Source organism: Streptomyces sp. NPDC127106 (assembly GCF_042677605.1).
Taxonomy (GTDB): Bacteria; Actinomycetota; Actinomycetes; order Streptomycetales; family Streptomycetaceae; genus Streptomyces.
In genome coordinates this window covers 33,774-89,707 of record NZ_JBHXTC010000024.1, presented here as the reverse complement: position 1 = coordinate 89,707, position 55,934 = coordinate 33,774, and the positions used below count along the sequence as shown (strand labels likewise).

The 55,934-nt window shown below is 74.1% G+C and carries 52 protein-coding genes and 1 tRNA gene (1 of these 53 only partly in view); 27 read left to right on the top strand and 26 right to left on the bottom strand.

The window, feature by feature from the left end; genetic code table 11:
- Together ACFVGY_RS21040 and ACFVGY_RS21035 are read left to right on the top strand one after the other, a co-directional pair.
- A protein-coding gene (locus ACFVGY_RS21040) for a hypothetical protein (RefSeq protein ID WP_385679527.1) crosses the window boundary here: on the top strand, window positions 1-751 show its 3' portion. 242 nt of this gene lie to the left of the window's left edge; only the last 751 of its 993 coding nucleotides appear in the window; its start codon lies off the left edge, out of view; it ends in the stop codon at window positions 749-751.
- A 153-nt stretch (window positions 752-904) separates the two neighbouring features.
- Window positions 905-1,774, top strand: coding sequence for an esterase/lipase family protein (locus tag ACFVGY_RS21035; RefSeq protein WP_385679525.1), 870 nt, complete (start codon window positions 905-907; stop codon window positions 1,772-1,774).
- A gap of 11 nt (window positions 1,775-1,785) precedes the next feature.
- Here the strand turns inward: ACFVGY_RS21035 and ACFVGY_RS21030 are convergent, their stop codons facing one another.
- The 3 genes from ACFVGY_RS21030 to ACFVGY_RS21020 form a co-directional block, all read right to left on the bottom strand.
- Window positions 1,786-2,835, bottom strand: coding sequence for a lytic polysaccharide monooxygenase (locus tag ACFVGY_RS21030; protein ID WP_385679523.1), 1,050 nt, complete (start codon window positions 2,833-2,835; stop codon window positions 1,786-1,788).
- A gap of 279 nt (window positions 2,836-3,114) precedes the next feature.
- Window positions 3,115-3,603, bottom strand: coding sequence for a DUF402 domain-containing protein (locus ACFVGY_RS21025; RefSeq protein ID WP_385679521.1), 489 nt, complete (start codon window positions 3,601-3,603; stop codon window positions 3,115-3,117).
- Window positions 3,596-4,534 (bottom strand): GNAT family N-acetyltransferase, encoded by a 939-nt coding sequence (locus tag ACFVGY_RS21020; protein WP_385679519.1) that lies wholly within the window; start codon window positions 4,532-4,534, stop codon window positions 3,596-3,598. The genes ACFVGY_RS21025 and ACFVGY_RS21020 overlap by 8 nt, the downstream gene beginning before the upstream one ends.
- Window positions 4,535-4,606: 72 nt before the next feature.
- Between ACFVGY_RS21020 and ACFVGY_RS21015 the strand changes: the two genes are divergently transcribed.
- Window positions 4,607-4,993: a GntR family transcriptional regulator gene (locus ACFVGY_RS21015; RefSeq protein WP_385679517.1), complete on the top strand. Its 387-nt coding sequence runs from the start codon at window positions 4,607-4,609 to the stop codon at window positions 4,991-4,993.
- 139 nt (window positions 4,994-5,132) lie between these two features.
- On the opposite strand, the gene ACFVGY_RS21010 is transcribed toward ACFVGY_RS21015, so the two are convergent.
- Together ACFVGY_RS21010 and ACFVGY_RS21005 are read right to left on the bottom strand one after the other, a co-directional pair.
- Entirely contained in the window at window positions 5,133-5,711 is a 579-nt protein-coding gene (locus tag ACFVGY_RS21010; protein ID WP_385679515.1) for an FABP family protein, read from the bottom strand.
- A gap of 234 nt (window positions 5,712-5,945) precedes the next feature.
- Window positions 5,946-7,043 (bottom strand): DUF5925 domain-containing protein, encoded by a 1,098-nt coding sequence (locus tag ACFVGY_RS21005; RefSeq protein WP_385679513.1) that lies wholly within the window; start codon window positions 7,041-7,043, stop codon window positions 5,946-5,948.
- A gap of 224 nt (window positions 7,044-7,267) precedes the next feature.
- Here ACFVGY_RS21005 and ACFVGY_RS21000 point away from each other — a divergent pair, with 224 nt between their 5' ends.
- Window positions 7,268-8,077 carry an SGNH/GDSL hydrolase family protein gene (locus ACFVGY_RS21000; protein WP_385679511.1) on the top strand — a complete coding sequence of 270 codons (810 nt, stop codon included), beginning with the start codon at window positions 7,268-7,270 and terminating at the stop codon, window positions 8,075-8,077.
- Window positions 8,078-8,092: 15 nt separating this feature from the next.
- Here the strand turns inward: ACFVGY_RS21000 and ACFVGY_RS20995 are convergent, their stop codons facing one another.
- Window positions 8,093-9,787 (bottom strand): serine/threonine-protein kinase, encoded by a 1,695-nt coding sequence (locus ACFVGY_RS20995; RefSeq protein ID WP_385679571.1) that lies wholly within the window; start codon window positions 9,785-9,787, stop codon window positions 8,093-8,095.
- Between the two features lie 443 nt (window positions 9,788-10,230).
- Between ACFVGY_RS20995 and ACFVGY_RS20990 the strand changes: the two genes are divergently transcribed.
- Window positions 10,231-10,500: a hypothetical protein gene (locus ACFVGY_RS20990; RefSeq protein WP_385679509.1), complete on the top strand. Its 270-nt coding sequence runs from the start codon at window positions 10,231-10,233 to the stop codon at window positions 10,498-10,500.
- Between the two features lie 36 nt (window positions 10,501-10,536).
- Here the strand turns inward: ACFVGY_RS20990 and ACFVGY_RS20985 are convergent, their stop codons facing one another.
- Window positions 10,537-11,739, bottom strand: coding sequence for a CaiB/BaiF CoA transferase family protein (locus ACFVGY_RS20985; RefSeq protein WP_385679507.1), 1,203 nt, complete (start codon window positions 11,737-11,739; stop codon window positions 10,537-10,539).
- A 138-nt stretch (window positions 11,740-11,877) separates the two neighbouring features.
- Between ACFVGY_RS20985 and ACFVGY_RS20980 the strand changes: the two genes are divergently transcribed.
- Entirely contained in the window at window positions 11,878-12,606 is a 729-nt protein-coding gene (locus ACFVGY_RS20980; protein WP_385679505.1) for a TetR/AcrR family transcriptional regulator, read from the top strand.
- Between the two features lie 70 nt (window positions 12,607-12,676).
- On the opposite strand, the gene ACFVGY_RS20975 is transcribed toward ACFVGY_RS20980, so the two are convergent.
- Complete coding sequence (locus tag ACFVGY_RS20975) at window positions 12,677-13,924, bottom strand: type ISP restriction/modification enzyme (protein ID WP_385679503.1); 1,248 nt, start codon at window positions 13,922-13,924, stop codon at window positions 12,677-12,679.
- A 119-nt stretch (window positions 13,925-14,043) separates the two neighbouring features.
- On the opposite strand from ACFVGY_RS20975, the gene ACFVGY_RS20970 reads away from it, so the two are divergent.
- Window positions 14,044-14,208, top strand: a complete 165-nt coding sequence (locus ACFVGY_RS20970) for a hypothetical protein (protein WP_385679501.1) — start codon at window positions 14,044-14,046, stop codon at window positions 14,206-14,208.
- A gap of 125 nt (window positions 14,209-14,333) precedes the next feature.
- Here the strand turns inward: ACFVGY_RS20970 and ACFVGY_RS20965 are convergent, their stop codons facing one another.
- Together ACFVGY_RS20965 and hmgA are read right to left on the bottom strand one after the other, a co-directional pair.
- On the bottom strand, window positions 14,334-15,083 hold the full coding sequence (locus tag ACFVGY_RS20965) for a GntR family transcriptional regulator (RefSeq protein WP_385679499.1): 750 nt from the start codon (window positions 15,081-15,083) through the stop codon (window positions 14,334-14,336).
- Between the two features lie 82 nt (window positions 15,084-15,165).
- Window positions 15,166-16,479 carry a homogentisate 1,2-dioxygenase gene (gene hmgA, locus ACFVGY_RS20960; RefSeq protein ID WP_385679497.1) on the bottom strand — a complete coding sequence of 438 codons (1,314 nt, stop codon included), beginning with the start codon at window positions 16,477-16,479 and terminating at the stop codon, window positions 15,166-15,168.
- A gap of 158 nt (window positions 16,480-16,637) precedes the next feature.
- Between hmgA and ACFVGY_RS20955 the strand changes: the two genes are divergently transcribed.
- The 8 genes from ACFVGY_RS20955 (at window position 16,638) to ACFVGY_RS20920 (ending at window position 29,427) form a co-directional block, all read left to right on the top strand.
- Window positions 16,638-18,821, top strand: coding sequence for a right-handed parallel beta-helix repeat-containing protein (locus ACFVGY_RS20955; RefSeq protein WP_385679495.1), 2,184 nt, complete (start codon window positions 16,638-16,640; stop codon window positions 18,819-18,821).
- A gap of 1,013 nt (window positions 18,822-19,834) precedes the next feature.
- The gene (locus ACFVGY_RS20950; protein ID WP_385679569.1) at window positions 19,835-20,635 is read left to right on the top strand and encodes a hypothetical protein; all 801 of its coding nucleotides are present in this window, start codon (window positions 19,835-19,837) and stop codon (window positions 20,633-20,635) included.
- A gap of 77 nt (window positions 20,636-20,712) precedes the next feature.
- Window positions 20,713-22,020 (top strand): hypothetical protein, encoded by a 1,308-nt coding sequence (locus tag ACFVGY_RS20945; RefSeq protein ID WP_385679567.1) that lies wholly within the window; start codon window positions 20,713-20,715, stop codon window positions 22,018-22,020.
- A gap of 57 nt (window positions 22,021-22,077) precedes the next feature.
- Window positions 22,078-22,698 carry a TetR/AcrR family transcriptional regulator gene (locus tag ACFVGY_RS20940; protein WP_385679565.1) on the top strand — a complete coding sequence of 207 codons (621 nt, stop codon included), beginning with the start codon at window positions 22,078-22,080 and terminating at the stop codon, window positions 22,696-22,698.
- 128 nt (window positions 22,699-22,826) lie between these two features.
- A complete protein-coding gene (locus tag ACFVGY_RS20935; RefSeq protein WP_385679493.1) occupies window positions 22,827-25,157 on the top strand; it encodes a molybdopterin-dependent oxidoreductase in 2,331 nt (776 codons plus the stop codon).
- A 73-nt stretch (window positions 25,158-25,230) separates the two neighbouring features.
- Window positions 25,231-26,775, top strand: coding sequence for a CitMHS family transporter (locus ACFVGY_RS20930; protein ID WP_385679491.1), 1,545 nt, complete (start codon window positions 25,231-25,233; stop codon window positions 26,773-26,775).
- 101 nt (window positions 26,776-26,876) lie between these two features.
- Entirely contained in the window at window positions 26,877-28,289 is a 1,413-nt protein-coding gene (locus ACFVGY_RS20925; protein WP_385679489.1) for an aldehyde dehydrogenase family protein, read from the top strand.
- A 58-nt stretch (window positions 28,290-28,347) separates the two neighbouring features.
- Window positions 28,348-29,427 carry a Zn-dependent alcohol dehydrogenase gene (locus ACFVGY_RS20920; protein WP_385679487.1) on the top strand — a complete coding sequence of 360 codons (1,080 nt, stop codon included), beginning with the start codon at window positions 28,348-28,350 and terminating at the stop codon, window positions 29,425-29,427.
- 95 nt (window positions 29,428-29,522) lie between these two features.
- On the opposite strand, the gene ACFVGY_RS20915 is transcribed toward ACFVGY_RS20920, so the two are convergent.
- Window positions 29,523-30,191: a TetR/AcrR family transcriptional regulator gene (locus tag ACFVGY_RS20915; RefSeq protein WP_385679485.1), complete on the bottom strand. Its 669-nt coding sequence runs from the start codon at window positions 30,189-30,191 to the stop codon at window positions 29,523-29,525.
- Between the two features lie 104 nt (window positions 30,192-30,295).
- On the opposite strand from ACFVGY_RS20915, the gene ACFVGY_RS20910 reads away from it, so the two are divergent.
- Together ACFVGY_RS20910 and ACFVGY_RS20905 are read left to right on the top strand one after the other, a co-directional pair.
- Window positions 30,296-31,447 carry an acyl-CoA dehydrogenase family protein gene (locus ACFVGY_RS20910; protein ID WP_385679483.1) on the top strand — a complete coding sequence of 384 codons (1,152 nt, stop codon included), beginning with the start codon at window positions 30,296-30,298 and terminating at the stop codon, window positions 31,445-31,447.
- A gap of 121 nt (window positions 31,448-31,568) precedes the next feature.
- On the top strand, window positions 31,569-32,207 hold the full coding sequence (locus ACFVGY_RS20905) for a TetR/AcrR family transcriptional regulator (protein WP_385679481.1): 639 nt from the start codon (window positions 31,569-31,571) through the stop codon (window positions 32,205-32,207).
- 49 nt (window positions 32,208-32,256) lie between these two features.
- On the opposite strand, the gene ACFVGY_RS20900 is transcribed toward ACFVGY_RS20905, so the two are convergent.
- A complete protein-coding gene (locus ACFVGY_RS20900) occupies window positions 32,257-32,718 on the bottom strand; it encodes a MaoC family dehydratase (protein ID WP_385679479.1) in 462 nt (153 codons plus the stop codon).
- 98 nt (window positions 32,719-32,816) lie between these two features.
- Between ACFVGY_RS20900 and soxR the strand changes: the two genes are divergently transcribed.
- A complete protein-coding gene (gene soxR, locus ACFVGY_RS20895; RefSeq protein ID WP_385679477.1) occupies window positions 32,817-33,260 on the top strand; it encodes a redox-sensitive transcriptional activator SoxR in 444 nt (147 codons plus the stop codon).
- On the opposite strand, the gene ACFVGY_RS20890 is transcribed toward soxR, so the two are convergent.
- The 4 genes from ACFVGY_RS20890 to ACFVGY_RS20875 form a co-directional block, all read right to left on the bottom strand.
- Window positions 33,241-34,182 (bottom strand): 3-keto-5-aminohexanoate cleavage protein, encoded by a 942-nt coding sequence (locus tag ACFVGY_RS20890; protein ID WP_385679475.1) that lies wholly within the window; start codon window positions 34,180-34,182, stop codon window positions 33,241-33,243. The genes soxR and ACFVGY_RS20890 overlap by 20 nt on opposite strands.
- Window positions 34,179-34,919, bottom strand: a complete 741-nt coding sequence (locus tag ACFVGY_RS20885; protein ID WP_385679473.1) for a hypothetical protein — start codon at window positions 34,917-34,919, stop codon at window positions 34,179-34,181. The genes ACFVGY_RS20890 and ACFVGY_RS20885 overlap by 4 nt, the downstream gene beginning before the upstream one ends.
- Window positions 34,920-35,072: 153 nt before the next feature.
- On the bottom strand, window positions 35,073-36,494 hold the full coding sequence (locus ACFVGY_RS20880; protein ID WP_385679471.1) for a serine-threonine protein kinase: 1,422 nt from the start codon (window positions 36,492-36,494) through the stop codon (window positions 35,073-35,075).
- Between the two features lie 116 nt (window positions 36,495-36,610).
- Entirely contained in the window at window positions 36,611-37,909 is a 1,299-nt protein-coding gene (locus ACFVGY_RS20875) for an exo-beta-N-acetylmuramidase NamZ domain-containing protein (RefSeq protein WP_385679563.1), read from the bottom strand.
- Window positions 37,910-38,032: 123 nt separating this feature from the next.
- On the opposite strand from ACFVGY_RS20875, the gene ACFVGY_RS20870 reads away from it, so the two are divergent.
- The 3 genes from ACFVGY_RS20870 (at window position 38,033) to ACFVGY_RS20860 (ending at window position 41,212) form a co-directional block, all read left to right on the top strand.
- Window positions 38,033-38,803 (top strand): SDR family oxidoreductase, encoded by a 771-nt coding sequence (locus ACFVGY_RS20870; protein WP_385679561.1) that lies wholly within the window; start codon window positions 38,033-38,035, stop codon window positions 38,801-38,803.
- A gap of 98 nt (window positions 38,804-38,901) precedes the next feature.
- Entirely contained in the window at window positions 38,902-40,524 is a 1,623-nt protein-coding gene (locus tag ACFVGY_RS20865) for an AMP-binding protein (protein WP_385679559.1), read from the top strand.
- 82 nt (window positions 40,525-40,606) lie between these two features.
- The gene (locus ACFVGY_RS20860) at window positions 40,607-41,212 is read left to right on the top strand and encodes a TetR/AcrR family transcriptional regulator (RefSeq protein ID WP_385679469.1); all 606 of its coding nucleotides are present in this window, start codon (window positions 40,607-40,609) and stop codon (window positions 41,210-41,212) included.
- Window positions 41,213-41,355: 143 nt separating this feature from the next.
- Here ACFVGY_RS20860 and ACFVGY_RS20855 read toward each other — a convergent pair whose 3' ends face one another.
- From ACFVGY_RS20855 to ACFVGY_RS20825, 7 genes are all read right to left on the bottom strand, one after another.
- Window positions 41,356-42,576 carry an acyl-CoA dehydrogenase family protein gene (locus ACFVGY_RS20855; RefSeq protein WP_385679467.1) on the bottom strand — a complete coding sequence of 407 codons (1,221 nt, stop codon included), beginning with the start codon at window positions 42,574-42,576 and terminating at the stop codon, window positions 41,356-41,358.
- An 11-nt stretch (window positions 42,577-42,587) separates the two neighbouring features.
- Window positions 42,588-43,628, bottom strand: coding sequence for a phosphotransferase family protein (locus ACFVGY_RS20850; protein WP_385679465.1), 1,041 nt, complete (start codon window positions 43,626-43,628; stop codon window positions 42,588-42,590).
- Window positions 43,629-43,878: 250 nt separating this feature from the next.
- Window positions 43,879-44,790: an MBL fold metallo-hydrolase gene (locus ACFVGY_RS20845; protein WP_385679463.1), complete on the bottom strand. Its 912-nt coding sequence runs from the start codon at window positions 44,788-44,790 to the stop codon at window positions 43,879-43,881.
- 78 nt (window positions 44,791-44,868) lie between these two features.
- The gene (locus ACFVGY_RS20840; RefSeq protein ID WP_385679461.1) at window positions 44,869-45,165 is read right to left on the bottom strand and encodes a hypothetical protein; all 297 of its coding nucleotides are present in this window, start codon (window positions 45,163-45,165) and stop codon (window positions 44,869-44,871) included.
- Between the two features lie 83 nt (window positions 45,166-45,248).
- Entirely contained in the window at window positions 45,249-45,575 is a 327-nt protein-coding gene (locus tag ACFVGY_RS20835) for a DUF202 domain-containing protein (protein ID WP_385679460.1), read from the bottom strand.
- Window positions 45,576-45,579: 4 nt separating this feature from the next.
- Window positions 45,580-45,978, bottom strand: a complete 399-nt coding sequence (locus ACFVGY_RS20830) for a YidH family protein (RefSeq protein ID WP_385679459.1) — start codon at window positions 45,976-45,978, stop codon at window positions 45,580-45,582.
- 21 nt (window positions 45,979-45,999) lie between these two features.
- Window positions 46,000-46,533: an NUDIX hydrolase gene (locus tag ACFVGY_RS20825; RefSeq protein ID WP_385679457.1), complete on the bottom strand. Its 534-nt coding sequence runs from the start codon at window positions 46,531-46,533 to the stop codon at window positions 46,000-46,002.
- Between the two features lie 84 nt (window positions 46,534-46,617).
- On the opposite strand from ACFVGY_RS20825, the gene ACFVGY_RS20820 reads away from it, so the two are divergent.
- Window positions 46,618-48,273, top strand: coding sequence for an FAD-binding dehydrogenase (locus ACFVGY_RS20820; protein WP_385679455.1), 1,656 nt, complete (start codon window positions 46,618-46,620; stop codon window positions 48,271-48,273).
- 112 nt (window positions 48,274-48,385) lie between these two features.
- Here ACFVGY_RS20820 and ACFVGY_RS20815 read toward each other — a convergent pair whose 3' ends face one another.
- Window positions 48,386-48,811, bottom strand: a complete 426-nt coding sequence (locus ACFVGY_RS20815) for an ASCH domain-containing protein (protein WP_385679453.1) — start codon at window positions 48,809-48,811, stop codon at window positions 48,386-48,388.
- 290 nt (window positions 48,812-49,101) lie between these two features.
- Here ACFVGY_RS20815 and ACFVGY_RS20810 point away from each other — a divergent pair, with 290 nt between their 5' ends.
- From ACFVGY_RS20810 to ACFVGY_RS20800, 3 genes are all read left to right on the top strand, one after another.
- A complete protein-coding gene (locus ACFVGY_RS20810) occupies window positions 49,102-50,049 on the top strand; it encodes a hypothetical protein (RefSeq protein ID WP_385679451.1) in 948 nt (315 codons plus the stop codon).
- A gap of 63 nt (window positions 50,050-50,112) precedes the next feature.
- Window positions 50,113-51,666, top strand: a complete 1,554-nt coding sequence (locus ACFVGY_RS20805; protein WP_385679449.1) for an APC family permease — start codon at window positions 50,113-50,115, stop codon at window positions 51,664-51,666.
- A gap of 230 nt (window positions 51,667-51,896) precedes the next feature.
- Entirely contained in the window at window positions 51,897-53,333 is a 1,437-nt protein-coding gene (locus ACFVGY_RS20800; protein WP_385679447.1) for an amino acid permease, read from the top strand.
- Window positions 53,334-53,419: 86 nt separating this feature from the next.
- Here the strand turns inward: ACFVGY_RS20800 and ACFVGY_RS20795 are convergent, their stop codons facing one another.
- A complete protein-coding gene (locus tag ACFVGY_RS20795) occupies window positions 53,420-53,779 on the bottom strand; it encodes a zinc ribbon domain-containing protein YjdM (RefSeq protein WP_385679445.1) in 360 nt (119 codons plus the stop codon).
- 89 nt (window positions 53,780-53,868) lie between these two features.
- Window positions 53,869-53,956, bottom strand: a tRNA-Leu gene (locus ACFVGY_RS20790).
- 163 nt (window positions 53,957-54,119) lie between these two features.
- On the opposite strand from ACFVGY_RS20790, the gene ACFVGY_RS20785 reads away from it, so the two are divergent.
- Together ACFVGY_RS20785 and chpH are read left to right on the top strand one after the other, a co-directional pair.
- Window positions 54,120-55,445 (top strand): M20/M25/M40 family metallo-hydrolase, encoded by a 1,326-nt coding sequence (locus ACFVGY_RS20785; RefSeq protein ID WP_385679443.1) that lies wholly within the window; start codon window positions 54,120-54,122, stop codon window positions 55,443-55,445.
- A gap of 129 nt (window positions 55,446-55,574) precedes the next feature.
- Window positions 55,575-55,808, top strand: a complete 234-nt coding sequence (gene chpH, locus ACFVGY_RS20780; RefSeq protein ID WP_385679441.1) for a chaplin ChpH — start codon at window positions 55,575-55,577, stop codon at window positions 55,806-55,808.
- The last annotated feature ends 126 nt before the right edge of the window (window positions 55,809-55,934 follow it).

Below are 55,934 nucleotides of genomic sequence, written 5' to 3'. Positions count from 1 at the left end.
GGTCGCCGCCACCTGGGCGGTGGCGGCCACGGCCTCCGCGCGGGTGCCCGCGCCCGGCGGCGTCCTGGCCGTGCCGGAGGACGGCGTGGACGGCTTCCTGGGACCGCTGCCGGTGGAGGAGCTGTACGGCATCGGCCCCCGGCAGGCCGAGGCGCTGCGCGGGTACGGACTGCATACCGTCGGCGCGGTGGCGTCCGTCTCCCCGGGCACCGTCGAACGGATCCTGGGCCGGCGGGCCGGCCGGCTGGCCGCGGAGCGCGCCCGCGGGATCGACCCGCGCCCCGTCACCCCGAAGGACCTGCCCGCATCGGCCGCCGTCCGGAGCGGATTCACCCGGCACGAGCTCGACGGCCCGCACGCCCGGGCCGTGCTCCTCGGCCTGGTGGTCCGGCTGGGGGCGGTGCTGCGCGGCCGCCGCCAGGCCGCCCGGGCCCTGTCGCTGACCCTCCAGTTCGCCGGCGGCGGCCACTGGGAGAAGGCCCGCCGGCTCCCGGAGGCGTCCGCGCACGACGAGGACCTGCGGGCGGCGGCGTACCGCCTGCTGGACGCGGCCGGACTGCAACGGGCCCGGCTGACCGGCATGGTGCTGCGCGCCGAGGACCTGACGGATTCCGAGCGGGTGTCCCGACAGCTGTCGCTGGACCCCGTCCGCGAGGCGCGGTTGACGGTGGAGGCGGCCGTCGACCGCGCGAACGCCCGTTTCGGCCCCGGAACGGTCCGCCCGGCCGCCACCTTCCGCAGGGCGGCGTAGCCGCGGCCGGGGCGCGGCGCAGATTTTTTACTGACGCGTAACTTCCCAGTTTTGCTACTCGACCGTAATTTGGCGTCAGCAGCACGCCTTGTGATCCGGATCACGGGCTGAGCCCCCACGTCCTTTCCCCTTGAGCCGCAAGGAGATCACTCGATGCTGCCCTGGCTGCGACGCCTGCTCCGCCCGCTGGCCGTCCTCGTCCTCACCGCCGCCGCCCTCGCCGCCCCCACCGGCACGGCACAGGCCGCCTCCGCACCGAGCAGCGGCTGGAACAACTGGTCCTGCAAGCCGTCCGCCGCCCACCCCCGGCCGGTGGTCCTCGTGCACGGCACCCTCGGCAACTCCGTCGACAACTGGCTCGGATTCGCCCCGTACCTCGTCCACCGCGGGTACTGCGTCTACTCGCTCGACTACGGCCAGCTGCCCGGCGTCCCCTTCTTCCACGGGCTGGGCCCCGTCGACAAGTCCGCCGGACAGCTCTCCGTCTTCGTCGACCGGGTGCTCGCCTCCAGCGGCGCCGTCGAGGTCGACATCGTCGGCCACTCCCAGGGCGGCATGATGCCCAACTACTACCTCAAGTTCCTCGGCGGGGCCGCCAAGGTCAACGCGCTGGTCGGACTGGCGCCCGACAACCACGGCACGACCCTGGCCGGCCTCACCGCACTGCTCCCGTACTTCCCCGGCGCCGAGGAACTGATCAGCTCCAAGACCCCCGGCCTCGCCGACCAGATCGCCGGATCCCCCTTCCTCGCCAAGCTGAACGCGGGTGGGGACACCGTGCCCGGCGTCCAGTACACGGTGATCGCGACGAAGTACGACGAGGTGGTCACGCCCTACCGCAGCGGCTTCCTCCAGGGCACCGGGGACAACGTGCGCAACGTCGTCCTGCAGGACCTGTGCCCGCTGGACCTCTCCGAGCACGTCGCCATCGGGCTCACCTCCCGCATCGCCTGGCACGAGGCGCTCAACGCCCTCGACCCCGCGAACGCCGAACGGACCACCTGCGCCTCGGTCTTCGACTGACCGCGACCCCGTTAGCCGCGGCCGGCAGTCGCCCGGCGGCGGGCCACCGCGAACAGCACGGCCGAGCCGACGGCCAGCACGCCCGCTCCGGCGATCGCGATCGCCGGGGTGGCGCTGCTGCCGCCGGTCTGTGCCAGGTCGGTGCCGCCGCCCGGGGGCGTGTCCGTCGCGGCCGCGCCGAGGGCGGTGACGCCGTTGGTCTTCGGGTCGTCGTCGCCGTGCCCGTTGTGTTCCACCGAGGACTTGTCCTGCCCGTCGGCGATCTGGCGGTCCGTCGGGGCCTCGGGGGCGGGCGCCTCGGAGGGGCGGGTGTCCGGCTTGGCGCCCGGCTTGCCGCTGGGCTCGTCGCTGGGCCGGGCACTCGGGACGGTGCCGCCGCTGCCGCCGTTTCCGCCCTTGCCGCCGCCGTCGTCCTTGCCGAACACCACGTCCGAGCAGGTGTAGAAGGCCTCCGGGCTGTCCGAGCGCTGCCAGATGCTGTAGACGAGGTGCCGGCCGGACTTGTTCGGGACCGTGCCGGAGAACACGTAGTCGCCGCCCTTCATGCCCGGGTCGGTGGCCTTCGCGAACGGGGCCGGCTCCAGGTCCGACCAGGTCAGCGGCTTCGACGGGTCGTAGCCGTCCTTCGTGACGTACAGCTCGAAGGTGCCCCGGTGCGGCGCGGTCCCCTTGTAGCGGAAGGTGTGCGGGCCCGCCGACATCGGGCTCGCCGGCCAGTCGGCGCGCGGCAGGTCCAGGCCCCGATACTTGTCGTTGCCGGCGGAGCACAGCTGGCCGCCCGGGATCAGCGACCGGTGGTGACCCGCCGCGTTGGCGATGTTCACCGCGTTCCAGTCGTAGAAGGCCTGCGTACCGCTGGAGGCCACGGCCGCCTTGCAGGCCGCCGACTTCGGGGACTCTGGGCCCTCCGCGTAGCAGGCCGCGACCCGGCTGACCGGGTCCGTCATGGATCCGTGGGCGGTCGCGGGCACGGCTGCGGACACGGCCACCGCGAGCGGGGCGAAGCCGGTCGCGGCGACACGGGCCAGGGCCAGGGTCAGGGTCCGGGGGCGTGCGGGCATGGGTGACTCTCCTCGGAGCGGGCGGCGGAGCCCACGGGGGTGTCCCGGGGCGGCGGACGCGCATGAACGCGCACGGACGCGCACGGACGCGCACGAACGTGCCGGGAGCCGGGCGGTGCGGTGCCGCCCCCCGTGGGCTCGGCACCGCCTGCCGGTCCTCCCCGGCCCCGCCAAGCTAGCGGCCCCGACGCCCCGTTCCGCCTGCCCCGACCCCCTCCCGGAGATCCTTAGGGTTCGTTTAAGCCACCGGTAAGCGGCCCCTGAGGAAAGCCGTTCCCGTCAGGCGAGGAGGGCGGTCAGGCCCGCGGGCGCGTGGGCCTGCTGTTCCAGGGCGTCGAGGGCGCGGACCGCCTCCGCGGCCGCCGCCGGGTCGGTGGCCGCGAGACCGCTCGCCGCGAACTCGTCCTCGTCCAGCCGCAGCACCGAGGAGCCGTCCGCCGACACCCACAGGTCGAGGTCGAGGTCGGCCACCCGGATCTCGCCGTCCTCCACCACGGCCGGGCGGGTGATGTCGCAGTACCAGCCCTTGAGGACCCCCTCGCCGGTCCGCACCTCCTTCACCGCGTACCAGCGCGTCCGCCAGAAGTGTTCGGTGAACACGTCGCCCGGCTCGAAGCGCACGAACCCGAAGTCCCGTACGCCGTCCGCCGCCCACGGGGCCCGTACGGTGATCCGGTCGCCGGTGTCGGCCACCACGCCCGCCGGGTATCGGATCTTGGTCCGGCCTGCCTTGGAGAGGGCCACCGTCACCGCCCCGCGCTCACCCACGGAGTTCCCTCACGAAGCGGACCTCGCTCGCGCCGACCTCGTACCCGAACCACCGGTTGACGGCGAGCATCGGCCCGTTCTGCGCGTCGTTGCCGGTGAAGGCCACGCGGTAGCCTGGCGCGCGCGCCCGGTGCAGGGAGTCCGTCTTGGCGAGCTTGGCCAGGCCGCGGCCGCGGAAGCCGGCGAGGGTGCCGGTCATCGCCGAGGCGTAGCGGGTCTCGCCGTCGGTCCGGGCCGCGGTGAACGCGGCCACGGCCCCGTCGACGAGCACGACCGAGGTCAGCCCGTGGTCGAGCTGCGGATCCTGCCAGACGGTGCGCACCCAGTTCTCGTAGTCGTCCAGGACGACCGGCACGTCGCCCGGCTCGTCCGCGGTCACCGCCGCGTCCGCCTCGAACAGCGGGTGCGGGTCGCCGGCGAAGGCGGAGCCGGGGCGCAGCTCCACGCCGGGCGGGAGCTCCTGCGGGTACGGCGGCAGCTCGGCGGTGGTCAGGTCCAGGCGCAGGAAATGCGCGGAACGGCTCGGACGGTAGCCGCGTCGCTCGGCGTAGGCCCGCGAGGGGGCCTCGTCGGGCACCCAGGAGAACACCTTCACCGCGCCCAGGGCCGAGACGTGCTCCTCGGCCGTGCGCAGCAGCGCGGTGCCCGCGCCGCGACCGCGGTGGCCGGGGTCGACGTGGACGTTGGCGAAGGACCGGCCCGGCTCGGCACCGTCGTGGGCGATGCCGACCTCGGCGGTCCCGATGACGAGGCCGTCGCCGTCCTCGGCGACCAGGACGCGGTGGTGTTCCTCGGGGTGGGCGCCGGCCAGTTCGAAGGCCACGCCGTCGGCGGTGGAGATCATGAACGGCAGCGTCGCGCGGCGCACGCGGACGACGGCCTCCACGTCCGACGGATCGTCGGGACGGAGGTCGCGGATGGATACGGTCATGGGGCCGACGGTAGGCGCGGGGCGGGGGCGGACGCCTCCGAATTTCCCGCGGGATGGGGGAGAATCAACCAGGTGACCTCGACGAACCTGAACATCCGGATCGACGGATCGGCCGGCGCGGCCGCCCCGTACGAGCAACTGCGCGCGCAGATCGCCGAGGCGGCGAGGGCGGGACGGCTGCCGACGGGATTCAAGCTGCCGACGGTGCGCGGCTTCGCGGAGGAGCTCGGGCTCGCGGCGAACACGGTGGCGAAGGCGTACCGGGTGCTGGAGGCGGACGGGGTGATCGAGACGCGGGGTCGGCACGGGACGTTCGTCGCCGCCGCCGGCGACTCCGCCGCGCGGGAGGCGGCCGCCGCGGCGCAGGCCTTCGCGGAGCGGGCGCAGCGTCTGGGCCTCACCTTCGACGAGGCGACGGCGACGGCATTGGACGCCCTGCGCGCACGGTACGGCGCCTGAGCGCTCCGCGGGAGGTGCTGTGACGGGCCGGCGATCGTCCGCAGGCCGGTCGTGGCCGGTCGCGCAGTTCCCCGTGCCCCTTCGGGGCGCCGCCGGACCACAGCCGCTTCGTCACGGCCGTTCGGAGCAGGGCGGGGGCTCAGGGCTGGTGGGGGCGGAGCCGGGCGCTGAGGTGGTGCTCCAGCGGGAGGCCCATCGCCGCCATGTCCTGCTCGACCGACAACTCGCCGTCGCGCAGCACGTACCGGCGCCGCATGCCGGTGACCTCCTTGGCCCGGGGGGTGCACGCCACCGCGTCCGTGGCGAGCTCGACCACCAGCTCGGCGCCCGGCGCGGCGCCCGTTCCGGTGCCGCCGCCGGTGATGCGGCCGAGGTAGGTCTCCACGATGCCGGTGGGGTGGGCCAGGACCACCTCCAGGGAGGCGTCGGGCAGCACCCGCCACCAGCCGCTCTCGCGCCCCGACGGCCGCAGCGGCGAGCCCGCCTCGTCGACGATCCAGGCGCGTGACTCGTAGCGCAGGAAGGGCCGGCCGTCGTGGCTGAAGGCGATCTCCTGCCGGTACCGGAAGCCCTGCTCCAGCGTCGGGTACTCGCCGCTCCCGCCGCCCTGCCAGCGGCCCAGCAGGGTGAGGACCGGCTGCAGTTGCGGGTGCGGTTGGGGGCCGTCGCCGATGACGTGGGAGTCGGGGTACGGGTTTTCCTGCGGCGCGTCGGGCACGGTCGGCTCTCCTGATCCGGTGGTTCGGGCTGCCCCCGGGGCACCGGCCGGATCCGGGGCGACTCGGGGCCGACTCCGGCCCGCCCGGGACGCGGGTCCGCGCCCATTCTCGCGGCCCCGCGGCCCCGCGGACGGGAGACACCGCCGCACAGTCGCACGCCGCCGCATACCGCCGTACGCCGCCGCACGCGCCGCGGGGCCGCGGCGACCCCCGGCAGCGGCCCGCCGGCAGCCTCAGAGGTACAGGCCGGCGTCCGCGCCGTGGCCCTGCGGCGGCAGTACGGCCGCCGGGCCGGTGCCCCGGCGCAGGGCGAACAGCTCGGCCAGGGTGGCTCCCTCGCGGGAGACGCCCTCGTCGGTGCCCAGCCACTCCACGGCCTCGCGGTGCGTCAGCTTGCCGACCTCGATGCGGGCCAGGCAGCGGCCCGGGCGGACCACCGCCGGGTGCAGCCGCTCCAGGTCCTCGTTCGTGGTCACCCCGACCAGCACGTTGCGGCCCTGGCCGAGCAGGCCGTCCGTCAGGTTCAGCAGCCGGGACAGGGCCTGGCCGGCCGTGTGCCGGGCCTCGCCGCGGATCAGCTCGTCGCAGTCCTCCAGCAGGAGCAGCCGCCACCGGCCCTTCGCCGTGCCCTCGTCCTCGCCGATCGCGATGTCCATCAGGTAGCCGACGTCGTTGAACAGCCGCTCCGGGTCCAGGACGCAGTCCACCTGGCACCAGTCCCGCCACGACCGGGCGAGGGTCCGCAGCGCCGAGGTCTTCCCCGTTCCCGGCGGCCCGTGCAGCAGCAGGAGCCGCCCGGCGATGTCGTCCGGGGTGACCTTCATCAGGCGGTCCATCGCCGAGGCCACCGGCGCGGTGTAATGGGGCCGCACCTCCGCCCAGGTCCCCGCGCTGATCTGGCGGGTCGTGCGGTACGGGCCCCGGCGCGGGGAGACGTACCAGAACCCCATGGTGACGTTCTCCGGCTGCGGTTCGGGCTCGTCCTGCGCCCCCTCGGTGGCCTGGCCGAGCACCCCGGCGGCGAGTTCGTCGCTGACCGCCGTCACCGTCACGTCCGCGCCCCGGCTCCAGCGGGACACGAGCACCGTCCAGCCCTCGCCCTCCGCCAGGACGGCGCTGCGGTCGGAGTCGCGCGCCGAGCGCAGCACGGTGGCCGCGGCCGGCAGCAGGGTCGCATCCGCCTTCACCCGCTCGATGGTGACGCTGCGCGAGAACGGCTGCTCGCCGGACGCGAACCGGCCGAGGAACAGCGCGTCCACGACGTCCGAGGGCGAATCGCTGTCGTCGACGTTGAGCCGGATCGGCAGCGCATCATGCGGGTTGGCTGGCATGGCGCCCATGATCCGGCACGAACTGCCCCTGTGCACCCGTGTTTCGCCGGAACGGGTGCGTGCCTTCCTCCGCCAAACGCGGAGGTGGTGAAGATTCGGGGCGCAACTCTGCGCCACATCTCCTTGGCATGGACACTTCCAGCCACCCCGGGCTCCTTGTACCACGGACTCAGGAGTAACCCCGACTCCTGAGTACCCCCCACACCCCCACGAGGAGCCGCACCATGCCTTCGGGACGCCTGCCACGCCTTGCCGCCTGGACCTCCTCCCTGTTACTCGCCGCGGGCGCCGCCCTGTTCGGCGCCGGCCAGGCTTCCGCCGCGGCCGACTTCGGCTACGTCGCCCTCGGCGACTCGTACTCCTCCGGCGTCGGCGCCGGCAACTACGACAGCTCCAGCGGTGCCTGCAAGCGCACCAACCGCGCGTACCCGGCCCTGTGGGCCGCCGCCAACTCCCCGCAGACCTTCGCGTTCACCGCCTGCTCCGGCGCCCGTACGGGCGACGTCCTCTCCGGCCAGCTCGGCCCGCTGAACTCCGGCACCGACCTGGTCAGCATCACCATCGGCGGCAACGACGCCGGCTTCGCCGACGTCATGACGACCTGTGTGCTCCAGTCCGAGTCCACCTGCGTCAACCGCATCAACCAGGCCAAGGCGTACGTCGACTCCACCCTGCCCGGCCAGCTCGACCAGGTCTACAACGCCATCCGCGGGCGGGCGCCCTCCGCCCGCGTCGTCGTCCTCGGCTATCCCCGCTTCTACCAGCTGAACGGCACCTGCGTGACCGGCCTCACCGAGGGCGAGCGCTCCGCCATCAACGGCGCGGCGGACCACCTGAACACCGCGATCGGCAAGCGCGCCACCGCCCACGGCTTCACTTTCGCCTCGGTCGTGAGCGCCTTCACCGGCCACGAGATCTGCTCCGGCGACGCGTGGCTGCACAGCGTCAACTGGCTCAACATCGGCGAGTCGTACCACCCGACCGCGGCCGGACAGTCCGGCGGCTACCTGCCCGTCTTCCGCAGCAAGGCCTGATCCCCGGGGCAGGCCTCAGGCCGCGGGCTCCGGCTCCGGCTCCGGCGACGCCGCCGGGGCCGGCGACCCGCTCGCACCGGGGGAGGGGGCCCCGCTCGTCGGGGCCCCCTCCTCGCAGGTCACGGAGAACTCCACCCATTCCGAGACCACGGGTACGGGCCCCTGCACCTCCAGACGGACCGCGTCGGTCAGGGTCCCGTCCGCGCGGTACCCGAGCGCGGTGTGCTCCAGCTGCCGGCTCGCCGGCCCGTCCGCGGTGTACGCGAGGGACCGCCAGCCGGGGCCGGAGGGGTTTCCGCTCCGCGTCACCCACCGGTACTCCAGCACGGCCGGCCGGGGTTCCACCTCGACGGCGGCCGTGAAGGAGGGCGCCCGCGAGGCGTCGGGCGGGCATGTCCCGCGGTACTCCCCGCGCACGGCGTGCACGGAGACCGCGACCCGCGGCGAGGGCGCGGCCGACGGCGGCGCCGAAGCGGAGGCGGAGGAGGAAGCGGATGCGGACGCAGGCGCGGACGCGGAGGCCGAGGCGGAGGCGGGACCGGGAGCCGCGGCGTCCGCCGTACCGGAGGAGCCCGCCGACGCCGACGAGGTCGCACCGCCCGCGGCGGCCGGCCCGCCGCCCGATCCGCCCTCCCCGGCCGAGCGCTCCCGCAGCAGCAGCCAGCCCAGGGCCGCCACCGCCAGCAGCAGCACCACGATCCCGGCGACCAGCACCACCCCGGCCCGCCCCGGTCGCTGCCCGGAGCCGGACCCCGGGCCGGGATCCGGGAACGGAGGAGCCGGCACGGTCACCGGCGTTGCCGGTGTCGCCCGGGCCGCCGCCCCGGGAGCCGCAGCCGCAGCCGCAGCCCCAGCCGCGGCCCCCGCCGCAGCCCCTGTCCGTGCACCCGCGCCGTTGTGTGCCGTCGCCGCGGGGGAGTCCGGTCCGGACCGTGGCCCGCCCGGGTCCCGTACGGACCCGCCCGCCCCGACGATCCGCAGCATCCGGGTGGCCTCCGCCGCCGGCAGCCGCTCCTCCGGGTCCTTGCGCAGCAGCCCCTCCAGTACGGGCGCCAGCGGCCCGGCCCGGCGCGGCGGCGGCAGCTCCCCGTCCACCACGGCCCGCAGCGTGGTCAGCGGGGTGGCCTGGCGGAACGGCGAGACCCCCTCGACGGCGGCGTACAGCATCACCCCCAGCGACCACAGGTCCGAGGCGGGTCCCGGCTCGCGCCCCATCGCCCGCTCGGGGGCGAGGAATTCGGGAGAGCCCACCACCTCGCCCGTCCTCGTGATCGCCGTGGAGCCCTCCAGGCGGGCGATTCCGAAGTCGCTCAACACCACCCGCCCGTCGTTCGCCAGCAGCACGTTGGCGGGTTTGACGTCCCGGTGCAGCACGCCCGCCCCGTGCGCGGCCCGCAGCGCGGCCAGTACCTGCTCCCCGAGGTGCGCGGTGCGTTGCGGGGTCAGCGGCCCCTCCACCTCCAGCACCTCGGCCAGCGAGAGCCCCCGGACCAGCTCCATCACGATCCACGGGCGGCCCTCCTCGGTGACCACGTCGTAGACGGTGACGACCCCGCGGTGCGAGACCCGGGCCGCCGCCCAGGCCTCCCGTTCGAGCCGCCGGTACAGCCGCCCGACCTCGGCCCCGTCCAGCTCCGCCGGGGCCCGTACCTCCTTGACGGCCACCTCGCGGGCCAGGACCTCGTCCCGGGCCCGCCACACGACGCCCATGCCGCCGCGGCCCAACGGGCCGAGCAGCCGGTACCGGCCCGCGACGACCCGGTCGGCGGCCGCGCCCGGCCCGGCGCCCGTGCCCGGCCCGTCGTCCGCGCTAGGCCCATCCGTCCCACCCCGGTTGTCGGTCACGCGCGCCCCCTGTGCGTCCAATGCATCCACACACCCCCTGCGTCGGAGCCGCGGCGATGCGTCATCGGGTGGTCACTCCACGTTACCGCAGTGCGGGCCGACTGGCCCTCGTTGTGCAGGCGGGAATCACCTCAGGCCTCCCTGAAACACCCTCACCTTGCGGAGAGTGACTGTCGACTCCGCTGAGTAATCGTCAACTCCCCGACACACAGGGGTAATTCACACCACCGGGATACCCGAGCGCATCCCGGGGGCGATAGGGTTAACCTGCCCGGGCCGGGTGCCTTCGTACGGGTGGGGAGAGAAAGATGGAACAGATAGCAATGCGCAGCAGGCCGCCCCGCGTGCCTGCCATCACCTGCGGCAGCAGCGCGACCAGCTCGCGCCTCGACCGCCACCTCGCCGTGCTGGGCGGACCCGCCGTCCCCCACCGGGAAGTCGCCGAGGCCACCTCGCTGATGCGCGAGCTCACCGCTCGCGACCACACGCACCGGCTGCGCAGCCGTAGCGCGCGCGTCTCGCTCTTCGCGCCGCTCCGCCGCCTGCGCCGCTCGCTCTTCGGTAGCCGCCGCTCGTAAGAACCGTCCCCGACCCCGAGAAGTTTCGCCCCGGCCCTACGCAATCACTCCATCCCGGCGCAGCGTCGTGATCTGCGCGCCCGACATCCCCAGGGCGCGCAGCAGGGCCTCGGTGTGTTCGCCGAGTGCGGGCACCGCGCCCATGCGCGGTGCCGTGCCTCCCGGGAGCCCGATCGGCGGCAGCAGCGCCCGCAGCAGGCCCACCGGTGAACCCACCTCCCGCCAGCGGTCCCGGGCCGCCAGCTGCGGGTGCCCCGCGAGCTGTTCCACCGAGTTCAGCCGGGCGCAGGCGATGCCCGCCGCCTCCAGCCGCCCGATCGCCTCGTCGGCGTCCAGCAGGGCCAGCGCCTCCGCCACCACGGCATCGGTCTTCTCCCGTCCGCGGGTCCGCGCCGCGTTCGTCGCGTACGCCGGATCGTCCGCCAACCCGGGCCGCCGGAGCACCTGCTCGGCGAGCCGGCGCCACTCCCGGTCGTTCTGCACCGACAGCAGCACCCGGTCGCCGTCCGCCGTCGGATAGGCGTCGTACGGGGCGATCACCGCATGCGCCAGCCCCGCCCGCGCCGGCTGCCGCCCGCCGTGCATCGTGTGGTGCAGCGGATGCCCCATCCACTCGGCGAGCGCGTCGAGCATCGACACCTCCACCCGGCCCCCGCGCCCGGTGACCCCGCGCCGCACCAGCGCCGCGAGGACCCCCGAGAAGGCGTACATGGCCGCCGCGATGTCCGCGGCCGGGACGCCCGCCTTGACGGGCTGCTCCGGCGTGCCCGTCACCGAGACCAGGCCCGCCTCGCACTGCACGAGCATGTCGTAGGCGCGCTTGTGGGCGTACGGGCCCTCGGCGCCGTACCCGGAGACGTCCACCGCGACCAGCCGCGGGTACCGCGCGCACAGCGCCGCCGAGTCCAGCCCCAGCCGGGCCGCCGCACCCTGCGCGAGGTTCTGCACGAACACGTCGGCCCCGTCGAGCAGGTCGTGCAGGACCTCCAGGCCGCGCGGATCCTTCAGGTCCAGCGCGATCGACTCCTTGCCGCGGTTGGCCCACACGAAGTGCGAGGCGAGGCCGTGCGCGGCCGTGTCGTACGCGCGCGCGAAGTCGCCGCCGTCGGGGCGCTCCACCTTGATCACCCGGGCGCCGAGGTCGGCGAGCTGGCGGGTGGCGAAGGGCGCGGAGACGGCCTGCTCGACGGCGACGACCGTGATGCCGTCCAGCGGCAGGGGTTCGGGCGACTGTTCCATGAGTCGATGCCTACCGGGTGAGGGCGGGTCCTGTCACCCCCGTACCGGCGGGACGTCCGGCCGGACGACCGGTGGGCACGGCACCCCACGCCACTACGTACGATGTACGTAACTACGATGGTGGCGAGGTGATGACCGATGACACCCAGCGGGCGCCCCGCTGAACCCGAAGTGATCTGGACCCGCCCGCAGCGCGCCGGCCGCGGACCCCGGCCCGCCCACACCCGCGAGTCGATCGCGGCCGAGGCGGTGCGGATCGCCGACGCGGAGGGGATCGACGCCGTCTCCATGCGGCGCGTCGCCGCGGGCATCGGCGCGGGGACGATGTCCCTGTACAACTACGTGCCCCGCAAGGAAGACCTGTACGAGCTGATGGTCGACGCCGTGAGCGGGGAGTACGAGCTGACCGCCCCGACCGGCGACTGGCGGGCCGACCTGCTGGCGCTGGCCCGCCAGACCCGGCAGCTGATGCACCGCCACCCGTGGCTCCCCCGGCTGCTGACCCCGGTCTACGGGTTCAGCCCGAACGCCCTGCGCTACCTGGAGCACAGCTTCGCCTGTCTGGCCCCGCTGCACCTGCCGGGCGCGGAGAAGCTGGAGCTCATCGCCGCGGTCAACGGCTCGGTGGCGACGTTCGTGGCGGGGGAGCTCGCCATGGCCGAGCGGGCCCGCGCGCTGCCCTGGAGCGAGGCCGAGGAGGCCGCGGTCCGCGCGGCCTGGCTCGGCACGGCGCTCGCGACCGGCCGGTACCCGCTGCTGGGGGCCGCGCTGGCGGACGCGTATCCGGTGGCGGAGGCGGCCGCGGACATGGGCGCGGTGTTCGACCGCTCGATGACCCGGCTGCTGGGGGGCTGGGAGACCGCCTGAGGGCGGGCGGCCCCGGGATCCCCGGGGCCGGCCCCGGTCCCGGGGGCAGCCCCCGGGTCCCGGGCCCGGGTCAGAGCAGGGCGAACTGCCCGCCCGGGCCCTCCTCCTGGTGGTCCAGTACGGACGCCGGCCGCCGCGACCAGTGCGGCGCCGGCAGCACGCCCGCCGCCGTCAGACCGGCGCGGGCCAGCAACGGCCCCGGCGTGAACGCCTCCCGCTCCGGTGCCAGATCCGCCAGCAGAGCCAGGGTGGTCACCAGGGCCAGCAGCTCCGAGGTCCAGGCCTGCGGCCACTCGGTCGGGCCGAGCGCCTCCAGCCCCTCGGCGGCGGGGTCCCGGTGCGCGCAGCGGGCGTCGAACCAGGCCCGGAGCACCCGCGTGCCCGCCCCCGCGCCCCCGGTCCCGGCGGGCGCGCCCGGCGCCTCGTACTCCCAGGCGGTCCGCGGCACCGGGGACACGGTCCCGGACCCGAGGCTCAGCGTCCCGGACTGCGGATCCCAGTCGATCCCCTCGGGCCAGCCCTGGATCGCCGAGCGCACGTACGGCCGCCGCCCGCCCGGCAGCCGGGGCGGCTCCCCGCCGTCCACCCCGCGCAGCCGGACCGCGAGCAGCCGCCGGCCGAGATCCAGCCCGGCGCGCCAGCGCTCCGGGTCGGCGGTGAGCGGTACCTCGTGGCCGCGCGGGCCCGGCCGGCCCGCCGCGAGGATCCAGCACAGCACGTCCTGCGCCGTGACCGGGCCGCCGTACCGCTCGGCCAGCAGGGGCAGCAGGCCCGGCGCGAGGTTCGGCTCGGTGCCGCCGGGGCGGCGGTACAGCGGGCGGATCCCGCCCAGGCGGCCCGCCGGGAGATGCCGGGTCACGAGCAGACCGCCCGCGCCCGCGCCGTTCGCCGGGTTGCCGGCCGTGTCGTTCGTCGTGTTGCCCGTCGGGGTTTCGACGGTGAAGAGCTGGTGCTCGTCCAGGACCCGCCACAGCTGCGGCCGGGAGGCGTCGATGAGTCGCTGGTCGGGCAGCAGCCACTGCTCGTCGAAGGGCGTGTACAGCACCCGGACCGGATCCGGGCAGGGGCCGGGCGCGTCGGCGAAGCCGGCGGTGGAGGCGGAGCGCTGGCCGGGCAGGGCGGCAGCCCCGGTCGTGGTCGACCGGAGCCGGCTCGGGCGGAACAGCCGCTCCCGCTCGGCGCCTTCGGCCCCGACCAGGGCCGACCAGCGGGTCCGCAGGGCTGTCGGATCGGGGGCGGCGACCCAGGTGCGGCCCAGGCGCAGGCTGCTCACGGCCCAGGGCATCAGATCGTCCAGCAGCGGTACGTCGTCGCTCACCCGGCAGATGGTAGCGAGGCGCCGCAGGGGCCGGGCGGCCCGCGCAGCTGTGCCCGGGCCTAAGCGTTACGCTCCTTATGTACGGAAACATGCGGAATGTACGGATGCGGGGAGTGGTCATGAGTCAGTACGACGAATACTCGACTCCGTCGCAGGCCGAGGGCGAGCGGCTCGACGAGGACATGGACGAGAAGGAGTACGCGGCCCACCACCACCCGGACACGATGCGCACCACCCCGTCACAGGCGGAGGGCGAGCGCACCGCGGACGACGACGAGAAGTAGTGCTCCGGTCCGGGCCGTACCGGACCGTACCGGGCCTTACTCGGCCGTACCGGGCCGTGCCGGGCCGTGCCCCGTCTTGCTGGCCGTGTACCGGCCGCTGCGGGTGCCCGGGGACCGTGTTCGGGTCAGTGGGCCTCGACGGTCACCGTGAACGAGAACCGGTCGCCCCGGTAGCGGATCCGCGCCACGTCCACGACCCGGCCCTCCTCGTCGTAGGTCACGCCCGTGTAGTGCAGGATCGGGCTCAGCAGCGGCACTTGGAGCAGCTCGGCCGTCTCCGGATCGGCGAGCCGCGCCTCCACGGTGTCCGTGATCCGGCTGATCCGCACCCCGACGACATCGCGCAGCACCTTGGTCATCGGCCAGCGCGCCAGGTCCTCCAGGTCCACCGCGGCCGCGATCTCGGCGCGGACGGCGTTCTCCGCCCAGTTCGTCGGCTCGCCGCTCTCGCCGTCGTGCCGCAGCCGCCGGTACGTGACCACCTCCGCCGTGTCCGGGAAGTGCTCCAGCAGCTCCCCGGACACCGGGGTCCGCTCCCGGCCGAGCACCGTCGTACGGTCGCCCGACTGCTGCGCCACGATCGCGTCGACCGAGCCCAGCAGCCGCACCGGGGCCCCGCGCCGCGCACCCGGTTCGATGAAGGTGCCGCGCCGCCGGTGCCGGCTGATCAGCCCCTCGCCCTCCAGCTCCTTCAGCGCCTGGCGCATCGTCAGCACGCTCACCCCGTAGTGCTCGGCGAGCTGCTCCTCGGTGGGCAGGCGCAGCGAGGCGTCCGGGGTGCGGCCCAGTATCGAGGCGCGCAGCGACTGTGACACCTGGTACCAGAGCGGCAGCTTCCGGTTGAGCACCAGAGAATCGGGAGCGAAGGCGGTCACGGTCGGTCTCCGTACGGACGGGGCGTCGGGGTGTCCGGTCCCTCCCCCCGCGGCGGGCGCCGGGGGAGGGTCCGGGGGCATTTTAGGCGCGGAAGTGGCGCTCCAGCCCCTGCCAGACATCGTCGTACGCGGGCTGGAGGTGGCCGGCGCCGGCCGCCTGGGCGGTGACGGCGATCGGCCAGCGGGTCTCGAACATGAAGGCCAGCCCGTCCTCGATCTTCTGCGGCTTCAGCTCGGCGGCGCTGGCCTTGTCGAAGGTCTCCCGGTCCGGGCCGTGCGCCGACATCATGTTGTGCAGGGAGCCGCCGCCGGGGACGAAGCCCTCCGCCTTGGCGTCGTAGGCGCCCTCGATCAGGCCCATGTACTCGCTCATCACGTTGCGGTGGAAGTACGGCGGGCGGAAGGTGTCCTCGCCGACCAGCCAGCGCGGCGCGAAGACCACGAAGTCCACGCCCGCCAGGCCCGGGGTGTCGGAGGGCGAGGTCAGCACCGTGAAGATCGACGGGTCCGGGTGGTCGTAGCTGATGGAGCCCAGGACGTTGAAGCGGCGCAGGTCGTAGACGTACGGGGTGTGCGTGCCGTACCAGGCGACCACGTCCAGCGGGGAGTGGTCGTACGTCGCGGACCACAGGTTGCCGCAGAACTTGTTGACCACCTCGGTCGGGCGGTCCTCGTCCTCGTACGCCGCCACCGGCGCCCGGAAGTCCCGGGCGGCCGCCAGGCCGTTGGCGCCGATCGGGCCGAGGTCCGGCAGCTCGAAGGGGCGGCCGTAGTTCTCGCAGACGTACCCGCGGGCGGTGTCGTCGAGCAGCTCGACGCGGAAGCGGACGCCGCGCGGGATCAGGGCCACCTCGCCCGGCTCCGCGGCGAGCAGGCCCAGCTCGGTGCGCAGCAGCAGGCCGCCGCGCTCGGGGACGATCAGCAGCTCGCCGTCGGAGTCGCTGAACACCCGGTCCGTCATGTCGGCGTTGGCGGAGTAGAGGTGGATCGCCATGCCGGAGCGCTGCGTGGCGTCGCCGTTGCCGCCGAGCGTCCACAGGCCGGAGAGGAAGTCGGTGCCCGGGGCCGGGTCGGGCGTCGGGTTCCACCGCAGGCGGTTGGGGTCGGCCGGGGCGTCGGTGAAGGGGGCGGTGCGCAGGGCGCCGTTGTCGATCCGGGTGAACGGCGGGTGCGCGGCCGAGGGGCGGATCCGGTAGAGCCACGAGCGGCGGTTGTGCTTGCGCGGCTCGGTGAACGCGCTGCCGCTGAGCTGCTCCGCGTACAGGCCGAGGGGGGCGCGCTGGGGCGAGTTGCGGCCTGCGGGGAGGGCGCCGGGTACGGCCTCCGAGCTGTGCTCGTTGCCGAACCCGGTGAGGTAGTCCAGGGCCTCGGCCGTCTTCCTGGCCTGCTCGCTCATGGCTGCTTCCACTCTGTCGAAGGAATCCTATGGCTGACAGTAGGATTCCGCGCCCGTGTGCGTCAATGGCGCTCTGCGTCGCGGGGCGGGGACGGTGCCGGAGATTGGGCGTGTCGCGGGGGCTCACAAAACATGAACATTGCTCTACTCTCGCGCGCATGTCGTGGACCCCGAGGAACCGCAGGTTCCCAGCCGTGCCGGCGGCGCCCCGGACCGCCCCCGCCGCTGCCCTCCGCACCCCCCACCTCACGCCCCGTCCCACGCCTCGCCTCACGCCCCGTCCCACGCCCCGCTTCACCGCCGTCCCCGCCCTCCTCCTGGCTCTCCTCCTGCCCTTCCTGGCCCTCCTCGCGGCCGCGCCCGCCGCCCGCGCGCACGAGGAGCGCCCCGTGACCTTCCCAGACGGCTCCGGATCCGTGCCGCAGTACCGCGCGGCCGAGCCCGACCTGATCGTGTGCAAATCCGACCGGCCCGCCTTCGAACGCCGGATCGCCGCGTTCCCCGAAGCGCTGCGGCAGCGCAACCTCAGCCTGTACGAGCGGTGCGAGAACACCGGCTACCGGCACCTGCAGGAAGCCGTCGACGCCGTCGACCGGCCCGGCATGAACATCGCGATCCTCCCCGGCCTGTACGAGGAGGAGCCGTCACTGCCGCAGCCGGCGGGGGAGTGCGCCGTCCTGAAGGCCCCCGCCTCCGCGCTCGGCTACCAGATCCTGTCCTACGAGCAGCAGGCGCGCTGCCCGCACAACCAGAACCTCGTCGCCATCCTCGGCAAGAAGAACCTGCAGATCGAGGGCACCGGCGCCACCCGGCTGGACGTGATCGTCGACGCGAAGTACCAGAAGCTGAACGCCATCCGCGCCGACAAGTCCGACGGCATCTACTTCCGCAACTTCACCGCCCAGCGCACCACCTTCAACTCCCTGTACGTCCTCGCCGCCGACGGGTTCGTCATCGACGACGTCCTGACCCGCTGGAACGACGAGTACGGCTTCCTGACCTTCGCCAGCGACCACGGGCTGTACAAGGACTGCGAGTCGTACGGGAACGGCGACTCCGGCATCTACCCCGGCAGCGCCTCCGACATCAACGACGGCCGCGGCTACGACGTCCCCCGCTACTCGATCGAGATCACCGGCTGCCGCAGCCACCACAACATGGTCGGCTACTCCGGCACCGCCGGGGACTCGGTGTGGGTGCACGACAACGAGTTCGACCAGAACATGGGCGGCGCCTCGATGGACAGCGCCTTCCCCGGACACCCCGGACTCCCGCAGAACCACGCCAAGTTCGAGCGGAACCTGATCCACGACAACAACCAGGACTACTACCGCCACGTGGCGGACGGCACCTGCGCCAAACCGCCGATCGAGCGCGGCTACGAGCAGGGCGTGGTCTGCCCGCAGATATCCATGCCGCCGGGCACCGGCATCATCACCGCGGGCGGCAACTGGAACGTCTACGAGCAGAACTGGGTGTACGCGCACCGACGCGCCGGTTTCTTCCTCTCGGCCGTGCCCGCCTTCATCCGGGGCGAGCGGGCATGGTCCAAGCAGACCGACACCTCGCACCACAACCGGTACGCCGCGAACGTGCTCGGCAGGGACAAGTCCGGCACCGTCCGCCCCAACGGCATGGACGTCTGGTGGGACGGCCAGGGCCGCGGCAACTGCTGGCAGCCCGGCCCCGACGGCTCCACCCCGGGCACGCTCCCGGAGTGCGGGGAGCGCCGGGGTGACGTGTCCGGCGGCTCGGCCCGGCTGATCGGCGAACCGGTGAAACTCGCCCAGCTGCTCGTCTGCGCCGACTACAACGTGCAGGCCCGCAGGCTCCCGGCCGGCTGCGACTGGTACGGGGCGCGCGGCCCGGCCCGGGTGGAGACCCAGATCGCGCTGGCCGCGGCCGTGGTGCTGCTGCTGGTCGGCGGGGTGCTGTGGTGGCGCCGCCTGAGGCACTCCCGCCTGGGCACTGCGGCCTCGCTGCTCGGCCTGGCCGGGCTGGCCCTGGACGTGGCCGGCTCCACCGGCCCGCTCACCCCCACCGCCGTCCCGGCACTGGCCCTGCTCCTGCTCGGCCTGTGGTGGACGGGCGCCGGCCTCGCCCTGCGCGCCGACCGCCCCTGGCTGGCGCGGCTCACCCTGCTCCTGGCGGGGCTGACCCTGCTCGACGCCTTCGACAAGGCCGTCCTGATGATCCCCTGGACCCCGGTCGGCCCCGCCTGGGCCCGTGCCCTGACCGCCGCCGTCTGGATCCTCTGGGCCGCCGCCGCCTCCACCCGCCGCCCCACCACCCCCGAGCCACCCCCAACCCCCGCCCCCGCCGCCACCCCCGCCCCCGCCTGACGGCCGCCCAGCGTCCGGGCCGGGCCGCCCCCGCCTGACGGCCGCCCAGCCCGGGCCGGGCCCGCCCGCGCCCGCCGCCCGGCGTCCAGACCGGCCCGCCCGCGCCCGCCGCCGGGCGGCGTCCAGACCGGCCCGCCCGCACCCGCCGCCGGGAGGCCCCGCCCACCCGCATCCCGCCGAGCCGCCGCCTACCGGGCCGCACCCCGGGGGGTCCCCCGCCGGGCCTCGCCGCACAGCACCACCGCCCAGCCACCGGCGAGGGACTCCCGCTCACAGCTCGCCGCGGGAACCCCACCGACCCCGCACCCGCCCCCGCCGAGGCAGGACCACCACCTGCCGCGCACAGCCCGCCGAAGCGGATCCGGCCGGGCCGCAGCCCCAGCCCGGCCGGGCCGGCCGCCACCGCACCCCTGCACCACTGCCGAGCCATCCGCCAGGAGGCCGAGACCCAGCCCAGGCCCACACGCCGCCCCCGCCCGGCCCGCAGGCCAAGTCGACGAGACGGGCGCACGCACATCGCACCCCGGCCCGCCCAAGCGCCCCGACCCCAGGAGACCGCAGTGACCACCCACCCCGCAGCCCCCTCCGAACTCTCCGACCGCCCTGCCGCAACCGCTCCGGGCGCCGCGAGGGACGACCGGGGTGCCCGCCCCCGGTGTGTGGACCCCCTCAGGTCGGTTGGCGGCGCCTCGGCCTCAGCCCCGTCAGGCCCGCCCGACGTCGGCCGGACGGGCCGGCACCGCCGGCTCGGCGGTCCCGCCCGGGCCACGGGCGCGGGCGGGGAGGCACGGGTCGGCCGGTCGGGCGCGGAGGAGCAGGGCGGAAGGGCGGAGCCCCTGCGGCAGTCGGCAGGAGAGGGCGGCGGGGCCGTGTGGGCCGTGCCGGCGGGCGGTGGCGGCGGGGCGGCGCAGGGCCGGGGTGCAGGCGTCGGGCAGCGGTCGGCGGGCGGTCGGGCCGCGGCGGTGGGGGCTCGGCGCCGGTTTCGGCGGCGCGCGGTGCTGCTCGCCGTCGGGATGCTGCTCGGCAGCGCCGTGATGGGCTGCGGAGGCCGGGCCACGACCCACCACAAGCCCGGCACCAGCCACGAGCAGGCCACCGGCTCCGCCGGGACGCTGCTCGACGTCCGCGACGGCACCGGTCACCGCCTCCGCGAGGTCCCCGCCGAGGGCGCGCCCCAGGTGCGGATGGCCGCCCACCCCGACTCCGAGGACGGCTGGAACCTCCAGCTGACGGTGGAGAACTTCCGGTTCACCCCCGGCAGCGCCGGCGGTGCGGCCCTCCCGGGCGCGGGCCACGCCCACCTGGAGCTCGACGGCCGCAAGCTGGCCCGTCTCTACGGCCCCTGGTACCACCTGCCCGCGTCACAGGTGCCCGAAGGCCCGCACACCCTCACCGTCCGCCTCTACGCGGACGACCACACCGCCTGGGCGATCGCCGGAAAGCCGGTCGAGGGCACCGCCCAGCTCTCCGCCACCGCCCCGGGCGTGTCCGGGGGCCACAGTCACCCGGCACCCCCGCCCGGGCCCCCGCCCGCATCCGCTCCCGCGCCTGCGGACCGCACGGTCACCATCACCGTCCGGGACGGCAAGGTCGTGCCCGCCCCCGGCCGCACCGAGCTCAAGCGCGGCGAGCGCGTCGCCCTGCGCGTCACCAGTGACCGCGCGGACACCCTGCACGTCCACGGATACGACAAGGAACTCACCCTGCCGGCAGGCCAGGAGGCCACCCTGGTCCTGACGGCCGACCGCACGGGCCTGTTCGAGGTCGAGACCCACGAGTCCCGTCTCGTGCTGACCCAGCTCCTCGTCCGATGACCCCGCCCCTGTCCCCGCCTCCGGCTCCGGATCCGCAGGCGGTGACCTGGCCGGGCGCCGTCCCCGGCGGCCGGGACGTGGTCCCGGACCCGGCCGCCGCGGACCGGCTCACCGCGCTCGCGCACGGCATCGGCTCCCAGCACGATCTCCCGATCTCTCCCTTCTACGCGTTCGCCGGCGCCTTCACCGCACTCTTCGTCTCCTTCCTCGCTCTTGGCCTGCTGTGGTCCTCCTCCCGGTTCCGCGGCGACCGGTCCGGCCTCGCCCTGCCGGCCGGCCCCCAGCGGATCGCCGACGCGCCCGCGACCCGCGCCGCCCTCCGCGGGATCGGCCTCGCCGCCTTCCTCGCCCTGCTCGCCTCCCTCCTCCTCGCCCCCGACGACCCCGACCGCAACCCCGCTCCCGGTGCCGTCTACGTCCTCTTCTGGGTCGGCCTCGTACCGGCCTCCCTTCTCCTCGGTCCCGTCTGGCGCCTCCTCAACCCGCTGCGCACCCTGCACCGGCTGCTGCACCGCATGCGGCTGACTCCGCGCCGGCCCGCCCCCCTCCCCGCCCGGCTCGGCCAATGGCCTGCCGCCGCCGGGCTGTTCGGCTTCACCTGGCTCGAACTCGCCGCTCCCGATCCCGCATCCACCACATCCCTCCTGATCGCCCTCGCCGCCTACACCGGCGCCCACCTCGCGCCCGCCGCCCGCTTCGGCGAGCGCTGGTTCGACGACGGGGACGCCTTCGAGGCGTACTCCGCCCTCCTGGCCCGGCTCTCCCCCCTCGGCCGCCGCAACGACGGCCGTCTCGTGCTCCGCAACCCCTTCCACGGACTCGACGCGACGCCCGAGCGGCCCGGACTCGTCGCCACCGTCTGCGTCCTGCTCGGCTCCACCGCCTACGACGGCTTCAGCGACCACCCCGCGTGGATCGACACCCTCCAGACCTCCCCCCTGGGCCGCACCCCCACGGCCACCCTCGGACTGCTCGCTTCCGTCGCCCTCGTCGCCACCCTCTACTGCCTGTGCGCGGCGGCCACCCGCCTGGTCAGCGGCCCGCACCCCGGACCGCTCACCGCCTTCGCGCACTCACTCGTGCCGATCGCGCTCGGCTATCTCACCGCCCATTACTTCTCCCTCCTCGTGACCGAAGGACCACGCACGGTAAGCATGGCACTCGGCACTGACAACGGCCCCGATCCCTTGCCCCCCTTGGGATCCGGAGGTCTCGCCGCCCTCCAGCTCATCGCCGTCGTCACCGGCCACGTCCTCGGTGTCGTCGCCGCCCACGACCGTGCCGTACGCCTCTTCCCGCCGCACCGCGCCGTGACCGGACAGCTCCCCATGCTCGCGCTGATGATCACGTACACCCTGGGCGGCATCGGCCTCCTGCTGAACTGAGGCCGCGCGGAACCGCACCCGGCGCGACGGCTGAAACCACGCGCCCGGAGCGGCATGATGGACCCCGTGCCGCCCACCCACCCCTTGCGCCGTACGCCCGTCCAGCAGCGCAGCGCCGAACGGCTCGCCCGGATCCTCGACGCCTGCGCCGAACTCCTCGACGAGACCGGGTACGAGAACCTCAGCACCCGGACCGTGGCCCTGCGCGCCGGCGTTCCGATCGGCTCGGTCTACCGCTTCTTCGGCAACAAGCGCGCCATGGCCATCGCTCTCGCCCACCGCAACCTGGACCGCTACACCGACACCATCGCGGAGCTCCTCGCCGACCTCCCGGCCGACGACTGGCGGCCGGTCGTCGACGCCGTACTCGACGAGTACCTGGCCATGAAACGGACCGTCCCGGGTTTCGCGCTCGTCGACTTCGGCGTGCCCGCCCCGCCCGAGGAGGGCCCCGCCGCCGACCCCAACCGGCTGGTCTCCGTACGCCTCACGGAACTCCTCGGCGGCCACCTGGGCCTGAGCCCGGACCCGGACTTGGAACGGGCCGTCCTCGTCGCCGTCGAGGCCACGGACGCACTGACCAAGCTGGCCTTCCGGGCCGACCCGGCCGGTGATCCGGCGATCGTGGCGGAGATCCGCGCCATGATGCACGCCTACCTCGCGCGCGTCCTGGACTGAACCCGTCGACGCGCCCCGGCGGGCCGTCCGGGACTTCCGCCCGCGCGGATCTCCCCGACCTGCCTACCGGTCGGTATGCTCGGTGCTCCCGCGTGCCCGTGCCGCAGCCTGACGCCCCTGGAGGGCCCATGCCCCGCACCGCCCTGCGCATCTGCCCCCTCTGCGAAGCCACCTGCGGCCTCACCCTCACCATCGACGGGGCCGCCGTCACCGGCGCCCGCGGGGACCGCGACGACGTCTTCAGCCGCGGCTTCATCTGCCCCAAGGGAGCGGCCTTCGGCGCGCTCGACTCCGACCCCGACCGGCTGCGCACCCCTCTCCTCCGCCGCGGCGGACGGCTCCGCGAAGCCGGCTGGGACGAGGCCTTCGAGGCCGTCGCCACCGCACTTCCGGCCCTCGTGCAGGAGTACGGGGCCCAGTCCGTCGGCGTCGTCCTCGGCAACCCGAACGTCCACACCATGGCCGGCGCCCTCTACCCGCCCCTGCTCCTCAAAGCCCTCGGCACCCGCAACCTCTTCACCGCCAGCACCCTCGACCAGATGCCCAAGCACGTCTCCAGCGGGCTCCTCTTCGGCGACCCCTTCGCCATCCCGGTTCCCGACCTCGACCGCACCGACTTCCTGCTCCTCATCGGCGCCAACCCCGTCGAGTCCAACGGCTCCCTCTGCACCGCCCCCGACTTCCCCGGCCGGCTCAAGGCCCTGCGTGCCCGCGGGGGCACCCTCGTCGTCGTGGACCCGCGCCGCACCCGCACCGCCCGCCTCGCCGACCGCCACCTCGCGCCCCGCCCCGGCAGCGACGCCCTGCTCCTGGCGGCCCTGGCGCACACGCTGCTCGCCGAGCGGCTCGCCGCCCCCGGTGCCCTCGGGGAACACCTCCTCGGCCTCGGGGAACTCGCCGACGCGCTCGGGAGTTTTCCCCCCGAGGCCGTCGCGCCCGCCTGCGACCTCACGGCCACCGAGATCCGCACCCTCGCCCGCGAGCTGGCGGCCGCGCCCACCGCCGCCGTGTACGGGCGGATCGGCAGTTGCACCGTCGCGTACGGCACCCTCGCCAGCTGGCTCGTCGACGTACTCAACATCCTGACCGGCAACCTGGACCGGCCGGGTGGCGCCCTCTTCCCGCTCCCGGCCGCCGGCCCGCGGCCCCGCCCCGCGGGCCCCGGCAAGGGCTTCGCCGTGGGCCGCTGGCACAGCCGGGTCAGCGGCCACCCCGAGGCCAAGTCCGAACTGCCCATCGCCGCCCTGGCCGAGGAGATCGAAACGCCGGGGGAGGGCAGGATCCGAGCCGTGGTCGCCATCGCCGCGAACCCGGTCCTGTCCGCCCCCGACGGGCGGCGCCTCGACGCGGCCCTGGCCGGGCTCGACTTCATGGTCAGCGTCGACCCGTACCTGAACGAAACCTCGTGCCACGCCCACGTCGTGCTGCCGCCCCCGCCGCCCTCGCAGAGCGCGCACCACGACTTCGCCTTCAACGGCTTCGCCATCCGCAACCAGGCCCGCTACACCCGCGCCGCCGTCCCGCTGGGGGCAGGACTGCTCGACGAGTGCGAGATCCACGCCCGCCTCGTCCTCGCCGTCGCAGGCCTGCACGGTGCCACCGTCCCCGACGCCGCTGCCGCGGTCGACGAGCCGGTCATCCTGGCCGCTCTCGCCCAGGAGACCGCCGACCGGCACTCACCGCTGCACGGGCAGGACCCGGCGCGCCTCGCCGGGCTGCTCACCGGGCAGAGCGGCGCCGAGCGGCGGCTCGACCTGATGCTCCGACTCGGGCCGTACGGCGACCTGTTCGGCATCGCGGGAGATGTCTCCACGGGGGTCGGGGCAGCCCCTGGCGAACGGCCGGGCAACGAGGGGTCGGGCAGCGAGGGGTCGGGTAACGAGGGGCTGCCCGGCGAGGGGCTGGGCCTGGAGCAGCTGCTCGCGCACCCGCACGGCATCGATCTGGGCCCGCTGCGCCCCCGGCTCCCGGGCGTGCTGAAGACGCGCAGCGGCAGGATCGAGCTGCTGCCCGCCCCGATCGCGGCCGAGCTGCCCCGACTGCGCGCGGCGCTCACCGAACGCCCCGCCGCCCTGGTGCTCGTGGGCCGCCGCCACCTGCGGTCGAACAACAGCTGGTTGCACAACGTCCCGGCCCTCACCGGAGGTTCCAACCGCTGCACGCTCCAGGTGAATCCCCTGGACGCCGAGCGGCTCGGCCTCACCGAGGGCGGCCGCGCCCTGCTCACCGCCGACGGCGGCAGCCTGGAGGTCCCGGTCGAGGTGACCGACACCGTCCGCACGGGCGTGGTGAGCCTCCCGCACGGCTGGGGACACGACCGCGACGGCGCCCGCCTGTCCGTGGCCGCCGCAGCGCCCGGCGCCAACGTCAACCAGCTCCTCGACGGCACCCTGCTCGACCCGCTGTCCGGCACGGCTGTCCTCAACGGGTTCCCCGTCGACCTCACGCCCCTGCCCTGAGCTGGGGTTTTGCTCGTATTGCTCACACGTGGACGTCTTGTTGGGCTCCGGAGGCGCCCCCTACGTTCCCTGCATGCTGACCTTCCTCGGCTTCGCCATGATCGCCACCTTCCTGGTCCTGATCATGATGAAGAAAATGTCGCCCATCGCGGCGCTCGTCCTCATCCCCGCGCTCTTCTGCGTGTTCGCAGGCAAGGGCGCCCACCTCGGCGACTACGTCATCGAAGGCGTCGGCAAACTCGCGCCGACCGCCGCCATGCTGATGTTCGCCATCGTCTACTTCGGCCTGATGATCGACGTCGGCCTGTTCGACCCGATCGTGCGCGGCATCCTGCGCTTCTGCAAGGCCGATCCCCTGCGCGTCGTGGTCGGCACCGCGGTCCTCGCCGCGATCGTCTCCCTCGACGGTGACGGCTCGACCACCTTCATGATCACCGTCTCGGCCATGTACCCCCTCTACAAGCGGCTCGGCCTCAGCCTCGTGGTCATGACGGGCGTCGCCGCCACCGCCAACGGCGTCATGAACACCCTGCCCTGGGGCGGCCCCACGGCACGGGCCGCCACTGCCCTCAAGCTCGACGCCGCCGACATCTTCGTGCCGATGATCCCCGCCCTGGCGGTCGGCCTGCTCTGCGTGTTCGTCCTCGCCTACGTCCTCGGGCTGAAGGAACGCCGCCGGGTCGGCACGCTGGTGATCCCCGGCGACGCGGAGCGCGCCGACGCCGACGCCGACGCGGAGCGCGCCGACGCCGACGCGGCGGGGCAGCACCTGGTCGCCGTCGGCAAGGGATCCGGAGACGCCCGGACCGACACCCACACCCATACCCACGCTCATGCCGGTGCCGGTGCCGGTGCCGGTGCCGGTGCCGGTGCCGACCCCGGTCCGGGCTCCGGGGCCGCCGACGGCCCCGGGCCCGCCACCACCCCCGGTTCCGGCGGCGACACCGCGGCCGCCGACGGGCCGCAGGACGGCGGCTTCCAGGGGCTCGACCCCCTCCGGCCGACCCTCCGCCCCCGTCTCTACTGGTTCAACGCCGGCCTCACCATCGCTCTCCTCACCGCGATGATCATGGAGCTGCTGCCCATCCCGGTGCTCTTCCTCCTCGGCGCAGCCCTCGCCCTCACCGTCAACTTCCCGCACATGCCCGACCAGAAGGCCCGGATCGCCGCCCATGCGGACAACGTCCTGAACGTCGCCGGCATGGTCTTCGCGGCCGCCGTCTTCACCGGCGTCCTCAGCGGCACCGGCATGGTCAAGCACATGGCCGACTGGCTCGTCGACGCCGTCCCCGAGGGCATGGGCCCGCACATGGCCCTGGTGACCGGTCTGCTCAGCCTGCCGCTCACCTACTTCATGTCCAACGACGGCTTCTACTTCGGCGTGCTGCCCGTCCTCGCCGAGGCCGGCGCCGCGCACGGCGTCTCCCCGCTGGAGATCGCCCGTGCCTCCCTTGTCGGCCAGGCCCTGCACATGTCCAGCCCGCTGGTTCCGGCCGTCTACGTCCTCGTCGGCATGGCCAAGGTCGAGTTCGGCGACCACACCCGCTTCACCGTGAAATGGGCGGCGCTCACCTCCCTCGTCGTCCTCGGGGCGGGGATGCTTTTCGGCATCATCTGACCGGGTCCGAGCCCGGCGCCCGGAAATCCGCCGACGCCGGTTTGTAGGGTGTCCACGCGAGGTCAGGTTCTACGCGCTCGTGCGTGCTCGGGAGGAATGGCATGAAGGCCCACGACGGGATGTACATCGCCGGCGAATGGCGGCCCGCGGCCGGTCGCGACCGGATCGAGGTCGTCAACCCCGCCGACGAGCAGATCATCGGCGGGGTCCCGGCGGGCACCGCCGAGGACGTGGACGCGGCCGTACGGGCCGCCCGTGCGGCCCTCCCCGGCTGGGCGGCCACGCCCCCGGCCGAGCGCGCGGCCCTGATCGGGGCCCTGCGCGACGTACTGGTCGCCCGCAAGGCCGAGTTCACCGAGATCGTCACCGCCGAGCTCGGCGCCCCGGTGGGCTTCTCCGAGATGGTCCACGTCGGGGCGCCGATCGCGGTCGCCTCCTCCTTCGCCGAGCTGGGGGCCTCGTACGCCTTCGAGGAGCGGATCGGGAACTCGACGGTGCTGCTGGAGCCGGTCGGAGTCGTCGGGGCCATCACGCCCTGGAACTACCCGCTGCACCAGATCGTTGCCAAGGTGGCGCCCGCTCTCGCCGCCGGCTGCACCCTCGTCCTCAAGCCGGCCGAGGACACCCCGCTGACCGCACAGCTCTTCGCCGAAGCCGTGCACGAGGCGGGCATCCCGGCCGGCGTGTTCAACCTGGTGACCGGGGCCGGCCCGGTCGCCGGGCAGGCGCTGGCCGCGCACGAAGGGGTCGATCTCGTCTCCTTCACCGGCTCCACCGCGGTCGGCAAGCAGATCGGTGCCGTGGCCGGTGCCGCCGTCAAGCGCGTCGCCCTCGAGCTCGGCGGCAAGTCGGCCAACGTCATCCTGCCCGGGGCCGACCTGGCCAAGGCCGTAGCGGCGGGTGTGGGCCACGTCATGAACAACTCCGGCCAGAGCTGCAACGCGCTCACGCGGATGCTCGTCCACCGCGACCAGTACGAGGAGGCGGTCTCGCTCGCCGCCGCCGCCGTCGCCACGTACCCCTGCGGCGACCCCCGCGAACCGGGCACCCGCCTCGGCCCGGTGGTCAACGCCAAGCAGCGCGACCGCGTACGCGGATACATCGCCAAGGGCATCGAGGAGGGCGCCCGCCTCGTCGCCGGTGGCACGGACGCGCCGCACGAGGGCGGGTACTACATCGCCCCGACCGTCTTCGCCGACGTCACGCCCGAGATGACCATCGCCCAGGAAGAGATCTTCGGCCCGGTGCTGTCGATCCTCCCGTACGAGAACCAGGACGACGCCCTGCGCATCGCCAACGGCACCGTGTACGGACTCGGCGGCGCCGTCTGGGCGGCGGACGAGGAGACCGCGGTCGCCTTCGCCCGCCGCATGGACACCGGCCAGGTGGACATCAACGGCGGCCGCTTCAACCTGCTCGCGCCGTTCGGCGGTTACAAGCAGTCCGGTGTGGGGCGCGAGCTCGGCCCGCACGGTCTGGCGGAGTACCTCCAGACCAAGTCCCTGCAGTTCTGACCCGCCGGCTCCCGCCCGCCACCCGCCCCACCTCCGAGCCCGAGAGACGGAATCGACCATGGTCCGCGCCGCCATCCTGCCCGCCGTCGGAGCCCCCCTGGAGATACGGGAGATCGTGCTGCCCGATCCCGGTCCGGGGCAGGTCCGGGTGAGGCTCGCCGCAGCAGGGGTCTGCCACTCTGACCTCTCCCTCACCAACGGCACCATGCGCGTCCCCGTCCCCGCCGTCCTCGGCCACGAGGGCGCGGGCACGGTCATCGCCGTGGGCGAGGGGGTCACCCATGTGGCACCCGGCGACGACGTGGTGCTCAACTGGTCCCCGTCCTGCGGGGAGTGCCACCACTGCTCGATCGGCGAGGTCTGGCTCTGCGCGAAGGCCCTCACCGGGGTGGGCGCCGTCTACGCCCAGGACGCCGGGGGCACGCCGCTGCACCCGGGGCTCAACGTGGCGGCGTTCGCCGAGGAGACCGTCGTCGCGGCCAACTGCGTGCTGCCCGCACCCGCCGGGATCCCGCTCGCCGAGGCCGCCCTGCTCGGCTGTGCGGTGCTCACCGGATACGGCGCCGTCCACCACAGTGCCCGGGTGCGGGCCGGCGAGTCCGTCGCCGTCTTCGGGGTCGGCGGCGTCGGCCTCGCCGCCCTGCAGGCCGCGCGGATCGCCGGCGCGGGCCCGGTCGTGGCCGTCGACGTCTCCCCGGCCAAGGAGGAGCTGGCCCGCGCGGCCGGAGCCACCGAGTTCGTCCTCGCCTCCGACGCCACCGCCAAGGAGATCCGGGGGTTCACCGGCGGGCAGGGCGCGGACGTCGCCGTGGAGTGCGTGGGCCGGGCGGAATCCATCCGTGCGGCCTGGGAGTCCACCCGCCGCGGCGGCCGCACCACCGTCGTCGGCATCGGCGGCAAGGAGCAGCAGGTCACCTTCCATGCCCTGGAGATGTTCCACTTCGCCCGCACCCTCACCGGCTGCGTCTACGGGAACAGTGACCCGGCCCGCGACCTGCCGGTGCTGGCCGAGCACGTCCGCGCCGGTCGCCTGGACCTGGGTTCGATGGTCACCGACCGGATCACCCTCGACGGCATCCCCGGCGCCTTCGACGCGATGCTGGCCGGCAAGGGCGGCCGCTCCCTCATCGTGTTCTAGACCGCCGCCGCAAGATCGCCGCCGCAAGACCGCCGCCGTCGTCTTCCGGCCGCGGTCTTCCGGCCGCGGCGGCGACGTCCCGGCCCGGTCGCGCGTCAGTCCGCCTGCCGCGCGGTCAGGGCCTCGTACTGCAGGGCCAGGCCGTCCAGCAGGGCGGTCAGGCCCGTTTCGAACGCGCCCTCGTCCACCTCGCGCTGCCGCTCGGCCAGCAGATGGGCCTGGCCCAGGTGGGGGTAGTCCGCCGGGTCGTACGCGGCCTCGTCGTCCACGAAACCCCGGGCGAAGGACCCCATCGCCGAGCCCAGGATGAAGTACCGCATCAGAGCCCCGATCCGCGTCGCCTGCGCGGGCGGCCAACCGGCTGCCGTCATGGCCCCGAACACCGCGTCCGCCAGCCGCAGCCCCGCCGGGCGTCGCCCCGGGCCGCGCGCCAGTACCGGCACGATGTTGGGGTGGTCGGCCAGCGCGTCCCGGTACGAGTGCGCCCACGCCCGCAGCGCCTCCCGCCAGTGCGGGCCGACCCCCGCCGGGCCCTCGAACGCCGACAGGTCGACCCGCGCGCTCACCGCGTCGGCCACCGCGTCCAGGATCTCGTCCTTGGTGCGGAAGTGGTTGTACAGGGAGGGGCCGCTGACGCCCAGTGCGGCCGCCAGCCGGCGCGTGGAGACGGCCTCCAGCCCCTCCGCGTCCACCAGGGCGCCCGCCGCCTCCACGATGCGGTCGCGGCTGAGCAGGGGCTTGCGCGGTCTGGCCATGCGCCACATAGTAGGGCCTGCCCACCCGAAACTACCGCTGCTAGTTAAAGGCTCGGCGGCCTGCCGCGCTCCGATGCTGCCGCCGCCCCACCCACCACCCCCGGAGGTGCCCGGTGAACCTTGAGCTCAGCGCGGAGCAGGCCGCGGTGCGCAGCCTCGCCCGCGAGTTCACGACCCGTGAGGTGGCCCCGTACGCCGCCGAGTGGGACCGCGCCGAGAGCGTGGACCGGGCCATCGTGAAGAAGCTCGGCGCCCTCGGCTTCCTCGGCCTGACCGTCCCCGAGGAGTACGGCGGCTCCGGCGGGGACCACCTCGCCTACGTGCTCGTCACCGAGGAACTCGGCCGTGGCGACTCCGCCGTGCGCGGCATCGTCTCCGTCTCCCTCGGCCTGGTCGCCAAGACCCTCGCCGCTTGGGGGACCGAGGAGCAGAAGCGCGCCTGGCTGCCCCGTCTCTGCTCCGGCGACGCGCTCGGCTGCTTCGGCCTGACCGAGCCCGGCACCGGCTCCGACGCCGCCGCCCTGACCACCCGTGCCGAACGCGAGGGGGACGCGTACGTCCTCACCGGCAGCAAGATGTTCATCACCAACGGCACCTGGGCCGACCTCGCCCTGGTCTTCGCCCGCACGGGCGGGCGGCCCGGCCACCGCGGGATCTCCGCCTTCCTCGTCCCCACCGACACCCCCGGCTTCGCCCGCCGCGAGATCCACGGCAAGCTCGGGCTGCGCGGCCAGGCCACGGCCGAACTCGTCCTCGACCGGGTCCGCGTTCCCGCCTCCGCGATGCTCGGCCCGGAGGGCAAGGGCTTCTCGGTGGCGATGTCCGCCCTGGCCAAGGGGAGGATGTCGGTCGCCGCCGGGTGCGTCGGCATCGCCCAGGCGGCACTGGACGCGGCCGTCTCGTACGCGGCCGGCCGCGAGCAGTTCGGCAGGCCCATCGCCCACCACCAGCTCGTCCAGGAGCTGATCGCCGACATCTCGGTGGACGTGGACGCGGCCCGCCTGCTGACCTGGCGGGTGGCCGACCTGATCGACCGCGGCCGGCCCTTCGCCACCGAGGCGTCCACCGCCAAGCTCTTCGCCTCCGAGGCGGCCGTGCGCGCCGCCGGCAACGCCCTCCAGGTGCACGGCGGTTACGGTTACATCGACGAGTACCCGGCGGGCAAGCTGCTGCGCGACGCCCGCGTGATGACCCTGTACGAGGGGACCAGCCAGATACAGAAGCTGTTGATCGGCCGCGCCCGCACCGGGGTCTCCGCCTTCTGACCCCGCCGGCCCTTCCGGGCCCGGCCCCTCGGCCCGCCCGTCGCTCACCACAAGGCGCTAAGCGCTTGCTCACCCTCCGGTAAGGTATTCCTTCCGACAGTGACGAGAAGGTGGGCGAGCGATGGACAGCGCGGCGGAGACGACGGGCGGCTACCGGCCGTGGTCGGAGGTCACCCCCGACGCCGCGCGGCGGCTGCTGATCGCCGCCGTCGAGGCGTTCGCCGAGCGCGGCTACCACGCCACCACCACGCGTGACATCGCCGGGCGGGCCGGCATGAGCCCCGCCGCGCTCTACATCCACTACAAGACGAAGGAAGAGCTGCTCCACCGGATCAGCCGGATCGGCCACGACAAGGCGCTCGACATCCTGGAGACCGCGGCCGCCGGCCCGGGATCCGCGGCCGACCGGCTCGGTGCGGCCGTTCGGTCCTTCGTGCTGTGGCACGCGGCGCACCACACCACCGCGCGCGTGGTCCAGTACGAGCTCGAAGCCCTCGCTCCGGAGCACCGCTCCGAAATCGTGGCACTGCGCCGGCAGAGCGATGCCGTGGTGCGCCGGATCCTCACCGACGGCGTGGCGGCGGGGGAGTTCCAGGTTCCGGACATCCCCGGCACCACGCTCGCCGTCCTGTCCTTGTGCATCGACGTGGCCCGCTGGTTCAACGCCGCCGGCCGCCGCACGCCGGAGGAGGTCGGCGAGCTCTACGCCGGCCTCGTCCTGCGCATGGTGGGCGCGGCCGCGGCGCCCGCTCCGAAATAGTACGGCCGGCCTCCGAAGTAGTACGGCCGGCCTCCGAAGCCGTACCGCCTCAGAAGTAGTACCGCGACACCGACTGGGCCACGCACACCGGCTTGTCGCCGCCCTCGCGCTCGACCGTGACCGTCGCCGCGACCTGTACGCCGCCGCCCGCCTCGGTCACGTCGGTGATCACGGCGGTGGCACGCAGCCGGGAGCCGACTGGCACCGGCGCCGGGAAGCGGACCTTGTCCGTGCCGTAGTTGATGCCCATCCGCATGCCCTCGACCCGCATGATCTGCGGCACGAGGCTCGGCAGCAGCGACAGCGTCAGATAGCCGTGCGCGATCGTGGAGCCGAAGGGTCCGGACGCGGCCCGCTCCGGGTCCACGTGGATCCACTGGTGGTCCCCGGTGGCGTCGGCGAACAGGTCGATCCGCTTCTGGTCCACCTCCAGCCATCCGCTCGGACCGAGCGGACGGCCGATTCCGGCGCGCAGTTCCTCGGCGGACGTGAAGATCTTCGGCTCGGCCATGCCTCTCCCTCTCCCAGGACGAATAAGCGCTTGCTCAGCATGCGGGGACCGCATGTATCTGTCAACGGATTCCGGCAGGGCCGACTACCCTCGGCCTCGTGCCGCAGATTCCCGAGAAAATCCATGAACTCACCGTCGGCCAGCTGTCCGCCCGCAGCGGCGCGGCCGTCTCCGCGCTCCACTTCTACGAGACCAAGGGCCTGATCAGCAGCCGCCGCACCTCCGGCAACCAGCGCCGCTACAGCCGCGACGCCCTGCGCCGGGTGGCCTTCGTGCGCGCCGCCCAGCGGGTCGGCATCCCCCTCGCCGCGATCCGTGACGCACTCGCCGAGCTGCCCGAGGAGCGCACGCCCACCAGGGAGGACTGGGCCCGGCTCTCGGACATGTGGCGCAGCGAGCTCGAACAGCGGATCACTCAACTGGAGAGGCTGCGCGATCATTTGACGGACTGCATCGGCTGCGGCTGCCTGTCCCTGAAGACCTGCGCCCTGTCCAACCCGGACGACGTCTTCGGTGAACGGCTCACCGGCTCGCGGCTGTAGCACCGCCACCGCCGGCCCCACCGCCATCTCCAGCCCCATCGGTATCGGCCCGGCGGCCCGCGGCCCCAGCGCCGGCAGCCTCCTGCGCCGCCGCCACCAGCGCGGCGTTCGAGCCGGCCGGCCGCCCGTCGGGCAGTCGCAGTACGTCGCCCAGGCCGATCCGCGCGTCCGCGCCCCAGCGCACGGCCATCCGCAGCACCGGCCAGGCCGCGGCCTCCCGCCCGTACAGCAGCACGGGCCCCGCCGCGGGCCGGCGCAGCGCAGCCACCAGCCCCACCAGCGCAGCCGGATCGGCTGCCGCGGGCACCACTGCCACCTCCACCGCGGGCCGGACCCGCGCGGCACCCGCCGGCTCCGGCCCCCGAGAGGCGAGGAACCGCGCCAGCAGCCCGAGTCCGGCCACCCCGACGGCGCCGCCCGCACCCACGGCACCACCCACACCCACAGCACCACCAGCACCCACAGCACCCACAGCATCGGCCGCGTGGCCCGCGGCACCCTCCTCGGGCACCGCGCCCCCCACGACCACCGCGTCCACCGCCACGCCCCGCGCCAGCAGCGCCCCGGCCAGCGCCGCCGCCCCCGGCTCCGCGAAGTGCACGCTGGCCCGCTGCGGGAGCACCGTCCAGGACCGGACCCGCTCCAGCCGACCCGCCGGATCAGGCTCGGCGGCGAGGCTCGCGCACACCGAAAGCGGTACGGACACCCCCGCGCCCCGCAACGCCTCCAGCAGCGGCCCCACCACCCGGGGCGACAGACTCTCCCGGCCGCACGGGGTCCGCGGGTGCACCAGCACCTCCGTGGCCCCGGCGGCGACCGCCTGGAGCGCAGCCCCCGCCAGGTCCCCGGGGGACAGCGGCACGACGGCACCGTCGGCGGCGCCGCGCGCACCGTTCAGCGACACCTGGAGCCGCAGGCTCACGCCGCCCCGGCCGAGGCCGACACCGACGCGCGCATCCCGTCCGCCGGCGACGCCCAGGCCGAGTCCGCGAGCGCCGGCCTGGGCACCACGATCCCGCAGCCCGCGCAGACCGGGCCGTCCCAGGCCCACGCTCCCTCCCACGACCCGTGCCCCGCCCGGCTCCCGGCCCGCTGCTGTTGCTGCTGCCCGGACCCGGACCCCGCGGCACGCCCCGATCCGGTTCCGTGTCCCGCCGCGCGTCCCGGTCCGGGCCCCCGTCTCGGCCCCGGAACCGGGGCGGGCCAGTGCAGCTCCTGCTCACCGCAGACCGGGCAGCCCGTCCCCGGCTCCGACTCCAGGGCCGCGACCAGCCGCCGCAGCACCTCGGCCAGGGTGCCGTCCGGCCGCACCCCCGGGTCGGCGCAGCGGACCACCGCGTCCCCGCTGCCGTTCCACGCCCATTCCGGCCGGCGCAGCCCGTCGTGCTTCTCGCGCCGCCGCCGCTCCGCGAACTGCCGCTCGTACTCCAGCCAGACCGCCCGCGCCTCCTCCAGCTCCTCCAGGGCCGCCACCAGCCGCTGCGGATCCGCCGCCCGGTCCTCCGGGGCGATCCCGTGCCGGTCGCACAGGTGCCACCACGTCGCCCGGTGCCCGTACGGTGCGAACCGCTCCAGGCACCGGCGCAGCGAATGGCGCCGCAAGGCACGGTCGTTGCGCGCATCCCGCACCTGGTAGGCCAGGCTCCGGAAACCTGCCATCACACCTTCACCTCCGCCTCGCGCGCCCAAGTCCACACCGCGGCGTCGTGCTCGGTCGCACGACGACGCACCGTGAGATGTGCCCAACATGCCCGGTCGGGTGCGGGCGCATGCGGGGGCGGTCGAGGCGTACGGGTGGCACATGGCCGGAACTCAGCGCCCCATGCGCCCCGCAGCCACCACGACCCGGGCCAGTTCCGCGTGGCAGATGTCGCTGTGCGCCCCCGACGGCGGCCCGCCCCGCCGCACCACGGACGCCGTGTCCACACTGACGCAACCGGCCGCCGGGACGCCCTCGCGCAGGGCCGCGTCCAGGGTCAGCCGCGGCACGCCCGGCACCGCCCGCACCCCGTCGTACCCGACCGCGCCCCAGCGGTGGTCGAAGCCCAGCAGACCGGCCGAATCCCCTGCCATCCGGGAGGCCAGCGGGTAGAAGACCTTGAGCGCCGCATCGTGTGCGGAATGGCATGCCACCACCGGCCCGTCGACCCGGTGCTGCAGGCCGCGCAGAGCACCGCCACGCCCTGCGTCGTGGGGGAGGCGGTCGGCGAACGCGTACTGGGAGAAGGCTCCTTGGAGCAGCGTCACGGACTTCACGTACCGGGCGCCGTCCGGCACCGCGCGCAGCGAGAACGACACCAGCCGGGCCCCGAAACTGTGGCCGATCAGATGGACCCGCAGGCCCGGCCGCCGCCCCGCCAGCTCGGCGAGGACCGGGCCGAGGCCGCGCTCGCCGACGACTCCGGCCCGCTTCTTCATCTGGTAGTACGTGGCCTGCCGCAGCAGTTCCTTGGCCCCCCGCCACAGCCCGCGCGGGGGCCCGCCGACGGCGGGCGCGGCCCCGGCGGGGTCCTCGGCCGCGGGCCCGCCCGCCTCGGCGAGCCCGTCGGCCAGCGCCAGGCACGCCGTCTCCACGTCCTCGGCGAAGATGGCGGGAACCGCCCCCGCGGCACCGGCGCCTCCGCCGTCGCCCCTACCTCCGCCGTCCTCCCTGCCTGCGCCGTCGCCCCTACCTCCGCCGTCCTCCCCGCCGCCCGCCGCTCCGAGGTCCACCAGGTCCCGTACCAGCGCACCGAATTCGGCGAGGGCCTCCGCCGATCCGGGCCGCTCCTCCAGCAGTCCGGCGATCCGGTCCAGCTCCGCGCCCCTGCCCGGCCAGAACGCCGCGAGCGCCTCCCGGGTGGCGGGTTCCAATGCCGTCCCGTGGCCGGGCCCGGTGAGTGCGCCGGGCGGGTCGAAGTCCGGGATCGGCTCGTCCGCGAAACGGATCGAGGGCCAGACGACGCCCACGTACCCCGGCCGTACCCCCGGCCCCACCAGCCCCGGGAAGGGCGCGAAGAAGCGGTCGTACAGGCGGGTCGAGGTGGTCCGGTCACTGTTCCAGCCGTGCGCGAAGACCAGCAGGTCCGTGGCCTCCAGGGCCGCCACCGCCCGCACCGCGGCCCCGTCCGCGTCGCCCTCGGCGTCGAAGGTCAGTTCCGCATACGGACCGACGCCGATCCCGGCGGCCCCCGCTACCCCGGCCGCCCCCGCCGCCCCGACGGTACCTGCCGCCCCGCCCGTTCCCGCCGCCATGGGTTCCCCCTCCGCGCCGCGCTCCACCGGTGCCGTACCTGCCCGCCGTGCCGTGGCGTACAGCATCCTGCTGCGGCCCCCACCCGGCCAGACCCCTGCACCCACGGATCCGGCGCCTACGGATACAGCAGGTACCGCTCCCGCACCGCCGCGAACGCCGCCAGCCCCGCCGCCCAGTCCGCCGCGATCTCGTCCACCCCCGCGCCCGCGTCCACCAGCAGCCGGACCCGGTCCGATCCGGTCAGCCGGTCGATCCAGTGGTCCGACCGCCAGGCGAACCCGCTCCACGACCGGCGCGCCGTCACCAGCAGCCCGATCCCCGCCCGGACCGGATCGAACGCCTCCCGGTCGTGCACGATCAGCCGGACCCCGCCGCACAACTTCCCGGCGAACTTGGAGAACGTCGGCGTGAAGTACGCCTCCCGGAACCACACACCGGGCAGCCCCAGCGCGTCGGCCGCCTCCGCCCACCGCCGGTCGATGCCCTCCGCGCCCACCACCTCGAAGGGCGTGGCCGTCCCGCGCCCCTCGGACAGGTTGGTGCCCTCGAACAGGCAGGTGCCGGCGTACGCGAGCGCCGTGTCCGGCGTCGGCATGTTCGGGCTCGGCGGCACCCAGGGCAACCCGGTCCCGTCGAAGAAGGAGTCCCGCCGCCAGCCGGTCATCGGCACCGTCCGCAATCTGACCGGCTTCGCCGCCAGGAACTCGCCGTTGAACAGCGCCGCCAGCTCGGCCGCCGTCATCCCGTGCGCCAGCGCGATCGGCTCCCGGCCCACGAAGCTCGCGTGGGCCCGGTCCAGTACGGGCCCCGCGGCCCGCCGCCCGCCCACGGGGTTGGGCCGGTCCAGCACCACGACGGCCTTCCCGGCCAGCGCGGCAGCCCGCATGCAGTCGTACAGGGTCCAGATGTAGGTGTAGAAGCGCGCCCCCGCGTCCTGGATGTCGAAGACCACGGTGTCGACGCCCGCCGCCGTGAACACGTCCGCCAGCTGCTGCCCGCTCTTGCCGTACGTGTCGTACACCGGCAGCCCCGTCGCCGGGTCCCGACCGGCCCCCTCCGAGCCGCCCGCCTGCGCGGTCCCGCGGAACCCGTGCTCGGGCCCGAACACCGCGACCAGCCGGACCCGCGCGTCGGCGTGCAGGACGTCGACCAGGTGACGGGCGTCAGCGGTGATGCCGGTGGGGTTGGTGACCACTCCGACCCGCTGCCCGTCGAGTACGGCGTAGCCGTCCGCGGCCAGCACCTCGAAGCCCGTCCGCACCCGGCCGGCCGCCTTCCCGGCATCCGCCCCATCTGCCGCGCCCGCAACGCCCCTTGCGGCCCCGGCAGCCCCGACCACCCCCGCGGCCCCCAGGGCCCCGGCCGCGCCCGCTTTCCCCGCCACTCCCAGCAACCCCCGTCGCGACAGCGACAGCCTCAGCGTCATCCCGCCACGCTAGGCCCCGGCCCCCTTCCACCCTGCCATACCGACCGGTTAGTCTGCCGGGCGTCCCGGCACCCGGCCCCCGGCCGCACAGGAAAGGTGAACCCCGTGAGCGTGAGCGCGAGCCCGTACCAGGACCAGCGAGTCGTCGTCACCGGCGCAGGCGGCGGCATCGGTGCCGCTCTCGCCCGCCGCTTCGCCGCCGAGGGCGCCACCGTCGTCGTCAACGACCTCGACGCCGCCGGGGCCGCCTCCGTGGCCGGCGAGATCGGCGCCCGCGCGATCGCGCTCCCCGGTGACGCCTCCGCGGTCGCCGCCGAGGCGCGCGAGGCGCTCGGCGGGGAGGTGGACATCTACTGCGCGAACGCGGGCCTCGCCTCGGGCGGCGACGCCTTCGCCGACGAGGCCGTGTGGGAGGCGGCCTGGGACACCAACGTCATGGCGCACGTCCGGGCCGCCCGGATCCTGCTCCCGCAGTGGCTGGAGCGCGGGAGCGGACGCTTCGTGTCCACCGTTTCGGCCGCCGGGCTGCTCACCATGATCGGGGCGGCCCCGTACAGTGTCACCAAGCACGGTGCGCTCGCCTTCGCGGAGTGGCTCTCGCTGACCTACCGCCACCGGGGCATCCGGGTCCACGCCATCTGCCCGCAAGGGGTCCGCACCGACATGCTGACGGCCGCGGGCTCGGCAGGTGAACTCGTCCTCGCGCCGACCGCGATCGAGCCGGAAGCAGTGGCGGACGCACTGTTCGACGGTATGGAGAAGGGCCGGTTCTTGATCCTCCCGCACCCCGAGGTGGCGGACTTCCACATCGCGCGCGCCACCGACCCCGACCGCTGGCTGAACGGCATGAACCACCTCCAACAGAAGTGGGAGGGCAGGTGACCCAGGCCCCGCCCCCGGCCTCGGCCCCGCCCTCGCCCCCGGCCTCGGCCCCGCTCCAGCCCCCGGCCGCGCCCTCCCCGTACGCCGCCAAGCCGTGGCTGAACCTCCTCAGCCCGGCCCAGCGCGACCCCGTGGACGCGCCGCCCACCGTGCTGCACGCCTTCCGGGCCGCCGCCGCCCGCACCCCCGGGCGGACCGCGCTCGCCTACTTCGACGGCCGCATCGGCTACGCGGAGGCGGACGCGCTCTCCGACTCCGTCGCCGGGTACCTCGCGGCCCACGGCATCGGCCGCGGCGACCGGGTCGCCGTGCTGCTCCAGAACACCCCGCACTTCGCGCTGGCCGTCCTCGCCGCCTGGAAGGCCGGGGCCGTCGTGGTCCCCCTCAACCCCATGTACAAGGAGGCCGAGGCCCGGCACATCCTGCGCGACTCCGGGGCCGCGGCGCTGATCTGCGACGACCTGGCCTGGCCGGCCCACCTGCGCCGCGCCACCGCCGGGACCGCCGTACGGACCACCCTGACCGCCTCCGAGCTGGACTTCCAGACCCGCGACGACGTACGCGTCCTGCGACCCGGGCGGCAGCCCCAGGCCCCCGACGCCGCCGACCTCGCCGCCGTCGCCCGCCGGGGCCACCCGGCCCCGCCCGACCCCGGGCTCACCGCCGCCGACACCGCCCTCATCAGCTACACCTCCGGGACCAGCGGCACCCCCAAAGGGGCGATGAACCCGCACGGCGCCCTCACCCACAACGCCCGGCGGCAGGTCAGTGGCCATCCGATCGCCGAGGGCTCCGGCTACTTCGCCCTCGCCCCGCTCTTCCACATCACCGGCATGGTCTGCGAACTCGCCGCCTGCTTCCTCAACGCCGGCACCCTCGTCCTCGCCCACCGCTTCGACGCGGGCGCCGTCCTCGACGCCTTCCTCGAACACCGCCCCGCCTACACCATCGGCCCCGCCACGGCGTTCATGGCCCTGGCCGCCCACCCCGCCGCCACCCCGGACCACTTCGCCTCGTTCCGGGTGACCTCCTCCGGCGGCGCCCCGCTCCCGCCGGCCCTGGTCGCCCGGCTGCGCACCGCCTACGGTCTCCACCTGCGCAACGGATACGGCCTCACCGAGTCCACCGCCGCCGTCGCCGCCGTCCCCGCGCACCTCGAAGCCCCCGTCGACCCCGCCTCCGGCACCCTCGCCGTCGGCCTGCCCGGCGCCGACACCGCCGTCCGCATCCTCGACGACCGGGGCGCCGAGGTGCCCCTCGGCGAGACCGGGGAGATCGCCGTCCGCGGCCCGCAGGTCGCGTCCGGCTACTGGGGCCTGCCGGAGCAGACCGCCCGCGCCTTCCCGGGCGGGGAACTTCGCACCGGGGACGTCGGGTTCATGGACCGGGACGGCTGGCTCTACGTCGTCGACCGCAAGAAGGACATGATCAACGCCTCCGGCTTCAAGGTCTGGCCGCGCGAGGTCGAGGACGTCCTCTACGCCCACCCCGCGGTCCGCGAGGCCGCCGTCGTCGGTGTCCCGGACCCGTACCGCGGGGAGACCGTCAAGGCGTACGTGAGCCTGCGCCCCGGAGCCTCGGCCGGGCCGGCGGAACTGGCCGCCCACTGCGCCGCCCGCATGGCCGCGTACAAGTACCCGCGGCAGGTGGAGATCCTGCCCGCCCTGCCGAAGACGACGAGTGGCAAGATCCTGCGACGGGAGCTGCGCGACCGTGGCTGAAAACGGTCGGACGGTCGTACAGTCGGCTGCGCCGGCCGCACCGGTCGCAGCACCCGCGGAACAGAAAGGGAGGGCCAGCGCCATGGCTGCCAGGACGACGGAGCCCGCGGGCACCCACGAGACCCCGGTGCCGCAACGGCTGCTGGCCGTGGCCACGCGGCTCTTCGCCGAACGCGGCTACGACCGCACCTCCGTCCAGGAGATCGTCGAGGCGGCCGGGGTCACCAAGGGCGCCCTCTACCACTACTTCGGCTCCAAGGACGACCTGCTGCACGAGGTGTACGCGCGGATGTTGCGCCTCCAGCAGCAGCGCCTCGACGCGGTGGCCGACTCCGACGCCCCCGTCGAGGAACGGCTGCGCACCGCCGCGGCCGACGTCGTGGTCACCACCATCGAGAACCTCGACGACGCGATGATCTTCTTCCGGTCGATGCACCAGCTCAGCCCGGAGAAGCACAAGCAGGTGCGGGCCGAGCGCCGCCGCTACCACGAGCGCTTCCGCGCCCTGATCGAGGAGGGCCAGCGCACCGGCGTGTTCTCCACCGCCACCCCCGCCGACCTGGTGGTGGACTACCACTTCGGCTCCGTCCACCACCTGTCCACCTGGTACCGGGCGGACGGCCCGCTCACCCCGCAGCAGGTCGCCGACCACCTCGCCGACCTCCTGCTGCGCGCCCTGCGCCCGTAGCGGTGTAGCGGCGGGACCGGCCCGCCGCCCGGAGCCGCCCGGGCCGGCGGGACCGGCCCGTTGCCCGGAGCCGCCCGGGCCGGCGGGACCGGCCCGTTGCCCGGAGCCACCCGGGCCGGCGGCACCGCCCGGAACCGCCCGGGTCAGCGGTACTGCTTCAGCTCCCGGTGCGCCAGCGAGCGCTGGTGCACCTCGTCCGGTCCGTCCGCGAGCCGCAGCGTCCGCGCCGCCGCCCACAGCTCGGCCAGCGGGAAGTCCTGGCTCACCCCGCCCGCACCGTGGAGCTGCACCGCGTCGTCCAGGATGCGCACCACCGCACGCGGGGTGGCGATCTTGATGGCCTGGATCTCGGTGTGCGCCCCGCGGTTGCCGACCGTGTCCATCAGCCAGGCCGTCTTCAGCACCAGCAGCCGCAGCTGCTCCACCGTGACCCGGGCGTCCGCGATCCAGTTCTGCACGACCCCCTGCGCGGCCAGCTCCTTCCCGAAGGCCGTACGCCCCACTGCGCGCCGGCACATCAGCTCGATCGCCCGCTCCGCCATGCCGATCAGGCGCATGCAGTGGTGGATCCGGCCGGGGCCCAGCCGGGCCTGGGCGATCGCGAAGCCGGCGCCCTCCCCGCCGATCAGGTTCGCGGCGGGCACCCGGGCCCCGTCGAAGACCACCTCGGCGTGCCCGCCGTGGTCGTGGTCCTCGTACCCGTACACGGTCATCGCCCGGCGGACCTCGACGCCCGGGGTGTCGCGCGGGACCAGGACCATCGACTGCTGGCGGCGCGGATCGGCCCCGTCGGGATCGGTCTTGCCCATCACGATGAACACCCGGCAGTCCGGGTTCATGGCGCCGGAGATGAACCACTTGCGCCCGGTGACCACGTACGCGTCCCCGCTCGCGGAGCGCTCGATCCGGGTCTCGATGTTGGTGGCGTCCGAGGAGGCCACCTCGGGCTCGGTCATCGCGAACGCGGACCGGATCTCCCCTTCCAGCAGCGGCTCCAGCCACTGCTTGCGCTGCTCCTCGCTGCCGAACTGCGCGAGCAGTTCCATGTTCCCGGTGTCCGGGGCGGCGCAGTTGGTCGCCGTCGGGGCCAGGTGCGGGCTACGGCCGGTGATCTCGGCGAGCGGGGCGTACTGGAGGTTGCCGAGGCCGGCGCCGTAGCGCGGGTCGGGCAGGAAGAGGTTCCACAGACCGCGGCGGCGCGCCTCGGCCTTCAGCTCTCCGAACACGGCCGGGGTGTCCCAGGGCGAGGCCAGCCGCGCGCGCTGCTCGGCGGCGACGGGCTCCGCCGGGTACACGTACTCCTCCATGAACGCGAGGAGCTGCTCGCGGAGTTCCTCGGTCCGGGCGTCGAATGCGAAATCCATGGCGGGGTGCCTCAGCCTTCCTGGAGGGTCGTCAGACCGTGTTCGATGAAGACCGGGACCAGTTCGCCGATCCGGTCGAAGCCCTCGCCCACCGTCTGTCCGAGGGTCCAGCGGTAGTGGATGCCCTCCAGGATCACGGCGAGCTTGAACCAGGCGAAGGCCGTGTACCAGGCGATCTCCCCGGTGTCCCGGCCGGAGCGGGCGGTGTAGCGCTCGATCAGCTCGGCCGGCGCCGGATGGCCGGGCGCGGCGCTCGTCGTGCTGACGGGCGAGTCGGTGAGCCCCAGGTCGGAGCTGTACATCACCAGCAGTCCGAGGTCGGTCAGCGGATCGCCGAGGGTGGACATCTCCCAGTCCAGCACCGCCCGGACGGTGTCCCCGGGCCCGCCGACCAGCACGTTGTCGAGCCGGTAGTCCCCGTGCACCACGGTGGCGGCGGGGGAGCGGGGCAGGGCGCGGCCGAGCGCCCCGTGCAGCTCGTCGATGCCGGCGAGGTCCCGGCCCCGGGAGGCCGCCAGCTGCTTGGCCCAGCGGCGCAGCTGCCGGTCCAGGAAGCCCTCGGGCCGGCCGAAGTCGCCGAGGCCGACCTCGTGGGGGTCCACCGCGTGCAGGTCGACCAGGGTGTCCACCAGGCCCAGCACCACCTGCCGGGTCCGCCCGGGCCCGAGCGCGGCCAGCTTCCCGGCGGTGCGGTACGGTACCCCGTCCACGAACTCCATGACGTAGAACGGGGCCCCCAGCACCCCATCGTCCTCGCACAACAGGACGGGTTCGGGCACCGGGACGGCCGTGCCGTGCAGTGCCTCGATGACCCGGTGCTCGCGGCGCATGTCGTGTGCGGTGGCCAGGACGTGCCCGAGCGGTGGGCGGCGCACCACCCAGCGGCCGGTCCCGTCGCCCACCTCGTACGTGAGGTTCGAGCGGCCGCCCTCGATCAGCCGGCCGCGCAGCGGCCCGGCCAGGAGCCCCGGGCGCACGCGCTCCAGATGGCCGCGCAGCCGTTGCAGGTCGAGGCCCCGGGGGTCGGCGGCCGGGGCAGGCGCTGAGGTCATGGTGCACACCTCCGTACGGAAGTTGACGGTGACGGAGGCCATCATGCCGACCAGTCGGTATGGCGTCCAGTGCGCGGGGCCCCGACACGGGCCGACGACCCGCGGTCGGAGCGCGGAAGCCCAGGTCCGGAAACCCGGTCCCGGAAGCCCGGTTCCGGAAGCCCGGATCCGGAGGCACGGTTCCGGACCTCGGCCCGGAGGCCCGGGCCCGGGAGTCAGGGGCCCGGGAGTCGGGGCCCGGAGGCCCTGCTCAGGCGTGGCAGAGGATCGGCTGCCCGCCGTTCATCACCGTCATGTCCCCCAGCACCGCCGCGATGTCCAGCGGAGCCCCCTCCGGCCCGCCCGCCAGCTCCGCGTACGCCCGGTGCAGGTTCGCCACCAGCCGCTCGCTCTCCCGCCAGAGCGCGAACTCCCCGAGGTCCGCCGCCTGCGCCACCTCCAGCGGGCCCATCCCCTTCGCCGCGCCCTCCCGGGCGAGCTCGGCCACGTACCGCAGGTAGCGCTCGGTGGACGCGTACGCCGACGGCTCGGTCAGCGGCCCGTGGCCCGGTACGACGGTCTCCGCGTCCAGGGAACGCAGCAGCTCCAGCGCGCGCAGCGAACCGGCCAGCGAGCCCATCGCCAGGAACGGGGTGCCCCCGGAGAAGATCAGGTCGCCGGTGAAGACGACCCGCTGCCGGGGCAGCCAGACGATCGAGTCCCCGGTCGTGTGCGCCACGCCCGGGTGGATGACCTGCACCTCCGTGGCACCGAGGTGCAGGGTCATGCGGTCGTTGTAGGTGAGGTCCGGCGGGGTGATCTCGATCGCGCCGAAGTCGGTCGCGGGCCAGATCATCTCCAGCTGGTGTCCGGCGGCGAGCTGCTCGGCGCGGGCGTCGTCGTGCCCGACGATCAGGGCTTCCGGGGCGAACACGCCGTTGCCGTAGGTGTGGTCGCCGTGGTGGTGGGTGTTGACCACGGTGCGCGGCAGCGGCACCCCGGCCGCGACGACCGCCTCGCGCAGGGCCAGCGCCCTGCGCTCGGTGGCGGCGGTGTCGACGAGCAGCGTCCGCCCGCCGTCGCTGACGAAGCCGGCGTTGTTGAGGCACCAGCCGCCGTCCGGCTGGACGTAGGCGAACACCCCGTCCGCGGGCTGGACGACGTACGGCTTCTCGGCGGTCATCTACGCACTCCCCGGGTCGCTGTGACAGGTGATCGGCATCCTGCCAGCCGGGGCCCGGCGCGGGGGAGAGGGGGTGCGTCAGTGGTCGTCGTAGTGGCCGTCGTGCGCGGCGTGCCGGTGGCCGTCGTGCAGGTAGTCCAGGTGGTCGCCGTGGCGGACGGAGTCGTGCCCGCAGCCCTCGCCGTGCGTGTGCGCGTGGCCGTCGTGCGGGGTGTGGGCGGTCGTTTCGCACTCGTCCCAGTGGCCGGCGTGCTCGCGGTGCAGGTGGCCGTCGTGGGCGTAGTCCACGTGGTCGCCGTGCGCGACCTCCGCGTGCCCGCAGCCGGGGCCGTGCGCGTGTGCGTGCGTGGTGTGTTCCTGGTGCAGGGTCGTCATGGCGCAGAGGCTAGTGGGCTACCTCCCGTTTCGCCCGTTGTGCACCAAGTGGCGTGGACAGGTCGCACGATCCGACGGGCAGCTCAGACGATGACCGCCACCGCGAAGACCGCCAGCGCCACCGCGCACGCCACCGCCGCCAGCGCGGCCCGCGGAGCGAGCCCCGGCGGCCGGGCCACGGCCAGCTCCCGGATCCGCCGGTGCGCCACCCCCAGGAACAGCAGCCAGACCAGCGCGATCACCGCCGCCCCGGCCACGTCCGCCGAGCCGCCCGAGCCGCGCAGCGCCTGCCGCAGCGCCAGAACCGCCACGACCGAGCACGCCAGCGTCGTACGCCGCCACGCCAGCCGCGTCCGCTCCGGCTGGAGCCCCGCGTCGCGGCCCTCCGCGGCTGCGGACGGACCCGTCACCGCGTCACCCCCCGTCCGTCCAGCCCAGCAGCACGACCACCACCATCGCCGCCGCGACCAGCCCCACCCCCAGGCTCAGCAGCACCGGGAACCGGGACAGCGGCAGGTCCTCGCCCCGCCGCATCGCCCGCTCGCAGCGCACCCAGTGGTTCACCGCCCGCAGTGCACAGGCCGCGCCCACTCCCAGCAGGGCGAGGGCCATCCCGACGCGCACGCCCCAGCGCAGGTCCGGCAGGAACTGGTCCACCGCGAAGCCGCCGCCCACCAGGGCGAGGGCGGTCCGGATCCAGGCCAGGAAGGTCCGCTCGTTGGCCAGGGAGAACCGGTAGTCGGGCGTCTCGCCCTCGTCCCGCAGCCGCTGCGGCGCGAACCAGAGCCGGACGTCCTTGCCGAAGTCGATCACCCGGCCAATCTACGTCCCGGCCTACGTCCCGGTCTGCGTCCGGGCCGCACGGAAGGCCCGCAGCCGCCGGTACGCCTCCAGCCCGTCCGGCACCCAGGGCCACTCGCCGCCGTCGGCCCGGGCCGCCAGCTCCTCCTCCGGCAGCCAGTCGTGCCAGGCCACCTCGGACTCCTGCGGCCGCACCGGCAGCTCGCAGCGCACCTCGTGCACGTACGACCACCACGCCCCGCCCGGGCCCTCGTAGAGGAACTTGAACAGCGGCTCCGGCTGCGGTAGCCCGGACACCCCCAGCTCCTCCTCGGCCTCCCGCAGCGCGGCCGAGGCGTAGTCCTCGCCCGCGCCCAGCACCCCGCCCACGAACATGTCGTAGTGCGACGGGAACACCAGCTTCGACGCGGTCCGCCGGTGCACGAACACCCGCCCCGCCGCATCCCTGGCCAGCACGAACACACACCGGTGCAGCAGCCCGCGCGCGTACACCTCGCCGCGCGGCGCCTGCCCGGTCACCCGGTCCTCGCGGTCCACCACGTCCAGCACTTCATCAGCAGCACTCACACGGTTCATCCAACCACCGCCATTGACGGGTTACCGCTCCGTAGCCAAGGATCTGCCCCACCAGCGACCGGAGGACGACTTCGCATGACGTACGACGCAGACGTGATCGTGATCGGGGCCGGGCTCGCGGGCCTGGTGGCCACCGCCGAGCTCGTCGACGCGGGCCGCACGGTGATCCTGCTCGACCAGGAGCCCGAGCAGTCCCTCGGCGGCCAGGCGCACTGGTCCTTCGGCGGCCTTTTCTTCGTCGACTCACCCGAACAGCGCCGGATGCGGATCAAGGACAGCCGCGCCCTCGCCCTCCAGGACTGGCTCGGCACCGCCGGCTTCGACCGCCCGGAGGACACCTGGCCCCGCCGCTGGGCCGAGGCGTACGTCGACTTCGCCGCCGGCGAGAAGCGGCCCTGGCTGCACGCCCGGGGCGTCCGCTTCTTCCCCGTGGTCGGCTGGGCCGAACGGGGCGGCTACGGCGCCCTCGGCCACGGGAACTCCGTGCCCCGCTTCCACATCACCTGGGGCACCGGTCCGGGCCTGGTCGAACCCTTCGCCCGGCGGGTCCGCGCCGGGGCCGACCGCGGCCTGGTGCGACTGAAGTTCCGCCACCGCGTCACCGGAATCTCCCGGACCGCGGGCGCCCTGGACACCGTGACCGGCGAGATCCTGGAGCCGTCCGCCGCAGAACGCGGCACCGCGAGCAGCCGCAAGCCCGTCGGCGGCTTCCAACTGCGCGCCCAGGCCGTGATCGTGGCCAGCGGCGGCATCGGCGGCAACCACGACCTCGTACGCAAGCAGTGGCCCGCCCGGCTCGGCACCCCGCCGCAGCGGATGCTCTCCGGGGTCCCGGCGCACGTGGACGGGCTGATGCTGGGCATCGCCGAGGACGCGGGCGCCCGCCACATCAACCAGGACCGGATGTGGCACTACACCGAGGGCATCGAGAACTGGAACCCGATCTGGGGCCGCCACGGCATCCGCATCCTGCCCGGCCCCTCCTCGCTCTGGCTGGACGCCACCGGCAGCCGGCTGCCCGTACCGCTCTTCCCCGGCTTCGACACCCTCGGAACCCTCGACCACATCATGCGGACGGGCCACGACCACACCTGGTTCGTGCTCAACCGGCGCATCATCGGCAAGGAGTTCGGCCTGTCCGGCTCCGAGCAGAACCCCGACCTCACCGGCAGGTCCGTGCGCGACGTCATCGTCCGCGCCCGCCAGGCCGTCCCGGCACCGGTCCGGGCCTTCATGGACCGCGGCGCGGACTTCGTCGTCGAACGCGACCTGTCCGCCCTGGTCCGCGGCATGAACGCGGTCACCGGGGAGGACCTGCTCGACGAGGCCGCCGTCCGCCGGGAGATCGAGGCCCGGGACCGGGAGATCACCAACCCCTTCACCAAGGACCTCCAGGTCACCGCCATCCGCGGCGCCCGCAAGTACCTCGGCGACCGGCTGATCCGCACCGCCGCACCCCACCGCATCCTGGATCCCGGGGCCGGCCCGCTGATCGCCGTCCGACTGTCCGTCCTGACCCGCAAGTCCCTCGGCGGCTTGGAGACCGACCTGTCCTCCCGGGTGCTCACCGAGTCCGGCGACCCGCTGCCCGGCCTGTACGCCGTCGGCGAGGCGGCCGGGTTCGGGGGCGGCGGGGTGCACGGCTACCGTGCGCTGGAGGGCACCTTCCTCGGCGGCTGCATCTTCTCGGGCCGTGCGGCGGGCCGGGCCGCGGCGGCAGCGGTGGGCTGAGCCCAAGCGCTCCGCGGGAGGTGCCGTGACGGGCCGGCGGTCGCCCGCGGGCCGTCGTGACCGGTCGCGCAGTTCCCAGCGCCCCTTCGGGCGCTGCCCCGTACCCGTTTTTTCAGCCGATCCGCTCGACGACCCGGAACCGCTCCGCGATCACCAGGGTGTCGTCGTCGACCGTGTAGTGCGGATCGCCGAGCGCCTCCCGGATCGGGTCGCTGTGCCAGAAGTCCTCGTGCGAGGCGCGCCATTCGGCCACCGACGCGTACCCCTCGCCCTCGTCCAGCGCGTGCTGGAGGTCCACGTCGGCGAGCCGCACCACCCGCACCTCCGTGACCTCCACCACCGCCACCGCCCGCTCGTCCGAGTCCACCAGCACGCAACGGTCGCCCGGCTCGGGCAGCGGCTCGCCCTCGGCCTCGTACTCCGGCAGCAGACCCGTCGTGGAGGTCTTCGCACCGCTCAGTACGGCCGCCACCAGCGCGTCGCGCAGCGGTCCCGGGAAGCCCAGCGGATAGGGAGGAAGGTCGTCGTACGTCGTCATGGGCCCACCCTACGGGCCTCCCCGGCACCCGCCCCGAACCGGAACGTGAACCTCAACTCTCCGCCAGCCAGCACTAGTTGAAACGCGCCACCCGGTGGACTGGACCTTGACTCGGAGCTGTACCTACCGGTTTGCTGTGCGTGATCATCCCGCGTCGCGCCCGAAGCCCCCGTCGTGCGTGCGTACCGGCTCCTCGTCGTTCCGTCATGTCCGTCGTTCCCGTCGTTCCCGTCGTTCCCGTACGTGCCGAACCGTCCGCCCGCGCCCGTGTTCCTGGAGGGAAACCGCGGATGTCCCCGCCTCCGCCGCCCCTCGGCCGCGCCCGCAAGCGGGAGGCCCAGCTCTTCGATCCGGCCCTGTGCGACACCGAACTCGTCGACGTCCGCACCCAGTTCACCCAGGGCCGGTGGGCCAGGGCCCGCGCCCTGCTGGCCGGCACGGGGGACGACTGGGACCGCCGCGGCCACCGGATCGTCGTCCTCGCCGAAACCCCGGCCGCGACCGCGTGGGCGGACGAATGGCTGCTCGCCGAACCCGACAGCGCCGACGCCGCCACCCTCCTCGCCTGCGCCGCCGTCTTCAACGCGCTGCGCACCAAGGGCACTCCGGAAGCCGCCGAGCAGGCCTGCCACCGGGCCGCCGCCCTGCTGCCCGCCGACCCCACCCCCTGGCTCGGCCTGCTCATGCTGTCCCGCGCCTTCGGCTCCCAGGAGGAGTTCAGCCGCCACTTCGACCAGGTCCGGGCCCGGCACCGGGAGCACCACCACGCCCACCACCTGATGGTCGCCCGCCTCGCCGAGCACGCCCCCGCCGCCGGCCAGGACCCGCTCCACGAGGTCTACGACTTCGCCGCCTGGGCCGCCGAGGAGTCCCCGGCCGACTCCCCGCTCGCCGTCCTCCCGGTCATCGCGCACGCCGAGCGCTACCGGGTCCTCGCCGCCGCCCACGGCCGCAGCCCCGACGGCGCCGCCGCCCACTGGTCGAGCCGCCGCGCCCGCCAGGTGCTGCGCGCCGCCTTCGACTGGTGGCTGGAGTGGGAGCGCGAGGACCACCCCCGCAACCGGGTCGACCTCAACTTCCTCGCCCACGCCAAGCTCTGCGAGGGCCGACCCGCCGAGGCCGCCGCCCTGTTCCACCGCATCGGCAGTCACGCCACCCGGGCCCCCTGGTCCTACCCCGACCTCGACCCCCGCAAGGCGTTCCTCGCCGCCCGCAACGCCGCGCTCGGCACCGCCTGACGGCGGGCCGCCGACGCACCACCCCCGCACCGCTCGACCTTCCTTCCCCCGAAAGGACACCCCATGGCGACGGGCAGACCCACCACGCTCGGCACCCCGCCCGGCAGCGCCGAGATCCGCACGTACAAGGGCCAGGAGCGGGCCCTGCGCGCCGACCGGCTCGGCACTGCCGGCCTGCTGCTCTCCGTACTGGCCGCCAGCGCCCCCCTGATGGTGGTCGCCGGTGTGATGCCCACCACCTTCGGCGTGATGGGCATCGTCGGACAGCCCCTGCTGTTCGTCATCCTCGGCATCGTGCTCGCCCTCTTCGGCGTCGGCTACGCCGAGATGAGCCGCCACGTCCACAACGCCGGAGCCTTCTACGCGTACATCGCCCGCGGCCTCGGCCCCACCGCCGGCGCGGGCGCCTCGCTCGTCGCCCTCGTCGCGTACAGCGCCATGCAGGTCGGCGTCTACGGCATCCTCGGCTTCGAGGTGTCCGGCCTCTTCGCCACCTACCTCAAGATCGATCTCGTCTGGTGGGTCCCCGCCCTGGCCGCCGTCGCCGTCACCGGCGCGCTCGGCTGGCTCAAGATCGACCTGAACGCGCGGGTCCTCGGCGTCCTGCTCCTCATCGAGTGCGCCCTCGTGGTCGTCTTCGACGCCGCTGCCCTCGCCGACCCCGGACCGCAGGGCCTCTCCCTGCACGCCTTCGACCCCGCCACCCTCGGCGGCGCGGGCCTCGGCACGGCCCTGTGCTTCTGCATCGCCGCGTTCGTCGGCTTCGAGCAGTCCCCGGTCTACGCCGAGGAGACCAGCAAGCCCCACATCGTCGTCTCCCGCGTGATGTTCCTCGCGGTCGGCTTCGTCGCCCTCTTCTTCGCCCTGAGCGCCTGGGCCCTCACCGTCGCCACCGGCCCCGCCGAGGTCGTCAAGACCGCCGCGGAGGCCGGCCCCGGACTGCTCTTCCAGCTCACCGAGGAACGCCTCGGCGCCACCTTCACCGACGTCCTGCACGTGCTGTTCCTGACCGGCATGTTCGCGGCGATGCTCAGCTTCCACAACGTCGTCGCCCGCTACGCTTTCGCCATGGGGCGCGAGGGCCTCCTCCCCGCCGCCTTCGGCCGCACCAACCCCGGCACCGGCGCCCCCGCCACCGGCTCCCTGCTCCAGACGGCCGTCGCCACCCTCGTCGTCCTCGCCTTCGCCGTCACCGACGACAAGCCGAACGGCGACCCCACCGTGCCCGTCCTGCACCTGTTCACGTGGATGGGCAGCGTCGGCGCCCTCGGCGTGACACTTCTCATGGCCGCGGCCTCCGTCGCCGTCATCGCCTTCTTCGTCCGCCGCGGCACCGCCGCCGCCCAGCTGTGGCGGCTCCTCGCGGCCGGAGCCGCCGGCCTCGCGCTCCTCGGCATCGCCGCGTACACGGTGAAGGACTTCGGGGTCCTGGTCGGCGCCGGCGAGGGCTCCGTGCTCAGCTGGGTACTGCCCGGCATCATCGGCGCCGCCGCCGTGGGCGGCCTGCTGTACGGGCTCGTGCTGCGCAGCCGGAAGCCCGAGGTGCACGCCCGGATCGGCCTGGGGAACGAGGCGTTCAGGCTCGACCAGGCCGCGGGGGCCGCCCCGCGCGACTGACCGCCCGGCGGACGGCCGCCGCCCTCGCTTTCACCCCCGCCATAGGCCCCCGACACCTGTTTCCAAGGTCGTCGGGGGCCTTCGTGCTCAGGGCCGGGTTTTGGCCACGGCCGAGGCTCATGGTCTCCTATGGCGACAAAAACCACCGGAACCCGCACAGGTGACACCACCCAGCTCCCCTGCACGGCGGCCCGGACCTGCCTGTCCCACCCACGAAGGCGAAGTCCCACATGAGTGACCGCACCTTGACCGAGGCCGCCGCCCCGGTCACCGCCTCCCACGTCGACGCAGGTGACGAGGGTTACAGCAAGGACCTCAAGTCCCGCCACATCAACATGATCGCCATCGGCGGGGCGATAGGCACCGGCCTCTTCCTCGGCGCCGGCGGCCGGCTCGCCGGCGCGGGCCCCTCCCTCGCGATCGCGTACGCGGTGTGCGGCATCTTCGCCTTCTTCGTCGTACGGGCCCTCGGCGAGCTCGTCCTGTACCGCCCCTCCTCCGGCGCGTTCGTGTCGTACGCGCGTGAGTTCATGGGCGAGAAGGGCGCCTACACGGCCGGCTGGCTGTACTTCCTGAACTGGTCCACGACCACTGTGGCCGACATCACGGCCGCCGCCACCTACGCCCACTTCTGGTCGATGTTCACCAGCATCCCGCAGTGGGTCCTGGCCCTGATCGCCCTCGCCGTGGTCCTCACCGCGAACCTGATCTCGGTGAAGTACTTCGGCGAGATGGAGTTCTGGTTCTCCCTCATCAAGGTCGCCGCCCTGGCGATCTTCCTGGTCGTCGCCATCTACCTGGTCGCCACCAGCCACGACATCGGCGGCCACACCCCGGGCCTGTCCACCATCACCGACAACGGCGGCATCTTCCCGTCCGGCGTCCTCCCGATGCTCCTCGTGGTCCAGGGCGTGGTCTTCGCCTACGCCTCCGTCGAGCTGTGCGGCGTCGCCGCCGGCGAGACCGAGAACCCCGAGAAGATCATGCCGAAGGCGATCAACTCGATCATGTGGCGCGTCGGCCTCTTCTACGTCGGCTCCGTCGTCCTGCTCGCGATGCTCCTCCCGTACACCGCGTACTCCTCCGACCAGAGCCCCTTCGTCACCGTCTTCGACAAGCTCGGCATCCCCGGCACCGCCGGCATCATGAACCTCGTCGTGCTGACCGCGGCCCTCTCCAGCCTGAACTCCGGCCTGTACTCCACCGGCCGCATCCTGCGCTCGATGGCCATGTCCGGCTCCGCCCCGAAGTTCACCGCCCGCATGAACAAGGGCAAGGTCCCCTACGGCGGCGTCCTGTTCACCGCCGCCTTCGGCCTCGCCGGCGTCGGCCTGAACTACCTCATGCCGAAGGACGCCTTCGAGCTCGTCCTGAACTTCGCCTCGCTCGGCATCCTCGGCACCTGGGCCATGGTCATGATCTGCTCGCTGTTCTTCTGGCGCCGCTCCCAGGCGGGCCTCGTCGAGCGCCCCGCCTACCGGCTGCCCTGGGCCCCGTACACCCAGATCATCACCCTGGTCTTCCTCCTCTCGGTGCTGGTCCTGATGTGGCTCGACGGCGGCGTGGGCCGCACCACCGTCCTGTGCGTCCCGGTCATCGCCGCCCTGTTCGTCGGCGGCTGGTACCTGGTCCGCGGCCGCGTGGCGGAGCTCGCCGCCCGCCGCTGACCCCCTGAACGACGAAGGACCCCCCGCCGACGGGCAGGGGGTCCTTCGTCGTCCCGCGGGCTCACCGGCCCCGCTGCGGGCCCGGATCAGGCCTTCTTCACCACGCTGGACTTCAGCTGCATCGCCCCGAAGCCCTCGATCCGGCAGTCGATGTCGTGGCCGTCCACGCCGTCCACGAGACGGATGTTGCGCACCTTGGTGCCGGCCTTGATCCCGGAGGCGCTCCCCTTCACCTTGAGCGCCTTGACGACGGTGACGGTGTCGCCGTCCTGCAGGACGTTGCCGACGGAGTCCCGGACGACCCGCTCGCCGGCCGCGTCCGCGCCGGGCTCCCCTTCTTCGGCGGGGACCCACTCGTGGCCGCACTCGGGGCAGACCACGAGCGCGTTCATCTCATAGGTGTACGCACAGGAGCATTTCGGGCAAGGGGGAAGATTCTCGATCACGTTCCCAGAGTAGCCCCGTCCCTGCGGTCGCGTCGCTCGCGGGGAGGAGCCGGGAAAGCAAAGAACCCCACGTGAAGTGGGGTTCTCAGTGGTGTCCGAGGGGGGACTTGAACCCCCACGCCCGATAAAGGGCACTAGCACCTCAAGCTAGCGCGTCTGCCATTCCGCCACCCGGACTAGGTGTCTGTCTCGCGGCCCTTGGCCGTTCCGACGTGGAAAACATTACCAAACATTCCGGGGTGCTCGATCACCCCCCTGCGGCCGGAGACGCCCTTGGGCGGAGCGGGCCGAAGCGGGAGGATGGGGAGGCAGTCGGACCGATCAAGTGGGAGGAAGCAGCGTGAGCCAGTCGAGCGCGGGCAGGACCGTCTCCGGCGAGGACGAGGTCGTCGACCTCTGCAGAGACCTCATCCGGATCGACACCAGCAACTACGGGGACCACTCGGGCCCCGGCGAGCGCAAGGCCGCCGAGTGGGTCGCCGAGAAGCTCGCCGAGGTCGGGCTCGAACCGCAGATCTTCGAGTCCCACAAGGGGCGCGCCTCGACCGTCGCCCGGATCGAGGGCGAGGACCCCTCCCGTCCCGCGCTGCTGATCCACGGGCACACCGACGTGGTGCCGGCGAACGCCGCCGACTGGACGTACGACCCGTTCTCCGGCGAGATCGCCGACGGGTGCGTGTGGGGCCGCGGCGCCGTCGACATGAAGGACATGGACGCGATGACGCTCGCCGTCGTGCGCGACCGGCTGCGCAGCGGCCGCAAGCCCCCGCGGGACATCGTGCTGGCCTTCCTGGCCGACGAGGAGGCGGGCGGCCTGTACGGCGCCCGGTACCTCGTGGACAAGCACCCCGGCCTGTTCGAGGGGGTCACCGAGGCCATCGGCGAGGTCGGCGGCTTCTCGTTCACCGTGAACGAGAACCTGCGGCTGTACCTGGTGGAGACCGCCCAGAAGGGCATGCACTGGATGCGGCTCACCGTGGAGGGCACGGCGGGCCACGGCTCGATGACGAACACCGACAACGCCATCACGGAGCTCTGCGAGGCCGTGGCGCGACTCGGCCGCCACCAGTGGCCGGTGCGCGTGACCAAGACCGTACGGTCCTTCCTGGACGAGCTCTCGGACGCGCTGGGCACCCCCCTCGACCCCGACGACATGGACGCCACCCTCGCCAAGCTGGGCGGCATCGCCAAGATGGTCGGGGCCACGCTGCGGAACTCGGCCGCGCCGACCATGCTGGGCGCCGGCTACAAGGTGAACGTCATCCCCGGCCAGGCCACCGCCCACGTGGACGGCCGTTTCCTGCCCGGCTACGAGGACGAGTTCTTCGCCGACCTCGACCGGATCCTCGGCCCGCGCGTGAAGCGGGAGGACGTGCACGCCGACAAGGCCCTGGAGACCGACTTCGACGGCCGGCTCGTCGACGCCATGCAGAGCGCGCTCAAGGCGGAGGATCCGATCGCGCGCGCCGTCCCGTACATGCTCTCCGGCGGTACCGACGCGAAGTCCTTCGACGACCTCGGCATCCGCTGCTTCGGCTTCGCGCCGCTCCAGCTGCCGCCGGAGCTGGACTTCGCGGGGATGTTCCACGGGGTGGACGAGCGGGTGCCGGTGGAGGGGCTGAAGTTCGGGGCACGGGTCCTCGACCGATTCATTGACAACTGCTGAGAATCGCGAAGGTGTGCGCATTCCACTGAGAAGAGTGAATGCGCTCATACGCTCGTAGCCCCGGTGATCCCTCCTCGTTACAGGTGGTGCGGTCCGCGGCTGGGACCGCATTGCCTACTAGGAGGAACAATGCTGAAGAAGGTTGTGGCCGCTGCTGCCGCCACCGGTGGTCTCGTTCTCGCCGGTGCCGGCCTCGCCGTTGCCGACGCGGGCGCCCAGGGCGCGGCCATCGGCTCCCCCGGTGTCCTGTCCGGCAACGTCGTCCAGGTCCCGATCCACATCCCGGTGAACGTCTGCGGCAACACCATCAACGTCGTCGGCCTGCTGAACCCGGCCTTCGGCAACACCTGCGTCAACGCCTGACGCACCTGAAGTCTTGGGCCCCGGAACGCATCCCAGCGTTGCCGGGCCGGCCCGGGGGGGGGCCCCGGCGGGCGGCTTTTTGATGGGGGGGGTGACACACCAGCGCCCCGCGCGAGCCGGGCGCCC

Excerpts from the sequence above, each read along its gene's own strand:
- ACFVGY_RS20940 (WP_385679565.1), top strand. The coding sequence starts at position 22,078 with ATGGACCCCGTGCCGCCCACCCACCCCTTGCGCCGTACGCCCGTCCAG.
- ACFVGY_RS20955 (WP_385679495.1), top strand. The coding sequence starts at position 16,638 with ATGTCGTGGACCCCGAGGAACCGCAGGTTCCCAGCCGTGCCGGCGGCG.
- ACFVGY_RS20855 (WP_385679467.1), bottom strand. The coding sequence starts at position 42,576 with ATGGATTTCGCATTCGACGCCCGGACCGAGGAACTCCGCGAGCAGCTC.
- ACFVGY_RS21035 (WP_385679525.1), top strand. The coding sequence starts at position 905 with ATGCTGCCCTGGCTGCGACGCCTGCTCCGCCCGCTGGCCGTCCTCGTC.
- hmgA (WP_385679497.1), bottom strand. The coding sequence starts at position 16,479 with ATGAGCGAGCAGGCCAGGAAGACGGCCGAGGCCCTGGACTACCTCACC.
- ACFVGY_RS21005 (WP_385679513.1), bottom strand. The coding sequence starts at position 7,043 with ATGCCAGCCAACCCGCATGATGCGCTGCCGATCCGGCTCAACGTCGAC.
- ACFVGY_RS21030 (WP_385679523.1), bottom strand. The coding sequence starts at position 2,835 with ATGCCCGCACGCCCCCGGACCCTGACCCTGGCCCTGGCCCGTGTCGCC.
- ACFVGY_RS20995 (WP_385679571.1), bottom strand. The coding sequence starts at position 9,787 with ATGGGCGTCGTGTGGCGGGCCCGGGACGAGGTCCTGGCCCGCGAGGTG.
- ACFVGY_RS20930 (WP_385679491.1), top strand. The coding sequence starts at position 25,231 with ATGCTGACCTTCCTCGGCTTCGCCATGATCGCCACCTTCCTGGTCCTG.
- ACFVGY_RS20800 (WP_385679447.1), top strand. The coding sequence starts at position 51,897 with ATGAGTGACCGCACCTTGACCGAGGCCGCCGCCCCGGTCACCGCCTCC.
- ACFVGY_RS20920 (WP_385679487.1), top strand. The coding sequence starts at position 28,348 with ATGGTCCGCGCCGCCATCCTGCCCGCCGTCGGAGCCCCCCTGGAGATA.
- ACFVGY_RS20905 (WP_385679481.1), top strand. The coding sequence starts at position 31,569 with ATGGACAGCGCGGCGGAGACGACGGGCGGCTACCGGCCGTGGTCGGAG.
- ACFVGY_RS20900 (WP_385679479.1), bottom strand. The coding sequence starts at position 32,718 with ATGGCCGAGCCGAAGATCTTCACGTCCGCCGAGGAACTGCGCGCCGGA.
- ACFVGY_RS20885 (WP_385679473.1), bottom strand. The coding sequence starts at position 34,919 with ATGGCAGGTTTCCGGAGCCTGGCCTACCAGGTGCGGGATGCGCGCAAC.
- ACFVGY_RS20880 (WP_385679471.1), bottom strand. The coding sequence starts at position 36,494 with ATGGCGGCGGGAACGGGCGGGGCGGCAGGTACCGTCGGGGCGGCGGGG.
- ACFVGY_RS20860 (WP_385679469.1), top strand. The coding sequence starts at position 40,607 with ATGGCTGCCAGGACGACGGAGCCCGCGGGCACCCACGAGACCCCGGTG.
- ACFVGY_RS20815 (WP_385679453.1), bottom strand. The coding sequence starts at position 48,811 with ATGACGACGTACGACGACCTTCCTCCCTATCCGCTGGGCTTCCCGGGA.
- ACFVGY_RS20925 (WP_385679489.1), top strand. The coding sequence starts at position 26,877 with ATGAAGGCCCACGACGGGATGTACATCGCCGGCGAATGGCGGCCCGCG.
- chpH (WP_385679441.1), top strand. The coding sequence starts at position 55,575 with ATGCTGAAGAAGGTTGTGGCCGCTGCTGCCGCCACCGGTGGTCTCGTT.
- ACFVGY_RS20845 (WP_385679463.1), bottom strand. The coding sequence starts at position 44,790 with ATGACCGCCGAGAAGCCGTACGTCGTCCAGCCCGCGGACGGGGTGTTC.
- ACFVGY_RS20820 (WP_385679455.1), top strand. The coding sequence starts at position 46,618 with ATGACGTACGACGCAGACGTGATCGTGATCGGGGCCGGGCTCGCGGGC.
- ACFVGY_RS20980 (WP_385679505.1), top strand. The coding sequence starts at position 11,878 with ATGACACCCAGCGGGCGCCCCGCTGAACCCGAAGTGATCTGGACCCGC.
- ACFVGY_RS20950 (WP_385679569.1), top strand. The coding sequence starts at position 19,835 with ATGCTGCTCGGCAGCGCCGTGATGGGCTGCGGAGGCCGGGCCACGACC.
- ACFVGY_RS20935 (WP_385679493.1), top strand. The coding sequence starts at position 22,827 with ATGCCCCGCACCGCCCTGCGCATCTGCCCCCTCTGCGAAGCCACCTGC.
- ACFVGY_RS20840 (WP_385679461.1), bottom strand. The coding sequence starts at position 45,165 with ATGACGACCCTGCACCAGGAACACACCACGCACGCACACGCGCACGGC.
- ACFVGY_RS20990 (WP_385679509.1), top strand. The coding sequence starts at position 10,231 with ATGGAACAGATAGCAATGCGCAGCAGGCCGCCCCGCGTGCCTGCCATC.
- ACFVGY_RS20970 (WP_385679501.1), top strand. The coding sequence starts at position 14,044 with ATGAGTCAGTACGACGAATACTCGACTCCGTCGCAGGCCGAGGGCGAG.
- ACFVGY_RS21000 (WP_385679511.1), top strand. The coding sequence starts at position 7,268 with ATGCCTTCGGGACGCCTGCCACGCCTTGCCGCCTGGACCTCCTCCCTG.
- ACFVGY_RS21020 (WP_385679519.1), bottom strand. The coding sequence starts at position 4,534 with ATGACCGTATCCATCCGCGACCTCCGTCCCGACGATCCGTCGGACGTG.
- ACFVGY_RS20810 (WP_385679451.1), top strand. The coding sequence starts at position 49,102 with ATGTCCCCGCCTCCGCCGCCCCTCGGCCGCGCCCGCAAGCGGGAGGCC.
- ACFVGY_RS20850 (WP_385679465.1), bottom strand. The coding sequence starts at position 43,628 with ATGACCTCAGCGCCTGCCCCGGCCGCCGACCCCCGGGGCCTCGACCTG.
- ACFVGY_RS20985 (WP_385679507.1), bottom strand. The coding sequence starts at position 11,739 with ATGGAACAGTCGCCCGAACCCCTGCCGCTGGACGGCATCACGGTCGTC.
- ACFVGY_RS20805 (WP_385679449.1), top strand. The coding sequence starts at position 50,113 with ATGGCGACGGGCAGACCCACCACGCTCGGCACCCCGCCCGGCAGCGCC.
- ACFVGY_RS20915 (WP_385679485.1), bottom strand. The coding sequence starts at position 30,191 with ATGTGGCGCATGGCCAGACCGCGCAAGCCCCTGCTCAGCCGCGACCGC.